General features: G+C 55.7%; 47 protein-coding genes, 1 other RNA gene and 2 pseudogenes (2 of these 50 cut by a window edge). 21 read left to right on the top strand and 29 right to left on the bottom strand.

Translation table 11 applies throughout. The features are described from left to right. The 10 genes from ccoN to hemN form a co-directional block, all read left to right on the top strand. On the top strand, positions 1–1,236 hold the 3' portion of the coding sequence (gene ccoN, locus TU86_RS17800) for a cytochrome-c oxidase, cbb3-type subunit I (RefSeq protein ID WP_048365637.1). 207 nt of this gene lie to the left of the window's left edge; the window shows 1,236 of its 1,443 coding nt (coding positions 208–1,443); its start codon lies beyond the left edge, outside the window; it ends in the stop codon at positions 1,234–1,236. Continuing rightward, the gene (gene ccoO / locus TU86_RS17795) at positions 1,236–1,844 is read left to right on the top strand and encodes a cytochrome-c oxidase, cbb3-type subunit II (protein ID WP_048365636.1); all 609 of its coding nucleotides are present in this window, start codon (positions 1,236–1,238) and stop codon (positions 1,842–1,844) included. The genes ccoN and ccoO overlap by 1 nt, the downstream gene beginning before the upstream one ends. A gap of 5 nt (positions 1,845–1,849) precedes the next feature. Then, positions 1,850–2,041 carry a cbb3-type cytochrome oxidase subunit 3 gene (locus TU86_RS17790; RefSeq protein ID WP_080960189.1) on the top strand — a complete coding sequence of 64 codons (192 nt, stop codon included), beginning with the start codon at positions 1,850–1,852 and terminating at the stop codon, positions 2,039–2,041. Next, positions 2,038–3,015: a cytochrome-c oxidase, cbb3-type subunit III gene (gene ccoP / locus TU86_RS17785; RefSeq protein WP_048365635.1), complete on the top strand. Its 978-nt coding sequence runs from the start codon at positions 2,038–2,040 to the stop codon at positions 3,013–3,015. The genes TU86_RS17790 and ccoP overlap by 4 nt, the downstream gene beginning before the upstream one ends. A gap of 658 nt (positions 3,016–3,673) precedes the next feature. After that, complete coding sequence (gene ccoG, locus TU86_RS17780; RefSeq protein ID WP_048365634.1) at positions 3,674–5,089, top strand: cytochrome c oxidase accessory protein CcoG; 1,416 nt, start codon at positions 3,674–3,676, stop codon at positions 5,087–5,089. 12 nt (positions 5,090–5,101) lie between these two features. Beyond that, the gene (locus TU86_RS17775; protein ID WP_048365633.1) at positions 5,102–5,641 is read left to right on the top strand and encodes a FixH family protein; all 540 of its coding nucleotides are present in this window, start codon (positions 5,102–5,104) and stop codon (positions 5,639–5,641) included. A 105-nt stretch (positions 5,642–5,746) separates the two neighbouring features. After that, the gene (locus TU86_RS17770; RefSeq protein WP_048365632.1) at positions 5,747–8,197 is read left to right on the top strand and encodes a heavy metal translocating P-type ATPase; all 2,451 of its coding nucleotides are present in this window, start codon (positions 5,747–5,749) and stop codon (positions 8,195–8,197) included. A gap of 20 nt (positions 8,198–8,217) precedes the next feature. Continuing rightward, the gene (gene ccoS, locus TU86_RS17765) at positions 8,218–8,448 is read left to right on the top strand and encodes a cbb3-type cytochrome oxidase assembly protein CcoS (RefSeq protein WP_048365631.1); all 231 of its coding nucleotides are present in this window, start codon (positions 8,218–8,220) and stop codon (positions 8,446–8,448) included. Continuing rightward, complete coding sequence (locus TU86_RS17760) at positions 8,441–9,124, top strand: sulfite exporter TauE/SafE family protein (RefSeq protein WP_048365630.1); 684 nt, start codon at positions 8,441–8,443, stop codon at positions 9,122–9,124. Before ccoS ends, TU86_RS17760 begins: the two co-directional genes overlap by 8 nt. A gap of 217 nt (positions 9,125–9,341) precedes the next feature. Beyond that, on the top strand, positions 9,342–10,724 hold the full coding sequence (gene hemN / locus TU86_RS17755) for an oxygen-independent coproporphyrinogen III oxidase (protein ID WP_048365629.1): 1,383 nt from the start codon (positions 9,342–9,344) through the stop codon (positions 10,722–10,724). Between the two features lie 3 nt (positions 10,725–10,727). Here hemN and TU86_RS17750 read toward each other — a convergent pair whose 3' ends face one another. Then, positions 10,728–11,207 (bottom strand): hypothetical protein, encoded by a 480-nt coding sequence (locus TU86_RS17750; protein WP_239658827.1) that lies wholly within the window; start codon positions 11,205–11,207, stop codon positions 10,728–10,730. Between the two features lie 150 nt (positions 11,208–11,357). Between TU86_RS17750 and fnrA the strand changes: the two genes are divergently transcribed. Both fnrA and TU86_RS17740 read left to right on the top strand, forming a co-directional pair. Then, positions 11,358–12,092, top strand: coding sequence for a Crp/Fnr family transcriptional regulator FnrA (gene fnrA / locus TU86_RS17745; protein ID WP_048365628.1), 735 nt, complete (start codon positions 11,358–11,360; stop codon positions 12,090–12,092). Between the two features lie 56 nt (positions 12,093–12,148). Then, a complete protein-coding gene (locus TU86_RS17740) occupies positions 12,149–12,694 on the top strand; it encodes an adenine phosphoribosyltransferase (RefSeq protein ID WP_048365627.1) in 546 nt (181 codons plus the stop codon). 171 nt (positions 12,695–12,865) lie between these two features. Here TU86_RS17740 and recR read toward each other — a convergent pair whose 3' ends face one another. The 3 genes from recR to dnaX all read right to left on the bottom strand — a co-directional run bounded on the left by recR (position 12,866) and on the right by dnaX (position 16,187). Then, complete coding sequence (gene recR / locus TU86_RS17735) at positions 12,866–13,468, bottom strand: recombination mediator RecR (protein ID WP_048365626.1); 603 nt, start codon at positions 13,466–13,468, stop codon at positions 12,866–12,868. Between the two features lie 252 nt (positions 13,469–13,720). After that, complete coding sequence (locus tag TU86_RS17730) at positions 13,721–14,059, bottom strand: YbaB/EbfC family nucleoid-associated protein (protein WP_048365718.1); 339 nt, start codon at positions 14,057–14,059, stop codon at positions 13,721–13,723. A 76-nt stretch (positions 14,060–14,135) separates the two neighbouring features. After that, complete coding sequence (gene dnaX / locus TU86_RS17725) at positions 14,136–16,187, bottom strand: DNA polymerase III subunit gamma/tau (protein WP_048365625.1); 2,052 nt, start codon at positions 16,185–16,187, stop codon at positions 14,136–14,138. A 143-nt stretch (positions 16,188–16,330) separates the two neighbouring features. Here dnaX and TU86_RS17720 point away from each other — a divergent pair, with 143 nt between their 5' ends. Next, a complete protein-coding gene (locus tag TU86_RS17720) occupies positions 16,331–17,074 on the top strand; it encodes a substrate-binding periplasmic protein (protein WP_048365624.1) in 744 nt (247 codons plus the stop codon). 4 nt (positions 17,075–17,078) lie between these two features. Here TU86_RS17720 and TU86_RS17715 read toward each other — a convergent pair whose 3' ends face one another. The 8 genes and pseudogenes from TU86_RS17715 to TU86_RS17690 form a co-directional block, all read right to left on the bottom strand. Next, positions 17,079–18,776 (bottom strand): putative bifunctional diguanylate cyclase/phosphodiesterase, encoded by a 1,698-nt coding sequence (locus TU86_RS17715; RefSeq protein WP_048365623.1) that lies wholly within the window; start codon positions 18,774–18,776, stop codon positions 17,079–17,081. A gap of 22 nt (positions 18,777–18,798) precedes the next feature. After that, positions 18,799–19,290: pseudogene (locus TU86_RS23735) on the bottom strand (methyl-accepting chemotaxis protein); the annotation flags it as partial. A 792-nt stretch (positions 19,291–20,082) separates the two neighbouring features. Next, a pseudogene (locus TU86_RS23730) lies at positions 20,083–20,346 on the bottom strand (PAS domain-containing protein); the annotation flags it as partial. An 814-nt stretch (positions 20,347–21,160) separates the two neighbouring features. Further along, an RNA gene (gene ffs, locus TU86_RS22595) (signal recognition particle sRNA small type) lies at positions 21,161–21,257 on the bottom strand. 194 nt (positions 21,258–21,451) lie between these two features. Continuing rightward, positions 21,452–23,809, bottom strand: a complete 2,358-nt coding sequence (ligA, locus tag TU86_RS17705) for an NAD-dependent DNA ligase LigA (RefSeq protein ID WP_048365621.1) — start codon at positions 23,807–23,809, stop codon at positions 21,452–21,454. 97 nt (positions 23,810–23,906) lie between these two features. Then, complete coding sequence (zipA, locus tag TU86_RS17700; RefSeq protein ID WP_048365620.1) at positions 23,907–24,794, bottom strand: cell division protein ZipA; 888 nt, start codon at positions 24,792–24,794, stop codon at positions 23,907–23,909. A gap of 258 nt (positions 24,795–25,052) precedes the next feature. Further along, on the bottom strand, positions 25,053–28,541 hold the full coding sequence (smc, locus tag TU86_RS17695; RefSeq protein WP_048365619.1) for a chromosome segregation protein SMC: 3,489 nt from the start codon (positions 28,539–28,541) through the stop codon (positions 25,053–25,055). A 2-nt stretch (positions 28,542–28,543) separates the two neighbouring features. Next, positions 28,544–29,203 (bottom strand): GntR family transcriptional regulator, encoded by a 660-nt coding sequence (locus TU86_RS17690; protein ID WP_048365618.1) that lies wholly within the window; start codon positions 29,201–29,203, stop codon positions 28,544–28,546. Positions 29,204–29,437: 234 nt separating this feature from the next. Here TU86_RS17690 and xdhA point away from each other — a divergent pair, with 234 nt between their 5' ends. The 4 genes from xdhA to guaD are packed head-to-tail and all read left to right on the top strand — an operon-like array spanning position 29,438 to position 35,420. Continuing rightward, positions 29,438–30,892, top strand: coding sequence for a xanthine dehydrogenase small subunit (gene xdhA / locus TU86_RS17685; protein ID WP_048365617.1), 1,455 nt, complete (start codon positions 29,438–29,440; stop codon positions 30,890–30,892). Continuing rightward, complete coding sequence (xdhB, locus tag TU86_RS17680) at positions 30,885–33,278, top strand: xanthine dehydrogenase molybdopterin binding subunit (protein ID WP_048365616.1); 2,394 nt, start codon at positions 30,885–30,887, stop codon at positions 33,276–33,278. Before xdhA ends, xdhB begins: the two co-directional genes overlap by 8 nt. Beyond that, on the top strand, positions 33,271–34,113 hold the full coding sequence (xdhC, locus tag TU86_RS17675; RefSeq protein WP_048365615.1) for a xanthine dehydrogenase accessory protein XdhC: 843 nt from the start codon (positions 33,271–33,273) through the stop codon (positions 34,111–34,113). Before xdhB ends, xdhC begins: the two co-directional genes overlap by 8 nt. An 8-nt stretch (positions 34,114–34,121) precedes the next feature. Continuing rightward, entirely contained in the window at positions 34,122–35,420 is a 1,299-nt protein-coding gene (gene guaD / locus TU86_RS17670) for a guanine deaminase (protein WP_048365614.1), read from the top strand. A 107-nt stretch (positions 35,421–35,527) separates the two neighbouring features. On the opposite strand, the gene TU86_RS17665 is transcribed toward guaD, so the two are convergent. Beyond that, on the bottom strand, positions 35,528–36,295 hold the full coding sequence (locus tag TU86_RS17665) for a GntR family transcriptional regulator (RefSeq protein WP_048365613.1): 768 nt from the start codon (positions 36,293–36,295) through the stop codon (positions 35,528–35,530). A 230-nt stretch (positions 36,296–36,525) separates the two neighbouring features. Here TU86_RS17665 and TU86_RS17660 point away from each other — a divergent pair, with 230 nt between their 5' ends. After that, the gene (locus TU86_RS17660; protein WP_048365612.1) at positions 36,526–37,716 is read left to right on the top strand and encodes a benzoate/H(+) symporter BenE family transporter; all 1,191 of its coding nucleotides are present in this window, start codon (positions 36,526–36,528) and stop codon (positions 37,714–37,716) included. Positions 37,717–37,762: 46 nt separating this feature from the next. Here TU86_RS17660 and TU86_RS17655 read toward each other — a convergent pair whose 3' ends face one another. Then, positions 37,763–38,524, bottom strand: coding sequence for an SDR family oxidoreductase (locus tag TU86_RS17655; RefSeq protein ID WP_048365611.1), 762 nt, complete (start codon positions 38,522–38,524; stop codon positions 37,763–37,765). 183 nt (positions 38,525–38,707) lie between these two features. Between TU86_RS17655 and TU86_RS17650 the strand changes: the two genes are divergently transcribed. Continuing rightward, complete coding sequence (locus TU86_RS17650; protein ID WP_048365610.1) at positions 38,708–39,712, top strand: NADP-dependent oxidoreductase; 1,005 nt, start codon at positions 38,708–38,710, stop codon at positions 39,710–39,712. Between the two features lie 123 nt (positions 39,713–39,835). On the opposite strand, the gene pyrF is transcribed toward TU86_RS17650, so the two are convergent. After that, the gene (gene pyrF, locus TU86_RS17645; protein WP_162207811.1) at positions 39,836–40,534 is read right to left on the bottom strand and encodes an orotidine-5'-phosphate decarboxylase; all 699 of its coding nucleotides are present in this window, start codon (positions 40,532–40,534) and stop codon (positions 39,836–39,838) included. Positions 40,535–40,765: 231 nt separating this feature from the next. Between pyrF and TU86_RS22590 the strand changes: the two genes are divergently transcribed. Further along, positions 40,766–40,933 (top strand): DUF2897 family protein, encoded by a 168-nt coding sequence (locus TU86_RS22590; RefSeq protein WP_082149311.1) that lies wholly within the window; start codon positions 40,766–40,768, stop codon positions 40,931–40,933. 127 nt (positions 40,934–41,060) lie between these two features. Next, positions 41,061–41,624, top strand: a complete 564-nt coding sequence (locus TU86_RS17640; RefSeq protein ID WP_048365608.1) for a TetR/AcrR family transcriptional regulator — start codon at positions 41,061–41,063, stop codon at positions 41,622–41,624. Between the two features lie 58 nt (positions 41,625–41,682). Here the strand turns inward: TU86_RS17640 and TU86_RS17635 are convergent, their stop codons facing one another. The 14 genes from TU86_RS17635 to TU86_RS17570 all read right to left on the bottom strand — a co-directional run. Continuing rightward, complete coding sequence (locus TU86_RS17635; protein ID WP_048365607.1) at positions 41,683–42,015, bottom strand: ComEA family DNA-binding protein; 333 nt, start codon at positions 42,013–42,015, stop codon at positions 41,683–41,685. Positions 42,016–42,255: 240 nt separating this feature from the next. Next, entirely contained in the window at positions 42,256–43,377 is a 1,122-nt protein-coding gene (locus TU86_RS17630; protein WP_048365606.1) for an acyltransferase family protein, read from the bottom strand. A 133-nt stretch (positions 43,378–43,510) separates the two neighbouring features. Further along, positions 43,511–44,983, bottom strand: a complete 1,473-nt coding sequence (locus tag TU86_RS17625) for a hypothetical protein (protein WP_157395923.1) — start codon at positions 44,981–44,983, stop codon at positions 43,511–43,513. 1 nt (position 44,984) lies between these two features. Beyond that, complete coding sequence (locus tag TU86_RS17620) at positions 44,985–45,353, bottom strand: GtrA family protein (protein ID WP_048365604.1); 369 nt, start codon at positions 45,351–45,353, stop codon at positions 44,985–44,987. Between the two features lie 21 nt (positions 45,354–45,374). Then, positions 45,375–46,340 carry a glycosyltransferase family 2 protein gene (locus TU86_RS17615; protein WP_048365603.1) on the bottom strand — a complete coding sequence of 322 codons (966 nt, stop codon included), beginning with the start codon at positions 46,338–46,340 and terminating at the stop codon, positions 45,375–45,377. A 35-nt stretch (positions 46,341–46,375) separates the two neighbouring features. Further along, positions 46,376–48,370, bottom strand: a complete 1,995-nt coding sequence (locus TU86_RS17610) for a polysaccharide biosynthesis protein (RefSeq protein WP_048365602.1) — start codon at positions 48,368–48,370, stop codon at positions 46,376–46,378. A gap of 93 nt (positions 48,371–48,463) precedes the next feature. Beyond that, positions 48,464–49,486: an MraY family glycosyltransferase gene (locus TU86_RS17605; RefSeq protein WP_048365717.1), complete on the bottom strand. Its 1,023-nt coding sequence runs from the start codon at positions 49,484–49,486 to the stop codon at positions 48,464–48,466. A gap of 172 nt (positions 49,487–49,658) precedes the next feature. Beyond that, positions 49,659–50,990, bottom strand: a complete 1,332-nt coding sequence (locus tag TU86_RS17600; RefSeq protein ID WP_048365601.1) for a UDP-glucose dehydrogenase family protein — start codon at positions 50,988–50,990, stop codon at positions 49,659–49,661. A gap of 23 nt (positions 50,991–51,013) precedes the next feature. Beyond that, positions 51,014–51,982: an SDR family NAD(P)-dependent oxidoreductase gene (locus tag TU86_RS17595; RefSeq protein ID WP_048365600.1), complete on the bottom strand. Its 969-nt coding sequence runs from the start codon at positions 51,980–51,982 to the stop codon at positions 51,014–51,016. A gap of 12 nt (positions 51,983–51,994) precedes the next feature. Then, on the bottom strand, positions 51,995–52,801 hold the full coding sequence (locus TU86_RS17590; RefSeq protein WP_053076059.1) for a glycosyltransferase: 807 nt from the start codon (positions 52,799–52,801) through the stop codon (positions 51,995–51,997). 53 nt (positions 52,802–52,854) lie between these two features. Continuing rightward, positions 52,855–54,789: an asparagine synthase (glutamine-hydrolyzing) gene (gene asnB / locus TU86_RS17585; protein ID WP_048365599.1), complete on the bottom strand. Its 1,935-nt coding sequence runs from the start codon at positions 54,787–54,789 to the stop codon at positions 52,855–52,857. Between the two features lie 130 nt (positions 54,790–54,919). Next, positions 54,920–55,822 carry a glycosyltransferase family 2 protein gene (locus TU86_RS17580; protein ID WP_048365598.1) on the bottom strand — a complete coding sequence of 301 codons (903 nt, stop codon included), beginning with the start codon at positions 55,820–55,822 and terminating at the stop codon, positions 54,920–54,922. Then, complete coding sequence (locus TU86_RS17575; protein WP_048365597.1) at positions 55,819–57,159, bottom strand: hypothetical protein; 1,341 nt, start codon at positions 57,157–57,159, stop codon at positions 55,819–55,821. The genes TU86_RS17580 and TU86_RS17575 overlap by 4 nt, the downstream gene beginning before the upstream one ends. Then, positions 57,156–57,671, bottom strand: partial view of a glycosyltransferase family A protein gene (locus TU86_RS17570; protein WP_048365596.1) — the 3' portion only. The gene runs 408 nt beyond the window's last position; 516 of the gene's 924 nt are visible here — the last part of the coding sequence; its start codon lies beyond the right edge, outside the window — the gene reads right to left on this strand; it ends in the stop codon at positions 57,156–57,158. The genes TU86_RS17575 and TU86_RS17570 overlap by 4 nt, the downstream gene beginning before the upstream one ends.

The raw sequence follows: 57,671 nt of genomic DNA, 5'->3' as shown, positions 1-57,671 counted from the left end.
GGCGGTTGTGCATTGTTCGCCACCTCTTATTACGTCGTGCAGCGCACCTGCCAAACGCGCCTGATCTCCGACACCCTCGCGGCCTTCACCTTCTGGGGCTGGCAAGCGGTGATTGTCGGTGCCTTGATCACGCTGCCGCTGGGCTACACCACGACCAAAGAATACGCAGAGCTGGAATGGCCTTTGGCTATCCTGCTGGCCATCGTCTGGGTGGTCTACGGCATTGTGTTCTTCGGCACGATTACCAAGCGCAAAACCAAGCACATTTATGTGGGCAACTGGTTTTACGGTGCATTCATTGTCGTCACGGCCATGCTGCATATCGTTAACCACGCTTCCTTGCCTGTGAGTCTTTTCAAGTCCTACTCGGCGTACGCCGGTGCGACTGACGCCATGATTCAGTGGTGGTATGGCCACAACGCCGTAGGTTTCTTCCTCACCACCGGCTTCCTGGGGATGATGTACTACTTCGTACCCAAGCAAGCTGAACGTCCGATCTACTCGTATCGTTTGTCGATCGTGCACTTCTGGGCGCTGATTACCCTGTACATCTGGGCCGGTCCTCACCACTTGCACTACACCGCACTGCCAGACTGGGCACAGTCGCTGGGCATGGCGATGTCGATCATCCTGCTGGCACCCAGCTGGGGCGGCATGATCAACGGCATGATGACCCTGTCGGGCGCCTGGCATAAGCTGCGCACCGACCCGATCCTGCGCTTCCTCGTGGTATCACTGGCGTTCTACGGCATGTCGACCTTCGAAGGTCCGATGATGGCCATCAAGACCGTCAACTCGCTGTCGCACTACACCGACTGGACCATCGGCCACGTTCACGCTGGCGCGCTGGGCTGGGTAGCGATGATTTCGATTGGCGCCCTGTACCACATGATTCCTCGCCTCTACGGGCAGAAAGCGATGTTCAGCACCAGCCTGATCAACACGCACTTCTGGCTCGCGACCATCGGCACCGTGCTGTACATCGCCTCGATGTGGGTCAACGGCATCACCCAGGGCCTGATGTGGCGCGCCATCAACGACGACGGCACGCTGACCTACTCGTTCGTCGAAGCGCTGCAAGCCAGCCACCCTGGCTTTATCGTTCGCGCCATCGGCGGGGCTTTCTTCGCCAGCGGCATGCTGTTCATGGCCTATAACGTGTTCCGCACCGTACGCGCCTCGAACCCGGTAGAAGCTGAAGCAGCGACCAAGATCGCTGTAGTTGGAGCCCACTGATGAAGCACGAAACAGTCGAGAAGAATATTGGCCTGATGGCCTTCTTCATGGTCATCGCCGTCAGTATTGGCGGCCTGACCCAAATCGTTCCGCTGTTCTTCCAGGACGTGACCAACACGCCCGTCGAAGGCATGAAGCCGCGCCCTGCCCTCGAGCTTGAAGGCCGTGACATCTACATCGCCAACGGCTGCGTTCAGTGCCACTCGCAGATGATTCGCCCGTTCCGTGCCGAAACCGAACGCTATGGCCACTACTCGGTAGCCGGTGAAAGCGTGTGGGATCACCCGTTCCTGTGGGGCTCCAAACGTACCGGCCCGGACTTGGCCCGTGTCGGCGGTCGTTACTCGGATGACTGGCAGCGTGCTCACCTGTACAACCCGCGCAACGTAGTGCCCGAGTCAGTCATGCCAGCCTACCCGTTCCTCGTTGAACGCAAGCTGGACGGCAAGGACACCGCGAAAAAAATGGAAGTCTTGCGCACGCTCGGCGTCCCTTACACCGACGAAGACATCGCCGGCGCCAAGGATGCAGTGAAGGGCAAAACCGAAATGGACGCACTGGTGGCTTACCTCCAGGGCTTGGGCACCATCATCAAAAGCAAACGGTGATTTAGATGGATATCGGGATGATTCGTGGCCTGGGCACTGTCGTCGTGATGGTGGCTTTTATCGGTTTGGCGCTGTGGGTGTTCAGCCCGCGACGCAAGTCAGAATTTGAAGACGCAACCTTATTGCCGTTCAAGGATGATCCCGAAGCCATCAAGCACGTCGAGCAAGAGCAAGCTTCTAGGAGTAACAAAGAATGACTACGTTCTGGAGTCTGTACGTCACAGTCCTCACTCTGGGTACCATCTTCGCCTTGACCTGGTTGTTGCTGGCCACCCGAAAGGGCCAACGCAGCGAGCAGACTGACGAGACAGTTGGGCACTCTTACGACGGGATTGAGGAGTACGACAACCCGATGCCGAAATGGTGGTTCATGTTGTTTGTGGGCACCGTGATTTTTGCCTTGGGCTACCTGGTACTTTACCCGGGGCTGGGTAACTGGAAAGGCCTGCTGCCGGGCTACCAGCACTTGGACACGCAAAAGGAAACACCGTTTGCCAATGGCCAGACGGGCTGGACCGGTGTTCACGAGTGGGAAAAGGAAATGGCCAAGGCGGACGCCAAGTTTGGTCCGATCTTCGCCAAATTCGCTGCCATGCCCATTGAAGAAGTTGCTAAAGATCCGCAAGCGCTGAAGATGGGTGGCCGCCTGTTCGCCTCCAACTGCTCGGTGTGCCACGGTTCTGACGCTAAAGGCGCTTATGGCTTCCCCAACCTGACCGACGCCGACTGGCGCTGGGGCGGTAGCCCGGAAGAAATCAAGACTACGATCATGGGCGGCCGTCATGCGGTCATGCCAGGCTGGTCTGAAGTCATTGGTGAACAAGGTGTCAGCGACGTAGCCGCTTACGTACTGACCCAACTGGATGGCCGTAAATTGCCAGAAAGCGCCAAAGCCGACCCGGCCAAAGGCAAGGAACTGTTTGCCACCAACTGCGCCGTGTGTCACGGCCCGGATGGCAAGGGCAATCCACTGATGGGCGCACCCAACCTGACTCATCCGGGCGCGTTCATTTATGGTTCCAGCTTTGCGCAATTGCAGCAGACCATCCGTTACGGCCGTCAGGGCCAGATGCCTGCTCAAGCCGACCTGCAAGGGAACGATAAGGTTCACCTGCTGGCCGCTTACGTTTACAGCTTGTCCCACGGTGAAGACGCCAAGGCAGTTGAATAACGCAGCCGTTTAAAGCCTGAAAAAAACAGCCCCGCCAGCGATAGTTGGCGGGGCTGTTTTGTTTCAATTGCGTGTTTAAGATTGCCGGGCACAACTCGCTGTAGCAACGTTTCTGCATTCGTTTTTTGCGAGTTTGCCCCATGACTATCACCCGCACTGTCGATCTGCTTGTAATGCCTGATGCAACAGCGGTTGAATGTGAACCTGAACGCGCAGCCATCACCCCGCGCCCTGTGGACCTTTAATGTTTCTACTTGACACCCATGTAGTCCCAGCCTTCGCCGGCCACGTGCTGTCCATTGACGCCAGTGTTGCCAGGCGCTGCGCCCGCTTGTATGGGCCCGACCACTGCACGGGTACACGGCATGACCGTCGTAACCCGCAACGCCAAAGACTATACCTTCAGTGGTGCCCCGGTTTTGAACCCTTGGGAAGCTTGATTCAGAGCACTGGCGCATCCCAGCCCAGCACTGAAGTCAATTGATCTGTGTCACGACTTGTTACAACTGCTATACCAACTTGCTGTTTTTCGGAACGCGACCAAAGGTCGCACCCTTGAGCTAGAGTCACAGGCGTATCATTACGCCACTGCAACACCTTCTGACTGCGGCCGGCACGTACTGGTCGTGGCATTTTTCCACTGCCGTGGGACGCACTAATGAGCAATCAGATTCCTGTACACGACGTTACGCCACCTGCCAAGAAGGCACCTGAAAGCGTCAACCTCTACGCAGCACGGGAAAAAATCTACACCCGCGCATTCACCGGTCTGTTTCGCAACCTGCGAATGGTGGGCGGCGCCGGGCTTTTTCTGTTGTATTTCGGCACCGTCTGGCTCAACTGGGGCGGCCATCAGGCCGTCTGGTGGAACCTGCCAGAGCGTAAATTCTTTATTTTTGGCGCGACCTTCTGGCCACAGGATTTCATCCTGCTGTCGGGCTTGCTGATCGTCGCCGCCTTTGGCCTGTTCTTCATTACCGTGTACGCAGGACGCGTGTGGTGCGGCTACACCTGCCCGCAAAGCGTCTGGACCTGGGTGTACATGTGGTGCGAAAAAGTCACCGAGGGCGACCGCAACCAGCGCATCAAGCTCGACAAGGCGCCGATGAGCGCCAACAAATTTTTGCGTAAATTCAGCAAGCACAGCCTGTGGTTGCTCATCGGTTTTGTGACCGGCATGACCTTTGTCGGCTACTTCTCACCCATCCGCGAACTGGTGATCGACTTCTTCACTGGCCAGGCCGATGGCTGGGCCTATTTCTGGGTCGGCTTTTTCACCCTCGCCACCTACGGCAACGCGGGTTGGCTGCGCGAGCAAGTGTGTATTTACATGTGCCCGTATGCGCGCTTCCAGAGCGTGATGTTCGACAAAGACACGCTTATCGTTTCATACGACCCGCGTCGCGGCGAAGTGCGTGGCCCGCGCAAAAAGGATGCGGACTATAAAGCCATGGGGCTGGGCGACTGCATCGATTGCACCATGTGCGTGCAGGTCTGCCCGACCGGTATCGATATCCGTGACGGCTTGCAGATCGAATGCATCGGCTGCGCCGCCTGTATCGATGCCTGCGACAGCATCATGGACAAGATGAACTACCCGCGTGGCCTCATCAGCTACACCACCGAGCACAACCTCTCCGGCCAGAAGACCCATAAATTGCGTCCACGACTGATTGGCTATGCACTGGTGCTGCTGACCATGATGGGCCTGTTGGCAGCCGCGTTCTTCACTCGCAGCCTGGTGGGCTTCGATGTCAGCAAAGACCGCGTGCTGTACCGCGAGAACGCTGAAGGACGGATCGAAAACGTTTACAGCCTGAAAATCATGAACAAGGACCAACACGACCACACGTATGTGCTGGAGGCCGCCGGTCTGCCTGACCTCAAGCTGCAAGGCAAACGCGAGATCAAGGTCGCCGCGGGCGATATCGTCAGCTTGCCGGTTGAACTGTCGATTGCACCCGAAGCGCTACCGTCCAGCACCAACGAAGTGTTCTTCATCCTCAAAGATGCAGACAACAGCGACATTAACGTTAAAGCCAAGAGCCGCTTCATCGGCCCACAAATCAGATAAGAGAGCCTTGCCATGCCAGCACCAAAACCCTACAGCCCTTGGTACAAACACCTGTGGCCGTGGATCATCATTGCCATTCTGGCGTGCTCGGTAACGCTGACCCTGTCGATGGTGACCATTGCGGTGAACAACCCCGACCACCTGGTCAACGACAACTATTACGAAGCGGGCAAAGGCATCAATCGCTCATTGGACCGCGAGCTGCTGGGCCAGAACCTGAACCTCAAAGCCAAGCTGCACCTGGACGGCATGACTGGCGAAGTGGTGCTCGTGCTTGAAGGCAACAGCCAGCCCAAAACCCTTGATTTGAGCCTGATCTCACCTACTCAGCCAGAAAAAGACCGCAAGATTGCAATGACCCAAAGCGAGTCGGAACCGGGCCGCTACATCGGCCAACTGGATGACAAGGTTGAAGGACGTCGCTTCGTTGAATTGCTGGGCGTTGAAGACGGCAAGACCTGGCGTCTGTTTGAAGAGGAAGAAGTCGGCCACGACAAAGACCTGCTATTGGGTGACGAGCCGCTTCAAGGCGCTGAAGACCACAAGAAGTAAACCCGTTGCGGCCACGCTCGCCCTTGCAGGGATACGCGAACCCTGCGAGGGCGGGCGTGCCCGCAATGACGTACTTTCAAGCGCACAACCTCGCGACAGACCGCCATGACCACTCCTGTTCCCTGCTATCACTGCGCCCTGCCCGTCCCGTCCGGCAGTCGATTCACTGCAATTGTGCTCGGTGAAACCCGCGAGTTCTGTTGTCCAGGCTGCCAGGCCGTGGCCCACGCTATCGTCGCGGGCGGTCTTGAAAGTTACTACCAGCACCGCAGCGAAGCTTCAGCCAACCCCGACGCGCTGCCTGTGCAACTGCTCGAAGAACTGGCGCTGTACGACCGCGCCGACGTGCAAAAACCGTTTGTAAGGCACGACGGCGAGCAGGCCGAAACCACACTGTTGATAGAAGGCATCAGCTGCGCGGCGTGTGGCTGGCTGATCGAAAAACACCTGCGTCTTTTGCCTGCCGTCAGCGAGGCGCGGCTCAATCTGTCCAATCACCGCCTGCACGTGCGTTGGGCAGACAGCCAATTGCCCCTCAGTGAGCTGCTCAGCGAACTTCGGCACATCGGTTACGCCGCGCACCCGTATCAAGCCGACCGTGCTACCGAGCAACTGGCCAGTGAAAATCGCCTGGCCTTGCGCCAACTGGGTGTCGCCGGGCTGTTGTGGTTTCAAGCCATGATGGCAACGATGGCCACTTGGCCCGAATTCAATATCGACCTCAGCCCCGAGATGCACACCATCTTGCGCTGGGTCGCCCTGTTTCTGACCACGCCGATTGTGTTTTACAGTTGCGCGCCGTTCTTCAAAGGCGCCATGCGCGACCTGCGCACCCGGCATCTGACCATGGATGTCTCGGTGTCGCTGGCCATCGGCGGCGCTTACATCGCCGGCATCTGGACCGCGATTACCGGCATGGGCGAACTGTATTTCGATGCCGTGGGCATGTTTGCCCTGTTCCTGCTGGCCGGTCGCTACCTGGAACGCCGCGCCCGCGAGCGCACTGCCGCCGCCACCGCGCAATTGGTCAATCTGCTGCCCGCCTCTTGCCTGCGTTTAAGCGACGACGGCCAAAGCGAACGTATCCTGCTGACCGAACTCAAGGTCGGCGATCATGTACTGGCTCACCCCGGCGCCATTCTGCCAGCCGATGGCAAGATTCTGGACGGCCAGTCAAGCATCGACGAGTCGCTGCTGACTGGCGAATACTTGCCACAGCCGCGTAGCGTCGGCGATGCCGTGACGGCGGGCACGCTGAATGTCGACGGTGCTCTGACGATTGAAGTACTGGCCTTGGGCCAAGACACACGCCTGTCAGCCATCGTGCGCCTGCTGGACCGCGCGCAAAGCGAAAAGCCGCGCCTGGCAGAAGTCGCCGACAAGGCCGCGCAATGGTTCCTGCTGTTTTCGCTGATCGCTGCGGCGGCGATTGGTCTGCTGTGGTGGCAGTTGGACCCGTCTCGCGCCTTCTGGATCGTGCTGGCCATGCTGGTGGCAACCTGCCCCTGCGCACTGTCACTGGCCACCCCGACCGCACTCACGGCCGCCACAGGCACCCTGCACAAACTAGGCTTACTGTTGACTCGCGGGCATGTGATTGAAGGGCTGAATCAAATCGATACGGTGATTTTCGACAAAACCGGCACCTTGACCGAAGGCCGTCTGGCCTTGCGCGCCATTCGCCCCTTGCGCGACCTGGACAGCGATCACTGCCTGGGCCTGGCCGCTGCACTGGAGAACCGCTCCGAACACCCGATTGCTCGTGCGTTTGGCCGGGCACCGTTGGCCGCCTCAGAGGTGCTCAGTACCGCCGGCCTTGGCCTTGAGGGGCGGGTGGGCGAGCAGCGCTTGCGCATCGGACAAGCGGGCTTCGTGTGCGAGATCAGCCAAAGCCCAGTGCCTGACATGCCGCAAGAACCCGGCCAATGGCTGCTGCTGGGCGATGAGCACGGCCCGCTGGCCTGGTTCGTGCTGGATGACCGCTTGCGCGCCGATGCACCGGCCTTGTTGGCGGCCTGCAAGGCACGCGGTTGGCGCACGCTGCTGCTGTCGGGCGACACCTCGCCCATGGTCGCCAGCGTGGCCGCTGAACTGGGCATCGATGAAGCCAGGGGCGGCTTGCGCCCGGATGACAAATTGCACGTGCTGCAACAGCTGCATGCTCAGGGCCGTAAAGTATTGATGCTCGGCGACGGGGTGAACGACGTCCCCGTACTGGCGGCCGCAGACATCAGCGTGGCAATGGGGTCCGCCACCGACCTGGCCAAAACCAGCGCGGACGCGGTGTTGCTGTCAAACCGCCTGGAGGCGTTGGTGCAAGCATTCACCCTCGCGCGGCGCACACGTCGGGTTATTATCGAAAACCTGTTGTGGGCGGGCCTGTATAACGGGCTTATGCTGCCGTTTGCGGCACTGGGCTGGATCACACCGGTATGGGCGGCCGTCGGTATGTCCATCAGCTCACTGACCGTGGTGCTCAATGCCTTGCGCCTGACCCGCATGCCGAAGCCGGTCAGCCCCCAGACCACCCTCGACACTCATCCGCTGCCGGCCTGAACCGGTCGTCTGGAGCTCATATGCCAGCGCTTTACGTCATGATTCCTGCGGCCTTGCTGATTGTCGCGATTGCCATCTACATCTTCTTCTGGGCCGTGGACAGCGGCCAGTACGATGACCTCGACAGCCCGGCGCACAGCATCCTGTTTGATGACCAGGACCCACAACACACTGCCGCTGTGGAAGAAGCCAAAGGTCAGCCCACCGCTTCACTCAAAGAAGCCGACCACAAGACCCCTCCCCATGCTTGAGCTGGCACCGCTTCTGGCTTCTGCGCTCATTTTGGGCCTGCTCGGTGGCGGCCATTGCCTGGGCATGTGCGGCGGACTGATGGGCGCACTGACGCTGGCCATCCCTAAAGAGCAACGCAGCCGACGCTTCAGGCTGCTATTGGCCTACAACGTGGGCCGAATCCTCAGCTATGCCGCGGCAGGTTTACTGCTCGGTTTAGCGGGATGGGCCGTTGCCAACAGCCCGGCAGCACTGTTTATGCGCATCCTTGCCGGGGCATTGCTGATTTGCATGGGCTTGTACCTGGCAGGCTGGTGGAGCGGCCTGACGCGCATCGAAAGCCTGGGGCGCGGGCTGTGGCGACATATCCAGCCACTCGCGACACGCCTGCTGCCGGTGTCGAGTGTGCCGCGCGCCTTATTGCTGGGCGCGCTGTGGGGCTGGCTACCGTGCGGCCTGGTTTACAGCACCCTGATCTGGTCGGCCAGCCAGGGCAGTGCGACCGACAGTGCGCTGCTGATGCTTGCGTTTGGCCTGGGCACTTGGCCGGTGTTGCTTGCCACCGGGCTGGCGGCTGAACGTGTCACGGCGCTGCTGCGCAAGCGCAGCGTGCGCATGGCTGGCGGGTTGCTGGTGATCCTGTTTGGTATTTGGACCCTTCCCGGCCCGCACCAGCATTGGCTGATGGGGCATTGAACCTGCGCGCGTAACGCAGGCCTGGTTCACCTCGACAAATGGTTTTACGACGGCTGCGCAGCCGGACGCAGCCTCGCGTTGCTCGTCAGCGGCTACAGGGTTTAGGCACCCGCGAGAACCTGCCCGCCAAGCACAGCTCTTGATGCAAATCAAGATGCAACAGTGACCCACCCCCTAGACTCGCGTTCATTGCCAGCCATCCCGGGGGAATGCCCGCATGCTCGACGCCATTCGTTGGGACTCAGATTTAATTCGCCGTTACGACATGGCCGGACCGCGCTATACCTCGTACCCCACAGCGATGCAGTTCAACAGCCAGGTCAGCCCGTTTGATCTGCTGCACGCGTTGCGCGAAAGCCGCAAAGCGTTGCGCCCTGTGTCTTTGTACGTCCACGTGCCGTTCTGCGCGAACATTTGCTATTACTGCGCCTGCAACAAAGTCGTGACCAAGGACAGAGGCCGCGCACAACCTTATTTGCAACGTCTGGAGCAAGAAATACAACTCATTGCCTGCCACCTCGACCCCAAGCAAAAGGTCGAACAGTTGCACTTTGGCGGCGGCACACCGACGTTTCTCAGCCATGACGAACTGCGCCAATTGATGGCCAAGCTACGTCAGCATTTCAATTTGCACGACGATGATTCGGGTGATTACGGCATCGAAATTGACCCTCGCGAAGCCGACTGGTCGACCATGGGCCTGTTGCGTGAGCTGGGCTTCAACCGCGTGAGCATCGGCCTGCAAGACCTCGACCCGCAGGTACAACGGGCCGTTAACCGCTTACAAAGCCTGGAAGAAACCCGCGCCGTGATTGATGCCGCGCGCACGCTGCAGTTTCGCTCGATCAATATCGACCTGATCTACGGCCTGCCCAAGCAAACACCTGAAGCCTTTGCCCGCACCGTGGATGAAGTCATCACCCTGCAACCAGACCGTTTGTCGGTGTTCAACTACGCGCACTTACCCGAGCGTTTCATGCCCCAACGGCGTATCGATGTCAGCGACCTGCCCACTCCCGCTGCCAAGTTGCAGATGCTGGAAAACACCATTGGGCAATTGCTCAAAGCGGGTTATCGCTACATCGGCATGGATCACTTTGCCCTGCCCGATGAAGAACTGGCCATCGCTCAGGAAGAAGCCACCTTGCAGCGCAACTTCCAGGGATACACCACCCACGGGCATTGCGATCTGGTTGGGCTGGGCGTCTCGGCCATCAGCCAGATCGGCGACCTGTACTGCCAGAACAACAGCGACATCACGCACTATCAAAACAGTTTGGCCAGCGCTCAGCTCGCCACCAGTCGTGGCTTGATCTGTAACCAGGATGACCGACTCCGACGCGAAGTCATTCAGCAAATCATTTGCAACCTGCACTTGCCGTTTGCGCGCATTGAGCAGGCATTCAATATCGACTTCAGAGGGTATTTTGCGGCCCAGTGGCCGGCCTTGGAAAAAATGGCAGCCGACGGCCTGATTGCCCTGGACAGTGACCAATTGACGGTACTGCCCGCGGGGCGGTTGTTGGTGCGCTCGGTGTGCATGGTGTTTGACGCCTACCTTGAGCAACAAAACCGCCAACGTTATTCGCGGGTGATTTAACCGCTACTTCGCCGCCAATGAAGAGGCTTTGACCGCGTCGTCCGCGCTCGAGTCCTTCATGGCTTCGTTCAGGCTTGAAATGGCCGTCATCAATGCGGCATTGAGCACAGAAATGGCTGATTGCAGCGCACTGGCCTGGGCATTGGCTTGCTCGGGGCTCAGGCTCTTGTTGGTCATCACTTGCTGCAACTGCGCTTGCTTCTCGGCGATCTGCTTTTTGAGTTCGCGAATCATCTTCAGAATTTTCTGCGCCTGATCAGACAAGCCACTCTCTGTAATGTCATTGTCCTGGCTTTTCTGAGCGTTCGCGGTCTTCAGGGCGGCCCCCGAGATCGTCACTTTGACCCCTTCAACAGGCGCACCGGTGTCCGCATCCAGCTTGGGCGCTTTGTCAGCAGCAGGCGCCACTTCGCTAATTTTGGTCCGCTCGTAGACTGGCAACATGCCACTCTGGCTAACGGTAATTCCACCCATCGACGACATCTTCCCTGCTCCCGTGGTTAAGCGATAACAATTGTGTCGGCCAAATCCTGCATATCTTGAGCTCAGCGCTCTGAAATGGCGCGCTGGCCTCGACTCCTTAGCTGGGGTACCCTTGCGTCTTATGTGTGTTTTCCCACAAGGATTTAAGAAATGTCCGAGCCAGTAAAACTGCGCGCTCATACCCAGGCTCACTGCAAGGATTGCAGCCTGGCCCCTCTTTGTTTGCCACTTTCGTTGAATCTGGAAGACATGGATGCGTTGGATGAGATCGTTAAACGAGGCCGCCCGCTGAAAAAAGGCGAGTTCCTGTTTCGCCAGGGCGACACGTTTGGCTCGGTATACGCAGTACGTTCGGGCGCACTTAAAACCTTCAGCTTGAGCGACAGTGGCGAAGAGCAGATCACCGGTTTCCATTTGCCGAGTGAGCTGGTCGGCTTGTCGGGCATGGACACTGAAACGTATCCGGTGTCGGCGCAGGCACTGGAAACCACCTCGGTGTGCGAGATCCCTTTCGAGCGCCTGGACGAACTGGCGCTGCAACTGCCTCAGCTACGCCGCCAATTGATGCGTGTGATGAGCCGTGAAATCCGTGACGATCAGCAAATGATGCTGTTGCTGTCGAAAAAAACCGCTGATGAGCGCATTGCCACCTTTTTGGTGAATTTGTCGGCGCGCTTCCGTGCACGCGGCTTCTCAGCCAATCAGTTCCGCTTGAGCATGTCACGTAACGAAATCGGCAATTACCTGGGCTTGGCGGTAGAAACCGTCTCGCGCGTCTTTACCCGCTTCCAGCAAAATGAACTGCTGGCCGCCGAAGGCAAAGAAATCCACATCCTTGATCCGATTCAACTGTGCGCCCTCGCTGGCGGCGCCATGGAAGTCTAAAACAGGCCAATAGCGACTATACTGGCGCGCTTAACGCATGCCAGGACATCTGCCTAATGGCCTTCAACGACTTTTGCCTAAAATCCCTGATTCGCCCGGTCATTGACTTCCCCAAGCCGGGCGTGATTTTTCGTGACATTACCCCGCTTTACCAATCGCCCCGCGCCATGCGCGTGATCGCCGACACCTTTATCGAACGCTATGTCGAAGCTGATTTCAGCCACATCGGGGCGATGGATGCGCGTGGCTTTTTGATTGGCTCGGTGCTGGCCCATCAGCTTAACAAGCCTCTGATTCTGTTTCGCAAGCAAGGCAAGCTGCCAGCCAACGTGCTAGCCGAAGGCTATCAAACGGAATATGGCGAAGCTTTTCTGGAAGTGCATGCCGACAGTTTGTGCGAAGGGGATTCGCTGCTGATCGTCGATGACCTGATTGCCACGGGCGGAACGTTGATCGCGGCGGCCAATCTGGCGCGACGCATGGGCGCGACGGTGTTCGAAGCGGCGGCCATTATCGACCTCCCGGAACTGGGCGGCTCTGAGCGCCTGAACGACATCGGCGTACCGACCTTCAGCCTGACCGCGTTTTCACTGACCGAATAACGACCTGAAGCAAGCGCGTGATAACTTGCACCGTTGTCGGTATCGCACGCATAAACCTGTAGGCGCTGACGAGTAACACGAGGCTGCGATCGGCGACAACGTCGTCGTAAAACCACTCAACGTGGTGCAGCAGACCAACGTTTACGATCGCCTCGCGCTGCGCGCCAGACGTTACAGGGCGATGGGTTTACGCCCGGCGAATGAATGCGCCAGCGTCCCGCCATCCACCAGTTCCAACTCGCCTCCCAGCGGCACACCGTGTGCGATGCGCGATGCGATCAGGCCTTTACTGCTCAACAGCTGGGCAATGTAGTGCGCGGTGGCTTCACCTTCAACGGTCGGGTTGGTGGCCAGAATCACTTCGGTAAAACTGCCCTGCCCGTCAATGCGTGCCATCAGTTGCGGGATGCCAATCGCCTCAGGCCCCAGCCCGTCAAGCGGCGACAAGTGCCCCTTGAGTACGAAATAACGCCCTCGATAACCGGTTTGTTCAACGGCATACACGTCCATCGGCCCTTCCACCACACACAGCAGCGTGTCGTCACGACGCACGTCGGCGCATTGCGGACATAAGTCGTCTTCGGTCAGCGTCCGGCACAGTCGGCAGTGCCCAACACCCTCCATCGCCTGGCTCAGTGCCAGCGCCAAACGCGAGCCGCCACTGCGATCACGCTCCAGCAACTGCAAGGCCATGCGCTGCGCGGTCTTTTGACCGACCCCCGGCAAAGTGCGCAAGGCATCGATCAGTTGGCGAATCAGGGGGCTAAAGCTCATAAGGAAAAGTCCGACAAAACAACGAGAGGCGGTTTATACCCGCCGTATGGAACAGCGTCAAATCTTGTAGACACGCTGACGTGGGCAGCCAGGCTGTGCCCTCTGATGATCAGTACGAGGCTGCGATTGAAGCGGTTCAGCAAGTGTGCGGGCTCAGGTTTATGATCGCTTCGCAATCAGACGCCGCCTGCGGCAGCGGGTACGCGGGCAAAAAAAAGCCAGGCGCGATCGGCCTGGCTTTTTTAAAGGGCTTTAGAACGGCAGTTTCATGCCCGGTGGCAATTGCATGCCAGAGGTCACGCCGCTCATTTTGTCCTGGCTGTTGGCTTCGATCTTGCGAACGGCGTCGTTTACCGCTGCCGCGAACAAGTCTTCCAGCACTTCGCGATCATCGTCGCTCACGCCTTCGAGCAGGCTTGGGTCAATGCTCACGCGCTTGATGTCGTGACGACCGGTCATCACCACGCTCACCATGTCGCCACCGGCCTTGCCGGTGACTTCTGCGTTGGCCAACTCTTCCTGCATCTTGGCCATTTTTTCTTGCATCTGCTGCGCCTGCTTCATCAGGCCGGCCATGCCACCTTTCATCATGGGAATCACCTCAATCTGTATTTGCACAATGTACTCATGGCCCTATCGGCCACGAGCTGTAAGGGTTGACCCTGCGTCAAGAGGCCTGAGCCTCGATGACGTCGACAGGTTGAATCGTATCGTCACGCACCGAGGCGTCGAACTGTTTAATCATTTGCTGGACCAGCGGGTCCGCATAAATCGATTCTTCGGCCAGGCGCTGACGTTCGGCACGCAAACGTGAAGCGGCTTGCGCCGGGGTTTCTTGCTCAGACTTGATCAGCTCGATGGTGACCTTGAGGGTGCGCTGCAAGTGCTGGTTCAGCGCGTCATTGAGCCGACGCTGCTGAGTCGCGTTAAACAGTGCGCTGTGTGCCGGGTCAAGGTGCAGCAGCCAGTCATCGCCCTCGACCGCGATCAGCGTGCAGTTGGCACCGATACTCGCCGTCATCCCCGATACCGGTAATTGGGGGAACAGGTTCAGCCATTCAAGGGCCAGGCCCGTCGCCGGCATGGAAGCAGGCAGCGGCTCAGGCTCTGGCGCAGGTTGCGCCGCATGCTCACTGGCCAACTCGTCGAGGTAGCTGTAAGCCGCCGAGTCCATGTCCGGCTCAATGTAATCTTCGTCCAGTGGCGGCTCGTCATCGCGGTCCATGCCCGACAACGCGGCGTCGACCTGCTCAGGTGTTGGCTGCGGCATCGGCGCCGCGCTCCACTCGGGAGCGTCCGGCACCACGCTGTCCGGAGTCGGCAACGGCATCGGCGGCAACTCGGGCTGCTCGCTGACGGTGTCCAGCACCGGCTCAGGGGGCGCCTCCTGCTCAATCACTGGCGCAGATGGTTCGTTCCAGGGCAAGTCGATTTCGGCCACCACAGGCGCCGTTGTCTCCACCACAGGGGCTGGCGTCGGTGCAGGTTGCGCAGTCGCCTCGGGGGCAGGCGCTGCGACAGGTGCAGGTGCTGGCGCAGCGACTGCCGCAGTCGCCGCCACAGGTGAGGTGGAATCAACTGTGGCCTGGCTGATCCCCACTGGCTTTAGCGGCTGACTGGGCGCATCCGCGGTGCCTGCGGGGCGGAAAGCCAGCATGCGCAGCAGCACCATCTCAAAGCCACCCCGCGGGTCGGGCGCGAGTGGCAAGTCACGTCGACCAATCAGGCCCATCTGGTAATAAAATTGCACGTCTTCGGCGGGCAGCGCGCTGGCCAGCGCCAACACCCGGTCGCGGTCGCCGTGGCCGTTGTCCAGGCCTTCAGGCAATGCCTGGGCAATGGCCACGCGATGGAACACGTTGAGGATTTCTGAGAGCACGCCGTTCCAGTCAGGCCCCTGCTCGGCCAAGTGACGCACGGCTTCAAGCAGCGCGCGCGCATCGCCTTCGATCAAGGCGTGCAACAGGTCAAACACCTGGCCGTGATCCAGCGTGCCGAGCATGGCGCGCACATCGCCCGCCAGCACTTTGCCTTCGCCAAACGCAATCGCCTGATCGGTCAGGCTCATGGCATCGCGCATCGAGCCGTCGGCCGCACGGCCCAACAACCACAACGCGTCATCTTCAAAAGGGATGTTTTCGACACTGAGCACGTGGCTCAAATGCTCAACCACACGCTCAGGGGTCATGTTCTTGAGCGAGAACTGCAAGCAACGGGACAAAATGGTCGCTGGCAGCTTTTGCGGATCGGTGGTCGCCAGGATGAACTTGACGTAGGGCGGCGGCTCTTCGAGGGTTTTGAGCAACGCATTGAACGAGTGACTGGAGAGCATGTGCACTTCGTCGATCAGGTAGACCTTGAAGCGCCCACGGCTCGGCGCGTACTGCACGTTATCGAGCAGCTCACGGGTGTCTTCGACCTTGGTGCGGCTGGCGGCGTCGATCTCGATCAGGTCAACAAACCGGCCTTCGTCGATTTCGCGGCACACCGAGCATTCGCCGCACGGGGTCGAGGTGATACCTGTTTCACAGTTCAGGCATTTGGCGATGATCCGCGCAATGGTGGTCTTGCCCACGCCACGGGTACCGGTAAACAGGTAGGCGTGATGCAAGCGCTGACTGTCCAGGGCATTGATCAGAGCCTTGAGCACATGGGTCTGGCCGACCATTTCGCGGAACGAGCGCGGACGCCATTTACGTGCAAGAACCTGATAACTCATTGATAACCGTCGCGTCTGAAAAGCAGAAGGCGCTAATGCTAGCGGAGCAAGGCCAAAATTGCATCTGGTGTGGCCGCCTATTCTGACTATGCTGCTCTCTAGCGGGCTATTTAGCTCTCTCAGGCCACCTGGCGGAGACTGTAATGCGCTTGATCCTGTGTGCTTTGCTGCTCGCGGTGATAACCGGTCACGCTCACTCGGCTGCCTTGCGCGTGGCGGTAGCCGATAGCTGGGCCATGCCGATGATCGAGGTCACAGACGGCCAACCCACCTCAGGCATCCTCTATGACCTGATACTCAGCCTGGCACGCCACCTCGGGCAGCCCGTGCAGTTCCAAGTCCTGGCCCGAGCACGGGTGCAGAGCGCAATGGAGCATGGCGAAGTGGATATTCGCTGCTTTGTCGCACCCGCCTGGGTGGGCCACAGTGCCCGCAACTACCTGTGGAGCGAACCGCTTCTGGAGCAGCGCGATGTATTGGTCAGCACGCACAAGCACCTCAACCCGGTCAACGTGCAAACGCTGCCCCAGCAATCGATCGGCACGGTGCTGAGCTACACCTACCCCTCATTGCAGCCTTTGTTTGATGCGGAAAAGCTGCACCGCGATGACGCCCGCAGCCAGGAGCAAGTCTTGCAAATGCTGATTGCCAGGCGCTTTGACTACGCCGTGAGCAATCAATGGGCGCTGGATTGGGTCAATAAAAGCCGCGAACAGACGGATCAACTGCACAGCGTGGCGCTGATCCAGGAACAACGGCTGAGCTGCATGGTGCGTAACGATCCGCACCTGGCAACCGGGCGGATCCTCGACACCTTGGTGAACATGCGCGATTCGGGCGAGATTGAGCGCATCATCGCCCGCTATACCACGCCCTCCGCGCCTTGAGGACTTAAGCGCAGGCCTGGTGCAACCAGGCGGTGGGCGGCTTGAAACTGGCCACCCAACTGGCCACGTCGCGAATCGGCATCGGCCGTGCGATGAAATAGCCCTGGGCCACTTCGCACCCCAGATGCATCAACAAACTGCCCTGCGCTTCGCTTTCAAGCCCTTCGGCGATGACTTTTCGCCCAAAGGCCCGCGCCAGTCCAACCACTGCAATGGTCAGCGCCAGATCGTCCTTGTCATGCAAAATATCGCGTACAAAAGACTTGTCGATTTTGATGGTTTGGGTCGGCAAACGCTTGAGGTAACTCAGTGACGAATAGCCGGTACCAAAATCATCCAGCGAAAAACGCACGCCCAAGGCCTGACACGCTTTGAGGCACTGACTGACATGCTGCATGTTTTCGATGGCCGTCGATTCGATGATTTCCAGGTCAAGCTTTTCGGGCGCGACATCCGCATGCCGGGCCAGCAACACTTTAAGCCGCTCGACAAAATCCGCACGCTGGAAATGCCGGGCCGCAATATTGACGCTGATCGGCCAGTGCGCGCCCTGGCCCTGCCATGCGTGCATTTGCTCAATGGCTTGGGCAATCACCCACTCACCGATGTCGATGATCAAATCGGTCTGCTCGATCACCGGTAAAAAATCTGCAGGTTGCACCAAGCCCTTTTTCGGGTGCTGCCAGCGCAACAACCCTTCAAAACCCACCACTTCACCGGTGCGCATATTGACCTTGGGCTGATAGTGCAAACACAACTCCCCCGCCGCCAGTGCCTGACGCACACGCTCGACTTGCTGATGCGTCGCCTTGATCTCGCGCCCTTTGAGTACATCAAACAAATGGAAGCGGTTACGGCCACTTTGTTTGGCCACGTACATGGCTTGATCCGCGTGGCGCAGCAAAGTGCCCGCATCTTCATTGTCAGGGGGATAGAGGGTGACGCCGATACTTGCGCAAACACTGAGGGTTTTGTCGCACACCGTGTAAGGCTGCGAGATGGCGGCCAGCACGCGCTGCATGGCGCCGCGCAGCTCATCGGCATCGCGTACATGGCGCATAATCAGCACGAATTCGTCGCCTGCCAGCCGCGCTACAACGTCCTCGCCCCGCATGATGCCTTTCAACCGCTTGGCCACTTCGATCAACAACAAATCGCCACTGGCATGGCCGTAGCCATCATTGACCGCCTTGAAGCCATCCAGGTCGAGCATGCACACCGCCAACGGGATGGCCTCGGCCCGAGAGAACTCCAGCGCGCGGTTCAACAGCTCCGACAGATACGTCCGGTTCGGCAACCCGGTGAGCACGTCGTGCCCCACCCGCCATTGCAGGGTGTGCAGTAATTGGCGCTTTTCACTGACATCAAAACGGATCGACAAATATTTGCGCACCTCACCGGTGGACTCATCCACCAGCGGCACCATGGTGCTGTCCACCCAGTAAACGGTGCCATCCTTGCCCCGGTTACAAATTTCACCTTTCCACACCTGCCCCTGGGCAATCGTGCGCCACATGCCGATGAAGAACTCGGGCGGGTGAAAGCCCGAGTTCAGAATCCGGTGATTGGCGCCCAGTAACTCTTCGCGCGGATAACCTGACACCTCACAAAACTGCTCGTTGACGTAGGTGATCCGGCCGTTCAGGTCGGTCTCGGAAAAAATCGCAGCAGCATCCACTGCCTTGCGGTACATATCGTCCATGATTCATTCACTGCCTTGCACATTACCGGTTGAAACGATCCACCAAGGCCCGCAGCCCCGAAGAAATTCGCTTGAGTTCACCGCCGCGAACCACTGCCGCATTGGCGTTTTGCGCGGTATTTTGCACGGTTTGCGCCACGTTGTTGATTTGGCGTGACACATCCTCGGCCACGCAGGACTGTTCTTGCGAAGCTGCCGCCATTTGTTGGCTCATGTCCGTGATGCGCTCTACCGCCTGACGGATGCCTTGCAACGCCTCCTGCGCTTGCAACACCTGACGCACCCCCTGTTCGGCCTCTTGAATACCCAGGCTGGCAATATTTACCGCCTCATCAGCACCCACTTGCAGGTTTTCGATGATGCCCTGGATCTGCTCGGTCGACTCTCGGGTCTTGCCCGCCAGCGCGCGCACTTCATCGGCGACCACCGCAAACCCGCGCCCTTGCTCACCTGCACGCGCGGCTTCGATGGCGGCATTGAGTGCCAGCAGGTTGGTCTGGTCGGCAATCGCCCGAATCATGCCAGCGGCCGCCATGATTTCCTGGGTCTGCCCCGCCAGATTACCCACCGCAGCGTTGATCTGGTTCACCGTATTGGCCAGCAGCTGGATGGCATCACGCGTGGTACCGGCCACGTGACTGCCTTCTTCTGCCAACTGGTTGGCGGTGCTCGCTTCAGCCGCCGTGTGCTGCACATGCACAGCCACCTCGGATATGGACGCGGCCATTTCAGTCATGGCGGCGGCCGTCATGTCTGTTTCAGCCCGCTGTTGCAACAAGGCACTTTCGGTATCACTCGACAACTGGCTGGAGTCAGCGGCCGCTTCAGCCATTTGATTGGCCAGATCCAGCAAGCGGGTCAACGCGGTTTTTAAACGCGCTTCTTCGCTGATCAAAATCATGTGCAGTTGCGCAACGCCACCCTGCGAGTCGCTGTAAACCATCGCACTGACCGGGTCTGAAAACGCATCGGGCGAAGCATTCACGATGTGATTGAATTGCTGGCCGAGGCGTGAATGGCCCCAGATACCCACCCCCACAAACAGGGCGGCAGTGAGGCTCTGAGCGGCCAAAGCCGGGAGGACGTATGCACTGGCAATCGAAACAATCGCGGCGGTCACCGGCAGTAGCAGGACGCTGGCACTTTGAGTCGCACGATGGAACCCGGACACGGCCGGCTTGCCCTCACGCAAGCGCGCATACAAGGCTTCGGCCCGTGCCACTTGCTCACGGGTAGGTTTGACCCGCACCGACTCATAGCCCACCACACGGCCATCTTCAAGAATCGGCGTCACATAAGCGCTGACCCAATAGTAGTTGCCATTTTTACAGCGGTTTTTGACCACACCCATCCAGCTTTTACCGGCCTTGAGGTAGCGCCACATCAACTCGAACACGGACGCGGGCATGTCCGGGTGTCGCACCAGATTGTGCGTGCTGCCAATCAACTCATCCTGTGCAAAGCCACTCATGGCTGCAAATTCGGCGTTGCAGTAGGTGATATGGCTATGAACATCAGTGGCGGATATCAGCCGTTGATGGTCCGGAAAAGTTTGTTCAACACCGCTCACGGGAAGGTTAATGCGCACGGTAAAACTCCACCTGTGGACAGCACGCTCGCACGCGCCGATATAAAAAAAGAACAACCCCAAGGCTCGCCGCGAACACACTTAATAGGCTCCAGAAAGCATTAAGCAGACGCACAACAACACCCAACATCCTTGAACAGGCACGGGCTTGAAGAAGATCAAAAAGTAGCGCAATTCTACAAACTAATTTCAATTTTGCAAGTCAGTAAGCCGCGCACCAAAACAACGCACACCCCGTAAGACAGCACCCTTACTTGATCACGCGGCTATTTTTAAGCATAAAAAACGAAACACACTAAATGGACGCCTAATAGTAATAGACGACTACGTCTCATCCCTGCCCAACAAGGCTTGCAGCGGTTTAAACCAAGGGGCGTGAGAGGCTCAAGCATGCATATCGCACAGCCCCTGAACTTTAGGTATCGTCCTAAAGACAACTTCATAAAAAGATCGGCACCATCGTTCCATTTAATAAAAAATACGACCTTATTAAAAATTAATAACCGATCAAACAGGTCAAGTAATACATTTAAATAGCGCAGCAAAGTACCCAACACAATAACCTGCACGTCGAGGACTTGCCCCCTCTATACCCTGAGCGAATAAACAGCCTGCTGGTTAGAAATGTAGACGATATAAATGCATTCGAAAGACATATTCGATATATAAAATCAGGCCAGACCCACCCATTTTGTTTCAAAGAGCAGACAGCCACCCACAGCAAAAAATCACGAAAAGTCCGATAGTTCGGTCGTGTTCTTACGAAGAAAAAAAGGAGATTTTGAAATGGAGGCAACCCCACCAGCCACACCCCGGCACACAATGTTCCCGCTGTGGCTGCTTCCTTCCGGATCTGACCAGGTTCACGGGTAATCGTTGCGGAGGGACCGATAGGGTCACCATAACAACGTTCGCCTAGCAGCGAACGGCGCCATTGTACCTGTCTGAGGAAAACTTACAACCGCCTATTCAAGAATAAAAAAATGAACAGGCTCAAGCACTTGGATTTTTCATCCTCACCCGTAGCCGCTCGCTCAGATCGCGTCCGATTCCTGCGCTGTCGCACGCTACCTTCGCCAGCGCTACGTCAGACCGCGATGCCCTGCGCGCTCAAAAACGCGACAAACGCCTCCTCATCCAGCACCTTGAGGCCCAACTCATTGGCTTTGGTCAGCTTGGAGCCAGCACCCGGCCCCGCCACCACGCAGTGCGTCTTGCCAGACACCGAACCCGAGACTTTAGCGCCCAGGCTTTCGAGCTTGTCCTTGGCGACGTCGCGACTCATCAACTCCAGCGAACCCGTCAACACCCACGTCTGACCCGCTAAGGGCAACCCGGCGACGGTTTTTTTCTCACTTTGCCAATGCATGCCGAAATCACGCAGTTGCGCCTCGATCGCCAGTGCCACTCGGGCATTTTCAGGGCTGTCAAAAAACTCACGCACCGCCTTGGCCTGTTTTTCCGGCAAGGCTTGGCGCATATCCAGCCAGTCGGCATCAATCACGCCCTGGAGCGAGCCGAACTTGTCGGCGAGTTTTTGCGCACCGCCCGGCCCAACAAACGGAATGTGCAGTTTGTCGATCAAACCACCCAACGTGGTGCTGGCCGCAAATTCGGCGCCCAGATCGCCTTGATCCTGCAATTCAAGCCCGCGCTCCAGCAATTGGCTGATGACCTGCCGGTTATGCTCATCACTGAAGAAGCTGTTGATCTCGTGCGCCACCTCAAGACCGACATCCGGCAAATACGTGAGCACTTGCGGCAACGCACGCTGTACGCGCTCAAGCGAGGCCAGAGAACGCGCCAGCACCTTGGCCGTCTCTTCTCCTACATCTGGAATACCCAATGCATAGATAAAGCGAGCCAAGGTGGGACGCTTGCTGTCGGCAATCGCAGCCAACAGATTCTTGCTCGATAACTCGGCAAAACCTTCAAGATCGACGATCTGTTCGAAATTCAGGGTGTACAAGTCCGCTGGCGAGCGCACCAACCCCTCATCCACCAGCTGCTCAACGCTTTTCTCACCCAGACCTTCGATGTCCATCGCTCTGCGCGAGACAAAGTGAATAATCGCCTGTTTGAGTTGCGCACCGCAGGCCAGACGCCCCACACACCGGTACACCGCCCCTTCGCTGACGGTTTCGCGACCCTTGCTGCGCTTGACCAGTTGTGTGCGCTCAACATGGGAACCGCAGACCGGGCAGCTTTGCGGGATGTGCACAGGGCGCGCGTCGTCTGGACGGCGTTCGAGCACCACTTGCACCACCTGCGGAATCACATCCCCTGCACGACGAATGATCACGGTATCGCCAATCATCAGCCCCAAACGCGCCACTTCATCCATGTTGTGCAATGTCGCATTGGATACCGTCACGCCAGCCACCTTGACGGGCTTGAGGCGAGCGACGGGCGTCACTGCACCGGTACGGCCCACCTGAAACTCCACATCCAGCAATTGGGTCAGCTCTTCCATTGCCGGGAATTTGTGCGCAATCGCCCACCGCGGCTCACGCGCCCGAAAACCCAATTCGCGCTGCGAGGCCAAACTGTTGACTTTGAACACCACCCCGTCGATCTCGTAAGGCAGCGCCGCACGACGTTCGCCAATGTCGCGGTAGTAATCCAGACACTCGCCAATGCCCTTGGCCAGTTTCAGCTCATGGCTAATGGGCATGCCCCATTGCTGTAGTTGTTTAAGGTTACCGATGTGGGTATCTGCAAACTCTTGCGAGACTTGCCCCAACCCATAACAGCAGAATTCAAGTGGGCGGCTGGCGGTGATCCTGGAGTCCAGTTGACGCAAGCTGCCCGCCGCCGCATTACGCGGGTTGGCGAACGTCTTGCCACCCGCTTGCAGTTGGGCTTCATTCAAACGGTCGAACCCGGCCTTGGACATGAACACTTCGCCACGCACTTCCAGCACTGCGGGCCAGCCGCTGCCGTGCAGCTTGAGCGGGATATTGCGCACGGTGCGCACATTGACGCTGATGTCTTCGCCCGTGGTGCCATCACCGCGCGTGGCACCGCGTACCAGATGCCCGTCGTGGTAAAGCAGGCTCACCGCCAGGCCGTCCAGTTTGGGTTCACAGCTGTATTCAACCTCGGCGCCGCCACCCAGCAAATCAGCTGCTGGCAAATCCAGCCCTTCTTGCACGCGCCGGTCAAACTCGCGCATGTCCGATTCATCGAAGGCATTACCCAAACTCAACATCGGCACTTCATGACGCACTTGCGTAAAGGCCGACAACGCCGCACTGCCGACCCGCTGGGTCGGTGAATCAGGGGTGATCCACTGCGGATGCTCAGCCTCCAGCGCCTTGAGCTCGCGAAACAGGCGATCGTATTCAGCGTCCGGGATGCTTGGCTCGTCGAGGACGTGATAGCGATAGTTGTGCTGGTCCAGTTCAGCGCGCAGCGCCAGGATTCGAGTATGGGCGGCAGTCATGGGGTGTTCTCTCACAATGCAAAAGAGCAGCCGTGGCTGCTCTTGAGTTGATTCATTCGCGTTTGAGCGGGAGCAAAGAAGCTGACTCCCACAAGGTTTAGCGCTTTTGGGTCAGTGCGCGACGCTCAAACTCAACGATGCGCTGACGGTAGTGTTCGATGGTCTGCGCGGTCAACACGCTGCGCTGATCATCTTTAAGCTCGCCATTAAGCTCCTGCGACAGTTTGCGTGCAGCAGCGACCATCACATCAAACGCCTGCTTGGGATGACGCGGGCCTGGCAAGCCGAGGAAGAAACTGACGGCCGGGGTACTGAACAGATCAATGTCGTCCAGATCAAACACGCCCGGCTTGACGGCGTTAGCCATCGAGAACAGCACTTCGCCGTTACCGGCCATGCTTTCGTGGCGGTGGAAAATATCCATCTCACCAAAACGCAGACCGCTTTCAAGAATGTTCTGCAACAGCGCCGGGCCTTTGAAGCCCGCCGGATCACGACTGATGACGCTGATGACCAGCACTTCTTCGGCAGCCGGTTGCGGCTCTTTGTCTTCAACCACCGCCGACATGGAGGGGCTGGAAGTTGCACGACCACGGGCAGGCTTGGCTTCAGGCGCGAAGTCATCACGGGCACTCAGGCTCGGGCCGTCATCCTCAAGATCGAGGTTCAGGTTCAAGTCACCCTGGCTTGGCTCGCCACCCCGCTTGCCGCGCTTGGCACCCTTCTCACGCGCCGGCATGCTCACGGACGGCAGGTCATGCTCATCGAGTTGCGGCTCTTTATGGTTCGGGGTGTCCAGAACACGTGAAGGGCCCAGCAACTCGGCGCTGGTCTCCTCCTCGTCCGGCACATTGGAAAAGCTGCGGTCAAGGCGAAACTTAAGCTTGCCCTTGCCGCCGCGCATCCGGCGCCAGCCATCAAAAAGAATACCGGCGATGACCACTATGCCGATGACGATCAGCCACTCGCGCAGACCGATTTCCATGTAATCCCTTGCCCCTAAAAAATGATTCTATGAAGAAGAGCCTAAAGCCCTTTAAAACGTGGCGCCAACTCTATGTTCTGAATGGCGTTTTACCCACGTACAAAAAAATTAGACGCTAAATTAGCACGACCAAAGATAACTTTACACCGTCTGTCGCATTGAGCTATGCCAACAAAGCCACATGCGCACGAGACAAATCACTCAAGCGCAAAGGAAAATTCCTACCAGCAGAAATTTTTGACCCTACTTGCTTATAGCTCAAGCTTCGACCATTGCCATTGCCTCCTCGACATCAACCGCGACCAGACGTGAACAGCCAGGCTCATGCATCGTCACACCCATCAACTGATCGGCCATTTCCATGGCGATTTTGTTGTGGGTGATGTAGATGAATTGCACCGTCTGGGACATCTCTTTCACCAGACGGGCATAGCGCCCGACGTTCGCATCATCCAGCGGTGCATCCACTTCATCGAGCATGCAAAACGGGGCCGGATTCAATTTAAAGATGGCAAAAACCAGCGCCAGCGCGGTCAATGCCTTCTCGCCACCCGACAGCAAATGGATGGTGCTGTTCTTTTTGCCTGGCGGGCGCGCCATGATCGTCACCCCTGTATCGAGTAAATCTTCGCCCGTCAGTTCCAAATAAGCGCTGCCTCCGCCGAAAACTTTTGGGAAAAGGGCCTGCAATCCGCCATTTATCTGATCAAAGGTGTCTTTGAAGCGGCTGCGGGTTTCTTTGTCGATCTTGCGAATGACGTTTTCCAGGGTTTCAAGCGCTTCGACCAAGTCCGCATCCTGAGCATCCAGATAACGCTTTCGCTCGGACTGCTGCTGGTACTCGTCGATGGCTGCAAGGTTGATCGCACCCAAGCGCTGGATTCGCGCCGCAATGCGCTCCAACTCTTCTTGCGCCTGCTGCTCATTGAGCTCGTTGCTTAACGTGGCTAACACGCCGTGCAAGTCATACCCGTCAGCCAGCAACTGATCTTGCAACGCGGTACGCCGCACCGTCAGTGCCTGCCATTCCATCCGTTGTTGCTCAAGCTGGCCGCGGATCAGTTGCGACTGTTGCTCGGCCTGATTGCGGCGCTTCTCGGCATCGCGCAACTCACGATCGGCATCTTCAAGCGCGGTTTGGGCGACTTTGAGCTCTTCATCCACACTCAAACGCTTGTCGAGCAGTTCTTCGAGCTTGAGACGCAGCTCTTCAAGCGGCGCTTCGCCCTCTTCCAGATTGAGGTTCAGTTGTTCACGTTTTTCGTTCAGGCGTTCGGACTGCAACTCCAGGCGCTCAAGGGCCTGGCGCGTGGAATCGTACTGAGCCTTGAGCGAACCCAAGCGCACCGCCAATTGATGCGCGTGATCCTTGTGCTGGCGTGCATCCTGACGCACACGGTCAAGACGCTCGCGCAGGCTGTCACGTTGCGCCAGCAACAGCTCGCGCTGCTCGGTGTCTGTCGCCATAGCATCCAGCGCATCTTGCAAGTGCAGACGCGCCTCACCGACCTGCTCATGCTCAACGGTGCGCTGCTCACCCAGTTCAGTCAGCTCTTCATCCAGACGCCGACGGCGCAGGGTCAGTTGCTCGACCTTGGCTTTGCTGGCTGAGAGTTTGGCTTTGATCTCACCCTGCTGCCGCGCCTCGTCCTGCAAGCGACGGCGCACCTGCTCACGCGCCTCTTCCTGCGTCAGCTGTTGCTCACGCAACTGCTGCAAGTGCGCTTCGAGGGTTGCCAACGTGGCTTCGCGCTCATCGCGCTCAAGCTCAAGGCGCTGGATTTCCTGGCCACGGGCCAGCACGCCGCTTTCAGCTTCGCTGGCGCGGCGAACACGCAGAAAATTGCGCCCCACCCAATAGCCGTCTCGGCTGATCAGGCTTTGCCCGTCTGCCAGTTGGGTGCGCAGTGCCAGCGCCTGCTCAAGGGTCTCGACCGGCTTGACCTGCCCCAGCCAAGGCGCGAGGTCGAACGCTGACTCAACCTTGTCGAGCAAACTGCCCGCCATGCCCTGTGAGGGTGTGCCTGCACTGAACAAACGCAAGTCGCCTTGTGCGAACCCTGCCAGATCGAACCGCGCAAAGTCATCGACCAACACCGCTTGCAGATCAGCACCCAGCACGGTTTCGACAGCCAGCTCCCAGCCCGCCTCAACGCTCAAGCCTTCTGCCAGACGCGGCTGCTGACTGAGCTGGTGCTCGCGCAGCCATTGTGCGGTGCCCGTGCCCGGGTCCAGCGCGGCTTGCTGCAAGGCCTCAAGCGATGCCAAACGACCATTGAGCCGCTGCAATTCGCCCTGAGCCTGTTGCTGATTGTGTGTGGCTTGTTGCAGGTCGTGACGCACCTGTTCCAGACGCTCAACCACCTGGTTCTCAGTGGCCTGCAACGTTTCGTGAGTCAATTCGCTGGTGGCCAGACACTCGCTCAGCTCCAGAATGGCAGCGTCTTCCGGGTCAGCCGCGAGCAAGGCGCGCTCTTCCCCCAAACGACGCTGACGTTCAGCCACCCGCTCCATGCTGGTTTCCAGTTGCGCAATGCGCGCTTGCAGCACTTGGGACTGGCGCTGCGGCTCGGCACTGCGCAGGTTGAAAGCATCCCACTGCTCTTGCCAGGCTTGCATGGTAACTTCGGACTCTTCGAGCGCAGCACCGGCCTCTTCGGCGGCAGCGCTGGTCAGTTCCTGCTCGGGCTCAAGCATCGCCAGCTCTTCACCCAGCGTGGCCAGCAGCGTGCGGTCGTGACCCAAATGCGATTCGGTTTCGAGCCGCGAACGCTCAGCCTCACGCAAGTCGTCCTGCAACTGGCGCAAACGCTGCTGGCCGTGTTGAATGCTTTGCTCAACCCGGGCAATGTCACCACCCACAGAATAGAAGCGCCCCTGCACCAAGTTGAAGCGCTCTGACAGATCATGGTGCCCGTCACGCAGGCGCTCGATACTGGCGTCCGCGTTGCGCTGCTCAGCCACCAGGGCTTCGAAGCTGACTTCCTGATTGCCGATAATCGCTTCGCGCTGGCCAACTTGCTCGTTCAGTGCCTGCCAGCGCAGGGCTGACAGTTGCGCCTTGAGCTGACGCTCTTCGGCTTTATATTCCTGATACTTCTCGGCGGACTGGGCCTGGCGATGCAAGCGCTCAAGCTGACGCCCCAGCTCATCCCGCAGATCGGTGAGACGCGCGAGGTTTTCATGGGTGCGACGGATACGGTTTTCGGTCTCGCGTCGGCGCTCCTTGTACTTGGAGATGCCTGCCGCCTCTTCGATGAAATTACGCAGGTCTTCGGGCTTGGACTCGATCAGTTTCGAGATCATGCCTTGCTCGATGATCGAGTAGCTGCGCGGCCCAAGGCCCGTGCCGAGGAAGATATCGGTGATGTCGCGACGCCGGCACTTGGTGCCATTGAGGTAGTAGGTGGTCTGGCTGTCGCGGGTCACTTTGCGGCGAATGGAAATCTCGGCGTAAGCCGCGTATTCGCCCAGCAAGGTGCCGTCCGAGTTATCAAACACCAGCTCGATGCTGGCCTGACTCACGGGCTTGCGGGTCGTTGAGCCATTGAAGATGACGTCGGTCATCGACTCGCCACGCAGGTTTTTGGCTGAGCTTTCGCCCATTACCCAGCGTACGGCGTCGATGATGTTGGACTTGCCGCAACCGTTAGGCCCCACCACCGCCGCCATGTTGCTGGGGAAGTTAACGGTGGTCGGATCGACGAAAGACTTGAAACCCGCCAGTTTGATGCACTTGAGACGCACGCTCAGGCAACCGTCAAGGCAGACAACACCAGATCACAACTGCGCTGGGCATAACTGCTCAGCACCACACGAATGCGCGGCAGGTCACGAGCGACCACCGCGTCGAGCAACTGGGCGAACAAGGTGAGGAATTCATTCATCGCGGCCTTGCGCTGCTCCAGTGCCAGGTAATAGGCACGGCTCATGGCCGGGTGCAGATTTTCTACGGTTTCCTGCAAGTACGGATTGTTGGCGAAGGGATACGCCGCGCGCATCACATTGAAGCTGTCTTCGACAAACGCGCTGATGTCCTGGCGCTCAAGGCTGGCGCTCAAGCGCTGCTGAATTTGCAGGAACGGGCCCAAGTCAGCCTGAACGGCCCAACGCTGCGCCACTGCATTACCCAGCAGGATGTACAACTCACTCATCAACGTGCACAGGCTCTGCACCTTGTGCGCAGTCAGTTCGGTGACATGCGCCCCGCGTCGCGGCAGGATGGCGATCAAGTGCCGACGCTCCAGGATCAACAACGCCTCACGCACAGAACCGCGGCTGACATTGAGCGCCAGCGTCACCTTCTGTTCCTGAATGCGTTCCCCAGGCTTTAACTCGCCACGAATGATCCGTTCGGCGAGGTGATGAGCGATTTGCTCGGCGAGGCTATCCGGCGCCTTGAACGTCATGTTTTACCTTCAAAATCTTTGATCAGTGCAAGCGGCGCAGTGTAGCGCACTTGCTACGTACTAGCGGAGTGCCCGGGACGCAGAATTTGGCACGATTTAAGCAAATAACGGGGTCATTACCCTCCCAAAACTATCGTTTTGGTGTCCCGCACTCATTTTCTTGACCCGCGAGTCAGTTATGACTAAATTCAGCCCATCCCGCTCGATAACAATAATGATTTTGCGAGGCCTTCCGTGATCCAGTTCCTGATTAACCAGACGCTGCGTACCGAGCACGCGCTGGACCCCAACCTGACCGTGCTCAATTACCTGCGTGAGCACCTGCATAAACCCGGAACCAAGGAAGGCTGCGCCAGCGGCGACTGCGGTGCCTGCACCGTGGTAATCGGCCAATTGCACACCGATCCACACGGCATTGAGCGCTTGCGTTATCGCAGCATCAACGCTTGCCTGACGTTCGTGTCGACACTGCATGGCAAGCAACTGATCAGCGTCGAAGACCTCAAGCATCAAGGCGAACTGCACAGCGTGCAACGTGCCATGGTTGAGTGCCACGGCTCGCAATGCGGGTTTTGCACGCCAGGATTTGTGATGTCGCTGTTCGCGCTGCAAAAAAACAGCACCGAACCCGACACTCATCAAGCCCACGAAGCGCTGGCTGGCAACCTGTGCCGCTGCACCGGTTATCGGCCGATTCTGGCCGCCGCCGAACGCGCCTGTTCGGTGCGCAGCAGCGACCAATTTGATGCACGCGAGCGCGATACCATCGCCGCCCTCAAAGCCATCACCCCCACCCGCACAGACGAACTCAACAGCGGCGACAAACGCTGCCTGCTGCCCTTGACGCTCAACGACCTGGCCGACCTGTATGACGCTTGCCCGCAAGCGCGCTTGTTGGCAGGCGGCACAGACCTGGCCCTGGAAGTCACCCAGTTCCACCGTTCACTGGCGGTGATGATTTACGTCGGCAACGTGGCCGAAATGAAGCGCATTGAGTACATCGAAGACCGAATCGAAATCGGCGCCGCCGTTTCACTGACCGACGCCTACACCACGCTCAACAGTGAATACCCGGACTTTGGCCAATTGCTGCAACGCTTCGCCTCGCTGCAGATCCGCAATCAGGGCACCTTGGGCGGCAACATTGGCAACGCGTCCCCGATTGGCGACACCCCTCCGCTGCTGATTGCACTGGGCGCCCGCCTGGTCCTGCGCAAAGGCGAAGCAAGCCGCACCCTGGCGCTTGAGGACTACTTCATTGATTACCGCGTGACGGCGCGCCAAGAAGGCGAATTCATCGAAAAAATCATCATTCCACGCGCATCCGTCGATGCCACCTTTCGCGCCTATAAAGTCTCCAAGCGACTGGATGACGACATCAGCGCCGTCTGTGCCGCGTTCAACCTGCGCATCCGTCAGGGCGTGGTCAGCGAAGCGCGGATCGCCTTCGGCGGCATGGCCGCGACGCCAAAGCGCGCCACGGCCTGTGAAGCCGTGCTCAATGGCGCTCACTGGAACAACGACAACCTTGAGCGCGCTTGCCTCGCATTGGCCGAAGACTTCGCCCCGCTGTCGGACTTTCGCGCCAGCAAGGAATACCGGCTGCTGAGCGCGCAAAACCTGCTGCGCAAATACTTCATCGAACTGCAAACCCCAGACCTTCAAACGCGGGTGACGGCTTATGTCTAACCATCACAAGATCGAGCCGTCCCAAGCCCAATTGCTGTCCCTGTTCGAGCAAGACCTGCAAACCGGTGTCGGACGCAGCGTCAAGCACGACAGTGCCCAAAAGCATGTGTGCGGCGAAGCGCAGTACATTGATGACCGTCTGGAATTCCCCAATCAACTGCATGTGTATGCCCGTCTTTCAGACCGCGCCCACGCCAAAATCATCCGTGTCGACACCTCGCCGTGCTACGCCATCGACGGCGTGCGTCTGGTGATCACCCACCACGACATCCCCGGCCTTAAAGACATCGGCCCGCTACTGCCCGGCGACCCGCTTTTAGCCATCGACACGGTGGAGTTCGTCGGGCAACCGATACTGGCCGTAGCGGCGTGTGATCTCGACACCGCCCGCACCGCCGCTATGGCCGCCATCATCGAATACGAAGACCTGGAGCCCGTATTGGACGTGGTCGAGGCCTTGCGCAAAAAACACTTTGTGCTCGACAGCCACACCCACCGGCGAGGCGACTCGGCGAGCGCACTGGCGCATGCCGAGCACCGCCTGCAAGGCACCCTGCACATTGGCGGGCAAGAACACTTCTACCTCGAAACCCAGATTTCATCGGTCATGCCCAGCGAAGACGGCGGCATGATCGTGTATTGCTCCACGCAAAACCCCACCGAAATCCAGAAGCTGGTCGCTGAAGTCCTCGACGTGTCGATGAACAAAATCGTCGTCGACATGCGCCGCATGGGCGGTGGTTTCGGCGGCAAAGAGACGCAAGCCGCCAGCCCTGCGTGCCTGTGCGCCGTGGTCGCGCGTATCACCGGCCAACCGACGAAAATGCGCCTGCCCCGCGTCGAAGACATGCAGATGACCGGCAAGCGCCACCCTTTTTACGTCGAATACGATGTCGGCTTTGACGCACGCGGGCGCTTGCAAGGCATTCAATTGGAGCTGGCAGGCAATTGCGGCTATTCACCCGATTTATCCGCCTCCATTGTCGACCGCGCAATGTTCCACGCCGACAACGCCTATTACCTGGGCAACGCCACGATCAATGGCCATCGCTGCAAGACCAACACCGCCTCCAACACCGCGTATCGCGGCTTTGGCGGCCCGCAAGGCATGGTGGCCATCGAGCAGGTCATGGACCATATCGCCCGCCATCTTGGGCTTGATCCGCTGGCCGTGCGCAAAATCAACTACTACGGCAAGACCGAACGCAACGAAACCCACTACTACCAGACTGTTGAGCACAACCTGCTGGATGAAATGACCGCCGACCTGGAAGCCAGCAGTCAGTACGCGCAACGGCGTGAAGCGATCAAGGCGTTCAATGCCAGCAGCCCATTCCTGAAAAAGGGTCTGGCGCTGACACCGGTCAAATTCGGCATTTCGTTCACCGCCAGCTTTCTCAATCAGGCGGGTGCGTTGATCCATGTCTACACCGACGGCAGCATTCACTTGAATCACGGCGGCACCGAAATGGGCCAAGGCCTCAACACCAAGGTCGCGCAAGTGGTTGCCGAAGTGTTTCAAGTGGACATCAGCCGCGTACAGATCACCGCGACCAACACGGACAAAGTACCCAACACCTCGCCCACCGCAGCCTCCAGCGGCACTGATCTGAATGGCAAAGCCGCGCAGAATGCGGCTGAAATCATCAAGCAGCGTTTAATCGCCTTCGCTGCCGCCACGTACGCGGTCAGTGAGCATGAGGTGATTTTCCATAACGGCCAGGTGCGTGTCGGCGAACTGCTACTGAGTTTTGAGACGCTGATCCAACAGGCTTATTTCGGCCAGGTGTCGTTGTCGAGCACCGGCTACTACAAAACTCCAAAAATCTTTTACGACCGCAGCCAGGCACGTGGGCGCCCGTTTTATTACTTCGCGTTTGGCGCGGCCTGTGCAGAAGTGATCGTCGACACGCTGACCGGCGAATACAAAATGTTGCGCACCGACATCCTGCATGACGTTGGCGCGTCATTGAACCCGGCCATCGACATCGGCCAGGTCGAAGGCGGCTACATTCAGGGCGCGGGCTGGTTGACCATGGAAGAGCTGGTGTGGAATGCCAAAGGCAAGTTGATGACCAACGGCCCCGCCAGCTACAAGATTCCGGCCGTAGCGGACATGCCCCTGGACTTGCGCGTGACACTGGTCGAGAACCGCAAAAACCCGGAAGACACGGTGTTCCACTCCAAAGCCGTGGGCGAGCCACCGTTCATGCTCGGTATTGCCGCCTGGTGCGCCATCAAGGACGCAGTGGCCAGCCTGGCCAACTACCGCGTGCAACCCGACATCGACGCACCGGCCACGCCGGAGCGTGTGCTATGGGGCTGCGAGCAAATGCGCAAGCACGCCCAACAAGCCCCCGCGGCGCAGGATGAACAGCATGCATAACTGGATCAGTGCCCTGGCCGACTTACAGCTGCGCGGCGAACCGTGCATGCTCGTCACCATCATCGAAGAACAAGGTTCAACCCCGCGCAATGCCGGTTCGAAAATGGTCATCAGCGCCACGCAAACCTTCGACACCATCGGCGGTGGCCATCTGGAATACAAGGCGATGCAAATTGCCCGCGAGCGGCTGAACAACGGCCAGCCCGACACGCACCTGCAACGCTTCAGCCTCGGCGCCAGCCTGGGACAATGCTGCGGCGGCGTGGCGGTGCTGTTATTCGAGCCCATGGGCCAGGTGCAGGCGCAGATCGCTGTGTTTGGTGCAGGCCATGTGGCCCGGGCGCTGGTGCCACTGCTCGCCAGCTTGCCGTGCCGGGTACGCTGGATTGACTCGCGCGAGCAGGAGTTCCCCGCCTGCATCCCGGTGGGGGTGCAAAAAATCGTCACTGACGAACCGGTGGATGAGGTCAATGATCTGCCAGCGGGTTGCTACTGCATCGTCATGACGCATAATCACGCCCTGGATCTGGAACTCAGCGCAGCCCTGCTCAAACGCAATGACTTTACCTACTTCGGCTTGATTGGTTCCAAAACCAAACGCATGAAGTTCGAGCACCGCCTGCGCGACAGAGGCATCAGCGCCCCTCATTTGCAGCGTATGCGCTGCCCGATGGGCTTGAGCGAAGTCAAAGGCAAGTTGCCGATTGAAATCGCCATTTCCATCGCCGGCGAAATTATCGCCACCTACAACGCCCACTTCGGCCAACCGAGTGCCAGCGTCGAACCCATTAAAAGAGTGCTGCCGTCTTCGCGACGCAGCCAAGCCACGAACTGAGAAACATGATGACTTGTAAAGCCTACCGCGCCGCCATCCTGCACAGCATCGCCGACCCGGCCGAGGTCGGCGTCGAAGCGTCCTACGAATACTTTGAGGACGGCTTGCTGATCGTTGACGACGGCCAGATCAAAGCCGTCGGCAACGCCCGCGAGTTATTGGCCACCTTGCCAGCTGACGTGGCCGTCACTGAATACACCGACGCCCTGATCACCCCCGGTTTTATCGACACCCACATCCACTTCCCGCAAACCGGCATGATTGGTTCTTACGGCGAACAGTTGCTCGACTGGCTCAACACCTACACCTTTCCGTGCGAAAGCCAGTTCGCAGACAAAGCCCACGCGCAAGAAGTGGCCGATGTGTTCCTCAAAGAACTGTTGCGTAATGGCACCACCACCGCACTGGTATTTGGCAGCGTGCACCCGCAATCCGTTGACGCACTGTTTGAAGCCGCGCAGCGTCTGGACCTGCGCCTGATCGCGGGCAAAGTGATGATGGACCGCAATGCGCCGGACTATCTGACAGACACCGCAGAAACCGGCTACGCCCAGAGCAAGGAGCTGATCGAACGCTGGCACGGCAAGGGCCGCCTGCATTACGCCGTCACCCCGCGCTTCGCCCCGACCAGCACCCCGCAACAACTGACCTTGGCAGGCAAACTGCTCGGTGAATACCCGGACGTGTACCTGCACACTCACATCAGCGAGAACCTTCAGGAAATCGAATGGGTTAAATCGCTGTTCCCTGAACGTAAAGGTTATCTGGACGTGTACGACCACTACCAACTGCTGGGTGAGCGCTCTGTATTTGCCCATGGCGTGCATTTATGTGACGAAGAATGCGCGCGGCTGGCCGAAACCGGTTCGGCAGTTGCGTTTTGCCCCACCTCAAACCTGTTTTTGGGCAGCGGCCTGTTCAACCTGCCAATGGCCGAAAAACACAAACTTAACGTCGGCCTGGGCACCGACGTAGGCGCGGGCACCAGTTTCTCGCTGCTCAACACCCTGAACGAAGCCTACAAAGTCATGCAGTTGCAAGGGCTGCGCCTTAACCCGTTCAAGTCGTTGTATTTGGCGACATTGGGCGGCGCGCGCGCGCTGCGCCTGGAAGACCGCATTGGCACCCTGCAACCGGGCACTGATGCAGACTTTTTGGTGCTGGACTACCACGCGACTCCGCTGCTGAGTTATCGCCTCAAGCAATCAAAAAACATCGCTGAAACGCTGTTCGTCCTGATGACGCTGGGCGACGACCGCACCGTGCAACAGACCTTTGCGGCGGGCAACCTGGTGCACCAGCGCTGATCGAAGCGCGCACGAACCAGATCGCAGTCGGGTGTCACTCGTCAGCTCATGCCGGTCTAGGTGCTCGATGCTTGAATGCAGTCGCTGCCCAAAGCAGCGACTGCCACTCAAAGCTTCGCCGACGGCCGTGAGGGCTTGCCCTTGGTTTGCAGCAAATGCGAGAAGACCGCGTGCAAGTCGTCCGAGGCGCTCTCTTCGTCAAGGTTGAGCTTGCTGTCGATGTGATCCATGTGGTGCATCATCAGGCTCACCGCCAGCTCGGCATTGCGCGCCTCGATGGCATCAATCAACTGCATGTGCTCATCGTAAGAACAATGCGAGCGGTTGCCGCTTTCATACTGGGCAATGATCAACGAGGTTTGCGACACCAGGCTGCGCTGAAAGCTGATCAGCGGAGTGTTCTTCGCCGCTTCTGCCAACTTGAGGTGAAACTCGCCAGACAAGCGAATACCTGCACCGCGATCACCCCGCGAGAAACTGTCACGCTCGTCTTGCACCATTTTGCGCAAATCGGCGAGGTCCTCGGCAGTGGCATGTACAACGGCCAATTCGGTAATGGCCTTTTCAACCAGACGCCGCGCAAAAAACACCTGACGCGCTTCTTCAATGCTCGGGCTGGCCACCACCGCACCGCGATTGGGGCGCAGTAACACCACCCCTTCATGGGCCAAACGCGACAGCGCGCGACGAATAATGGTGCGGCTCACTCCAAAAATCTCACCCAGCGCTTCTTCGCTCAGCTTGGTGCCCGGCGCCAATCGCTGTTCGAGAATGGCCTCAAAAATATGCGCGTAAACGATATCGTCCTGAGTTCCGGTGCGACCGGCCTTACCTGCCCGGGTGGGTTTCTTGAGGGGCTGCAACTGTTCGTTCATGAGGTCTCGTGTGGGATAGCGGCGGCGGATGAGGTTTTACGTTAGTACGTAAACGGGCGCCGCTGGTAATGAATTAATACTTAAAAACAGCGCGCATTGTACACAACCCAGATTGCCAGTACGACTGTACGGCTCTTTGCTGCCACGGCTGTATTGCAATGACAGGTAACGTTTGCGTTTAGGCTGGCGCCCTGCACCACCCTTATTTAAAGAACAAGGAATACAGCTTCATGACGGATGCCACTCATACGCGCTTACGGCCATTGGCAGACAGCTCCCCTTCGGCCGTGGTCGCAGGCTTTATTGCGATGATGACCGGCTACACCAGTACCCTGGTGCTGATGTTTCAGGCAGGCCAGGCGGCGGGCCTGACCAGCGGGCAAATCTCGTCCTGGATCTGGGCGTTATCCATCGGCATGGCCATTTGCAGCATTGGTTTGTCCCTGCGTTATCGCACCCCGATCACCATCGCCTGGTCGACGCCAGGTGCTGCGTTACTGATTACCAGTTTGGGCGGCGTCAGCTACCCCGACGCGATCGGTGGCTATATGACCTGTGCCGTGCTGGTGATTATTTGTGGCGTGACTGGCAGCTTCGACCGCCTGGTCAAACGCATTCCTGCATCACTCGCCTCGGCGCTGCTGGCGGGCATCCTGTTTAAAATTTGCAGCGAAATATTCGTCGCGGCCCAGCACCAGACCGCACTGGTGCTGGGGATGTTTATCACCTACCTGATCGTCAAGCGCCTGTCCCCCCGCTATGCCGTGCTTGGGGCATTACTGGTGGGCACGTTGATCTGCGGGTTACTGGGGCTGTTGGACTTCAAGGATTTCGCCCTCGAAGTGGCGATCCCCGAGTGGACTACGCCGTCCTTTTCACTGGCTGCGACGATCAGTATCGGCATCCCGCTATTTGTTGTGGCCATGACCTCGCAAAACATGCCCGGCGTTGCCGTACTGCGCGCAGACGGCTACACCGTGCCCGCGTCGCCGCTGATTACCACGACCGGTATCGCTTCATTACTGTTGGCGCCCTTCGGCTCACATGGCATCAACCTCGCGGCCATCAGCGCCGCCATCTGCACCGGTCCGCACGCCCACGAAGACCCCAAAAAGCGCTATACCGCCGCCGTGTGGTGCGGAATCTTCTACGGCATTGCCGGTATTTTCGGCGCAACGCTGGCCGGGCTGTTTGCGGCGTTTCCAAAAGAGTTGGTGCTGTCGATTGCCGCTCTGGCATTGTTCGGTTCAATCATGAACGGCCTGACCATCGCCATGAACGAATCCAAAGAGCGTGAAGCCGCACTGGTCACATTTATGGTCACCGCCTCGGGCATGACCCTGTTCTCGGTGGGATCCGCGTTTTGGGGGATTGTCGCAGGGGTTTTGACGCTGATGATTCTGAGCTGGAAAACCCGATAAGCCACACGCGTGCAGGCGCAAGCGTGCTTGAGCCTGCACCGGGTTATCAGATCGCCAGTGCTCCGCCATCCACCGCCAACGCATGGCCCGTGGTAAAGGCCGCACCGTCAGAGCACAGATACAACACGGCACTGGCCACTTCCTCGGCAGTGCCAATGCGCCCCATCGGATGCACGGCCGCGGCATACTGCGCCTTACGCGGATCTGCTTCGCAGGCACGGCGAAACATGTCGGTATCGATCACCCCAGGGCAGATGGCATTCACCCGGATGCTTTTTTTCGCGTACTCAATCGCCGCCGACTTGGTCAGGCCTATCACCGCATGTTTGGATGCCGAATAAATACTCATTTTCGGTGCCGCGCCCAAACCGGCCACTGACGCGGTGTTGACAATGACGCCGCCGCCCTGCGCCACCATCAAGGGCAACTGGTACTTCATGCACAGCCACACGCCTTTGACATTAACCCCCATGATCGCGTCGAACTCGTCCTGCGTGCCGTCAGCCAAACGGCCCTGCTCAATTTCAATCCCCGCATTATTGAACGCATAATCCAAACGCCCGTAGGTGTTAACGGTTTGATCCATCAACTGTTTGACATCCGCTTCAAGGGTCACATTACAGCGCACAAACAAGGCGATGCCGCCAGCGGCCTGGATCTGCCTGACCGTCTCTTGCCCACCATGAACGTCTACATCGGCGGCCACTACACATAATCCTTCAGCGGCAAACGCCAGGGCTGTCGCTTTACCGATGCCCGCCCCTGCACCCGTCACGACCGCAACGCGGCCCGCAAATGTCATGCTCATTATTTTTATCCTTATCGAAGTGCGCTGCGCATCGACAGCCCATGAAGTATTTATCGCAGTGATAAAACCCTGCCCAGCACCATCACCCGAACTGATAAAAAAACATTCGTCATCACGCATTTACTTGCGGTCAAAGCCAAGAACGTCTATCAACAACCTTTGCCTTTATGAAGACCCCTTGCCATGACTGACCTGAACAATCGCCAATTCCTGCTTGCTAAACGCCCCGTCGGTGCAGCCACTCGCGACACGTTTACCTATCAAGAAATCCCCGTGGGCCAGCCCGGCGAAGGCCAGATCCTGGTCAAAAACGAGTATTTGTCCCTTGACCCCGCCATGCGCGGCTGGATGAACGAAGGCAAGTCGTACATTCCTCCCGTCGGTTTGGGCGAGGTCATGCGTGCGTTGGGCGTGGGCAAGGTGATTGCCTCCTCACACCCCGATTTCAGCGTAGGTGACTACGTCAATGGCGCGCTGGGCGTGCAGGATTATTTTCTGGGCGCACCACGAGGCTTCTACAAAATCGACCCGACTCTGGTGCCACTGCCCGTGTATTTGTCCGCGCTGGGCATGACCGGCATGACCGCCTACTTTGCCCTGCTGGAAGTCGGCACCCCCAAAGAAGGCGACACGGTGGTGATCTCTGGCGCTGCGGGTGCCGTGGGCAGCATTGCCGGGCAAATCGCCAAACTCAAAGGCTGCCGTGTAGTAGGCATCGCTGGCGGCAAAGAGAAATGCAGCTACTTGATTGACGAGTTGGGGTTTGACGGGATTATCGACTACAAAAACGAAGACGTGCTCGCAGGTCTGAAACGTGAATGCCCTAAAGGCGTCGATGTGTATTTCGACAACGTAGGCGGCGACATTCTGGATGCCGTACTCAGCCGTTTGAGCTTCAAGGCTCGCGTCATCATCTGTGGTGCCATCAGCCAATACAACAACAAGGAAGCCGTAAAAGGGCCTTCCAACTACTTGTCGCTGTTGGTCAATCGCGCACGCATGGAGGGCTTTGTGGTGATGGACTATGCCGATCGCTATGGTGCAGCCGGGCAAGAAATGGCGGGATGGTTAGCCAAAGGCCAACTCAAAAGCAGAGAAGACATCGTCGAGGGACTGCAAACCTTCCCTGAAATGCTGATGAAGCTGTTTAACGGCGAAAACTTCGGCAAGCTCATATTGAAGGTCTAGCACGCAACCTCGTGCTCTGAGAGTTGACGAGGTACGAGGCTGCGATCCAGTGTTCAGCACGGTTCAACCCGAGTACAGCGGTATAGCTGTCACACCCGACTACACCGCTGCGCCAAAGCGGGTTTACGCCAACTCGGCGACCACCGCCGCCAATGCCTTGGCCGGATCTGCGGCCTGGCTGATCGGACGGCCGATCACCAAATAGTCAGAACCGGCATCCAGCGCCTGACGTGGCGTCAAGATGCGGCGCTGGTCGTCCAGCGCACTGCCCGCCGGCCGAATACCTGGCGTCACCAACTGCAATGACGGGTGAGCCGCCTTCAGCGCTTGCGCTTCGAGCGCCGAGCACACCAGACCGTCCATACCGGCTTTTTGTGCCAGAGCTGCCAGACGCAGCACTTGCTCTTGCGGCTCGATATCCAGGCCGATGCCCGCGAGGTCTTCACGCTCCATGCTGGTCAACACCGTGACCCCAATCAGCAACGGCTGAGGACCTGAACGCTTGTCCAGCACCTCACGGCAAGCGGCCATCATGCGCATGCCACCCGAGCAATGCACGTTGACCATCCACACGCCCATTTCAGCAGCAGCTTTAACCGCCATCGCAGTGGTATTAGGGATGTCATGGAATTTGAGGTCCAGAAATACCTCGAAGCCCTTGTCGCGCAATGTACCGACAATTTCAGAGGCACAACTGGTGAACAATTCTTTGCCCACTTTGACGCGGCACAGCTTGGGGTCCAACTGATCAGCCAGTTTCAATGCGGCGTCACGCGTTGGGAAATCCAGGGCGACGATAATAGGAGTCTGGCAGTCGGACATTAGCGGGTTCTCAGGCAGGTCGAAATCGGCGCGCATTGTAGCGGAACCAGCCGCTTACCGGCACCCGATGATCGTAAATTCGCGATTTTAGTCATCGCCCAACAATTAAAGAGCATGGCGAGATAAGCGGCCTACAATTGAACCACTGGCGCCTGCCTGCACTCACATCTATAAATGGCGAGTCAATGAGCAACCTCTTGCTCGGCAGCGCGCCCACTCAAGGAGAGATTTATGCCCTGGTATGCCTGGTTAATTCTGATCGTTGCTATTGGTGCCATCGTAGGCGGGCTGATGACCCTGCGTGACACCGCCAACAAAGTCGAACTCACTGATGAACAGCGCAAACGCGTTGCCGAGCGCAATGCAGAGATGGACGCCAAGGAATCAAAAGACAATTAAACGCTGAGTGACCGACAGCTTTGAACGTGTTCATAGCCAAATACCTACACGTCTTTACATAAAATCGCCCATACAACCTGCGGAAACACAGGCATATGATGGCTGATTGAAATCAAGGACGCACGCCATGAGGTATTCCCAAGACCATAAGGCCCACACCCATCAGCGCATTATCGAAGAAGCCTCTATACGTTTTCGACGAGACGGCATCGGCGCAACGGGGTTACAGCCTCTTATGAAAGCATTGGGTCTGACTCATGGCGGCTTTTATGCGCACTTCTCCTCCAAAGACGAGTTAGTTGAAAAAGCCCTCCAGCACGCTGCCTCCGAGGTGGATGGACGCTGTAACGAGCTGTTCAACACCACGGACCCGCTGCATACCTTTATCGACACTTACCTCTCCGAATGGCACCTCACCTCCCCTCACGAGGGCTGCCCGCTGCCAACCATGTCCATTGAAATGGCCCAGAACGGCAACCCTAGCGCGACCACCGACTACGTCATCAATGCCCGGCTCAAGCAAATCCAGGATGTATTGACAGGCCCTGACGCCGAAGATCAAAGCATTGTGCTGTTTGCCACATTAGTGGGTGCGCTGGTTCTCTCCCGGGGCGCCGAGAACGAGGACTTGAAAGAGAAGATTCTGGATGTAACGCGTAAAGCGTTGAAGGGTCCTGTTCACCCGGCTTAAACAACAGAAAGCAAAAAGGCCAGTCACAGGCTGGCCTTCTGTCATACATCGATAGGGCTTAGTTAACCGCAACCTTGTCACGGTTCTTCTCGTAGATCGCCTTGCCTATTCCCTTGACCTCCAGCAACTCGTCCGCAGAAGCAAAATCACCATGTGCTTCCCGGTAGGCCACGATGGCTCTGGCTTTAGCGGCGCCAACACCCGACAGCTCACGCTGCAAGGTCGCTTCGTCTGCCGTATTCAAATTAATGGTCATCACTTGAACATCAGGTGCCACTTGAGCGGGTGTAACGACTGTGGCGGGCGGTGTGGCAGGCGTATTGGCACCCGCCAACCCCGAAATACCCGACAACATGGCCATGACGAACAAAGGAACCAGTGCAATACGCATGAGTGACACTCCAAGACATCGTTAAATGGAAACAGCTTTCCTGAGCTGTATGCCAAACCTAGACGATGTCGAGAAAGAGTCAAAAATCAAGCGATTGCAGCATGTGTATTCAGCCTGACGAGCGCACTGCGCAACCGATGAAAGCAGGTGCAGAACATGCCGGTAAACTGCGATTAGAGACACGAAATAGGCTCATGTTTACCCTGGTTCTCACACGCGGTTAACAATGATGCCCCTCATTCAAACAACAGTGTCCGGCTGAACAGCTGTACGATTTATACCCTTCGGGAATACAACCTTGCGCACTTTTTCATTGAGTGGTTTTTCAACAAAGAAGTGAGTCAGCAACGCGACAAACTGACAGACGAAAAAGCATATAACCAGCAAGCCTAACAAGCCAATTTTCGGATACAACGTGTATCGATCAATCACAAAGGTGATCCAGGGAAGGACTAGCCAATGAGTTAAATAGAGGCTGTACGACGCATCACCCAGCACACTGAAAACCTTTGGCATTGAGTAGTAGGGCTCCAAGCTTATCGCTGCCCAAACGATTAAAAATGCAAACGTACCCCAGACCAACACCCGGTTATAGGCGCCCCCGACACTGGACATCAGCGCATGAAGCTCTGTGTAGTAAAACACAGGGACGATCAACAGCATCAATGCTGCCGACAACCACTTATTCAAAAAATAGCCATTGAGGTAGCACCCATAAAGGATAAGTCCGAACAAAAACTCGATCATCATGGGGGTAGCCAATAACTTTAACGGCGGAAAATAGCTTGCAAACGTGGCCCCCGCAGAGCCAAGCAACAGTGCAGAACCCAGCAATAACAGTGCATAGGAGATGGCCACATGAAAAAAGCTTTTAGCACCAAGCAGGAGCATAATGGCCACGGCGGTGTAAAACAAAAATTCAAGTTGCAGTGTCCAACCGACATTCAGCGTGGGCGCTACAACGGCATGAGTGAAGGTTAAAGACTCAAACAACAGCGTCCAGTCCAACTTGGCCAACCCATAGACATTGTTCACTTCAAAGTTTGGGGTCAACCCTGAATAGCGCACGATAAGAGCAGCCAAAATAACAAAGGCGGTCGCCACGAAATACAAGGGCCAGATACGGACTATTCGACGAATAAAAAAACTGAAACCTCCCATTTTCGGGAGTTGACTTACGTTATTAGAAGCACCAAACAAGATGTAAGGAATAATGAATCCACTGATAATGAAAAATATATCCACACCAAAGCCACCCAAATGAATGGCATGTGATGACACACCAAAGGCATTGAGAGGTGCGTGAGCAAATATTACCAGCGACGCTGCCACAAACCGTAAAAACTGAATATTATTTATCACTTTTTATTCCGCACACAGTTAATTTCTTCGGACTCGCCAACCGCTCGCTCTCGCCCATCTTCAATGCAAACACCTGTCATTTCCTGCCCCTACTGCCCAGCCATTTCATTATTTTAATTTAGCGTTTCACACGCTACTTCACGCCCTGCTTGCTAAAGCGTTGGATCAACATCGCCACGAGGACAAATACTAGAAGCAGTGCCGCTACAGACAAATACAGGCTCGCCGACATCCAGGGCCCTTGTCGGCCGAAATAATATTGCCACTCACCACTTTGATAACTCAGCCCTTGTGCAAGAGCCTGAGCATTGTTTGACTGAAGAAACATTAATGGCGTGATGAGCAAAGCCGCATAAATAACACTCCATATCCGCAGGCCAAACGAAAACCCTGACATGGCGAAGATAGCTGCACTGACTGGCAGCACCCCTATCCATTGCCTGCTTTCCGAGCCGAACAACAGAAAGGGTAAATAAGCAGCCAGTACGACAATCAGTGCCCGGGGCACGCTACGCTCGCGCTTGATACTCCAGCGATAAAGGCTCCACAGGGACAACACAATCACAGGGCCGAACGCATAAAAGTGCGCAACCAGCGGTTTAAACGGCGCCGCAAGTGATTGCAATGTCATGAACTTGGTCAACGGCGGGCCTGCGAAACCTACAGACCAATCAAAACTTAAGTACACCCACACAAAGGTACTGGCAAGCACCACAAGACTCACGCACAACCACTTTATGTTCAATGCCGACCAGACAGAGCGGTCGACGATCAGCCTTGAGTAGATCCAGGCGACATACAAAACGCATAAAATAGCGGCGACATACGTCAGTGGTAGCCATTCAGTCAGCGCTGTTTGACCATTTTTATCTACGGCATGAACAGCAATTTTCTCAACCGAAAAGCGCAGTAAATGTTTTAACAGCAACGCAGCAGCAATGACCCCGGAGACGGCAAATATACGAACTGACAACACCTTGGCTGACTGACAACCTTCATCCTTGCTGGCGTGCTGTTTAAAAGGGAAGCACAGTAATACAAGAGGCAATAAAAACAACCCGGGCAGTACCCAGACACTCAGCACACACAGACCTGACAGCCACACCCGAAGAGACTTTGACCACAGCCAAAGCGCTGTACAACTCAACGCAATAGCCGCGTGATCACTGAGAATTGGGTAATACACCGGCATGACCAATACGGGCCAGGTCAACATCAGCAAACCTGTCGACATTAACGCCGACTTTCGTTCGCACCCTATGTTCATTAAGGCTGAATAAAACAAAGCCAGCCCTATGGAAACAACGAGCCCATTCAACAACATTTGAAAGGTCAAGAAGTACGTTGGCGACAACCCGAGTGCGGCACCGCCAATCAAAGGACCAAAGCCTGGCATCCGCATTAAACGATACGGATCGCCATGAATGGCCTCACCTCGTGCAAGCCGCTCAATATAGTTCAAATAGATCGAACCATCCCATCCCGTCCCTGCATTGACTGCAATAGTACCGCACACCCAATACACCACAACAAACAGCAGAATAGCGCACAGCACAATCATAGATTGAGTGGTGTAGCGATGTGCAAAAAGGCTTTCTTTACTCACGTCAAAACCGTCCAACGAATAAATACTTCGACAGAAAATAGGTACAGGGAATAGTCACGGCAACCGCAATTAACGGCGCTATCCATTGAGGCATGCCGAGGTAGTCGACACTGCCCCACACCACACACACGCCCAACACATACTGCGCGGCATACACCAGTGGGAACAGCAGGATTGATGCTGCCCCTTGGGTTGCCTTAAACACAAAAAAACGCCCCATGACGTAGGCGAAAATGATGCCAAATACATAAGAGACGGTATAACTCAGCCTGAAATCAAGCGCCTGCAATAACGCAAGGTAAATACCGTATGAGAGTAATGTCCCCATGCCGCCCGACACCAGGAAACGGACAAATCTATGCTTGAACATTCAACGCTTCGCCTTAAACACTTATGTTTCTATTACCGAAACGGCTGCACCCGCTTTTGCACCGGCGTAGACAGAACTGCACATCGGAATTGCAAGTGGACGATTCTTGGTATTTTCATAAGTTCGCCAGGCGTACGAACCCACAATCCCCATCCCCAACAGGTTGAGGCATCCCAAAAACGTCAGCGTGATCATGATCATTGCATAGCCGGGCACTTCTATTGCGCCATGCAGTTTGGCAATTAGCGTCAACAGCCCAAACAGCGCTGCCACTCCTGCACCCACAGCGCCTGCTCTCGTCAACCAACGAATCGGCAAGTCGGTGAACGAGAATACGCTGTCCATCAAATAATTAACTTTCTTGCGTAATGTCCATGCTGACTTGCCATGCTCACGTGTCTGTCGTGTGTAGGTGACTTGTTCTCGGCGAAACCCCAACCAAAAAATCTGGGCAATCAATGAACTGTGTCGCTCATCCAGCGTCAAAAGCGTGTCACGAAACGCTTTGTTGCAGGCGAACATATCAACCCCGCCGGGTGGGATTTCCGGGACAACAAAGCGTCGGTAAGCCCCCCAAAACAGTGAAGACGATAACTTGCTCAGCCACGGATCATTCCTGTTTTCGCGCACCCCCACCACCACGTCAGCTTGATCATTGAGTAACAGGCGATTCATTTCTATTACCAGTTCCGGTGGTTCCTGGAGGTCCGCGGCCATCACTGCAAATCGATTACCCGTACCGTATTGCAAGCCGGTTCGGATGGCCATGAACGATCCGAAGTTTTTCGACAATAAAATCAGTTGCGAACTGAAACGTTGCGTAGAAAGCGTGTCCCGCAATATTTCATAACAACGATCAGGGCTGCCATCTACAACGAAAACAACCTCCAGCGCATCATTGAGTTGCTCACTCATCGAGGAGATGGCAGGTAGCAAACTGGGTAAATTGCTTTCGTTGCAATAGACAGGGATTACCAATGTCAGCACTTCAAATTCCTTGCGTCATACATAGCTCACACCGATCAGGGTTCTAAACGGCGCTGCTGATAGATCCAGTCCACAATTTCACCGTCCGGTGCATAACCACTCACGGTGTCGCGCAACAATTGTCTCACGCGCGAATAATCATCCTGCTCAACAGCTTGCAGTAACTGCGACAAACGCTGTTTAAGCTCGTCCCACGAAAGGAGATCTTCGGTGGCACTCATGATCATCGGATGTTGGGTGGCCACAACGTTGTCACCAATCAATAACTCTTCGTAGAGTTTTTCACCAGGACGCAGACCCGTGAATTCAATCTCGATATCACCGTGCAGATTCTTGTCGGAACGTACGCTAAGACCGGAAAGATGGATCATCTTCTCAGCCAGTTCAACGATGCGCACCGGCTCCCCCATGTCCAACACAAACACATCACCACCCAGGCCCATTGAACCTGCTTGAATAACCAGTTGCGCCGCTTCCGGGATCGTCATGAAGTAGCGCGTGATTTTCGGATGCGTCACGGTTAACGGTCCGCCCGCTTTGATCTGCTTGTGAAACAGCGGAATAACTGAGCCCGAAGACCCTAATACATTGCCGAAGCGCACCATGGTAAAGCGGGTTTTATTAACCCGAGACACATTCGCTTTATCGCCGAACAGTACAGGGGCCAATTCGCGACTGAGCGCCTGCAACGTCATTTCTGCCAGACGTTTGGTGCTACCCATAACATTGGTGGGCCGTACAGCCTTGTCGGTCGAGATCAACACGAAGTTCGCAACGCCTGCCTGCAACGCCGCCTGAGCGGTATTGAGCGTACCGATGACATTATTCAGCACGCCTTCTGCAATGTTGTGCTCAACCATCGGTACATGCTTGTAGGCGGCGGCGTGATACACCGTATCAACTCGCCAGGTTTGCATCACATCCAGCAATTTTTGCGGATTGCGCACAGACCCCAAAATAGGCAAGACCCTCACCGACAAGGACTCGCGGGTTACACGCTGTTCAAGTTCCGAAAGAATGCTGTAAAGGTTGAATTCACTGTGCTCAAACAACAGCAACGTGGTTGGGCGTAGTGCAAGAATCTGGCGACACAGTTCAGATCCAATCGAGCCGCCGGCACCGGTCACCAGAACACTTTGCCCCTTGATGCAATGCTCAAGAAGTTCACCTTGGGCAGGCACAGCATCACGACCCAGCAAGTCAGCAATGTCGACCTCCTGGATGTCGTCTACTTTGACCCGGCCACTGGCCAGGTCCATGAAACCCGGAACACTTCTCACGTGCAGAGGAAAGCCTTCCAGCAACCCCAGGATTTCTCGACGACGCCCGCGCGAAGAAGACGGTATGGCCAGCAGCAACTCCTGAGCCCCCGTTCGGTCGATCATTTGCTGTATGTTTTTAGCCCGGTAAACCTGCAAACCAGAGATCACTCGGTCTGCGATGCTTTCATCATCATCAATAAAAGCCACAGGGCGCATGACTCGCCCCATCCGCAATGCCGCAACCAATTGATTGCCAGCCGCGCCTGCACCATAAATCACAACCCTGGGCAATCCGTCATCGCGATTGGTAAAAGGCACATGTTGTGCCGCTGCGAACCAGTCCCCGAGAAAGTATTGACGCATACCCAGGCGCAGCCCGCCCAACATGATCAGGCTCAGCCACCAGTAGTTGAAGATGATCGAACGCGGCACGACATTTTGATGGTTGCTGTACCAATACACGACCACGGCCAAAATCAGCGATGAAAGGCTGACGGCTTTGATAATGGCGATCAACGCATCATTTCCGAAGTAACGCATTACCGCGCGGTACATGCCAAAACGAACAAACAGAGGTATCGCAATCACCGGCGCACAGACAAAAAGCCACGTGTGCATCATGATCGGATTGATCATCTCGTCAACGCCAAGGCGCACGACAAAAGCAAGCCACAGCGCGAGCCAGACTAATAAAACATCTGTGAATACCTGCAAAACGCGTTTGTGCCAGCGTGAGAGGTTGAGCAAATACGATCTGATTCTATCCATAACGCCTTCTAACACCTCTGTAACTCTTGATTGCGATAAGAGTAACTGTTAACTCATTGCGTCAATACCGCAATTTCCTTGTACGTACCGCTTTCAAGCCACAGGTTCAGCAGTGCCGGCCTTGAGTTTATAAGCCAGAGCGATCAACGGGACATAAGCCACCACGAGACACAGCGCACCATTCCAACCATAGACACCCACCCCCAAGGCAATCGGGAAAAGCCAAACAATATTGATGGCCGCAACGGTAAGGGTGACCGGCAAGTGACGACCCGCTGAGCGCGACGCATATTGGTAACCATGCGTTCTATGCGCCTCATAGACTTTCTCTCCACGCAGCAGGCGCCTGAAGAGCGTGAACGTTGCATCAACAATGAATACGCCGAGCAAAATGAGCCATACCCAAAGCAGTTGAGACTGCGCCCAGGCAGCCTGAAGCGACAACACACCGAGAATCAAACCGAGGAAACCACTGCCTGCATCGCCCATGAAAATGCGCGCAGGAGGGAAGTTCCACAAAAGAAAGCCCGCCACGGCCGCCGCCAGCAAGAGAGGCGCTACAAGTAGATAACCCGCACTCCCTGCCAGCCAGTAAATAAGAGCAGCACCCAAGCACGCACAAATGGCCTCAATACTGGCAAGGCCGTCGATACCGTCCATGAAGTTATAAAGATTGAGCATCCAGACTAAATACAAAGCCCCGAGCACATACCCCGCCCAACTTAAGTGTATGGTCCAGCCAAACACCTCTAAAGAAGGCAGCCCCCCGACCCAAAAGAGCGCCCACAATGCAGCACTGAAGTGCCCCAGCAGACGCCAACGCGCGGCAATATGACCATGATCGTCCATGAAGCCAATCACTGCGACTAACGCTCCGGCCCCAAGAATGGACACTGCCGCGGCTTGATCAATAGCACCGGCGACATAGAGCAAAACAATAGCCAATAAATAAATGACCACAATGGCAACACCTCCCCCTCGCGGGGTAGGAATCACATGTGAGCTTCGCGCATTGGGAATATCGATGATGTTACGGCGCAGCGCATATTGACGCAGCACCCACGTCATCAATGCAGAACCCAATACAACGGCGATAAAAAATAAAGAAATATCCATCAAAACCTCTAGACAGGCCTGCGATTCAAGCCCTGCGGGTGTGCGAACCAGCCAAGCGTCCAGATTGCAACTGTGTGTCAAGTCGCCCTCAGAGCGACTCAACACACCGTTGCCATCCATCACAGGGGCCGCAAATCAAAGCGCCTGCAGAGCTGCACTCAGATCGCGCACATTAAACGGTGCTATTGCGGCCAATGGAAGAGTAAGCAATGCCCGCTTTGGACATGGCTTCGGGTTCAAACAAATTACGGCCGTCGATCACAATGCGTTCTGCCAGGTTAGACGCCAGCCAGGCAGGGTCTACGGCTCTGAAAGCTTTCCATTCAGTGCAAATAACCAACGCATCACTGGAGGCCAACGCTTCATCACTGGTCGCACACAGCGTCAGGCCAGCTTGATCCTTGTAGATACGGTGGCATTCTTCCATGGCTTTAGGATCATACGCCTTAACCTTACCGCCAGCCGCCCAGATGGCTTCCATCAGCGTACGGCTTGGCGCATCGCGCATGTCGTCAGTATTAGGTTTAAAAGACAGGCCCCACACCGCAATGGTTTTGCCTTCCAAACGACCGCCAAAAGCATCAGACAGTTTCTGGAACAGTACTTTTTTCTGACGGTTATTAACTTTCTCTACGGACTGAATCAACTCCGGCACATAACCGACTTCCAATGCCGTTCGCGCAAGGGCTTGTACATCTTTCGGGAAGCAAGAGCCGCCATAACCACAACCCGGGTAGATGAACTGATAACCAATGCGCGGGTCGGAGCCAATGCCTATACGAACGCTTTCGATGTCCGCACCCAGCTTTTCAGCCAGGTTAGCTACTTCGTTCATGAAGCTGATTTTAGTTGCCAGCATGGCGTTGGCTGCGTACTTGGTCAGCTCAGCAGAACGAATATCCATGAAAATCAGCTTGTCGTGGTTACGACTGTAGGGGGCGTAGCACTCGCGCATACGGGTTTTTACGTAGTCAGAATCCGTACCAATGACGATTCGCGCGCCCTTGGTAAAGTCTTCAATGGCTGCACCCTCTTTCAGAAACTCAGGGTTGGAACAGACATCGACCGTCAACGACAGGTCACGCGCAGCCAGCTGATTCAGAATTTCAGCCTTGACCTTATCCGCGGTCCCCACCGGTACCGTTGACTTATCAACAACGATTTTGTGTTCGTTCATATGCTGACCAATGGATTTGGCCACCGCGAGAACGTATTTCAAATCTGCCGAACCGTCTTCGTCCGGAGGAGTGCCGACAGCAATAATTTGAATTTCGGCGAATTCAATGGCTTCGCGCGCATCGGTCGTGAAGTTGAGGCGACCCGCTGTGTAATTCTGAACAACCATCGCCTCCAAACCAGGCTCATAGATGGGGATAATGCCCTTCTTCAGGTTATTGATTTTTACTTCATCAATATCGACGCATGTCACATGGTGCCCAATATCTGCCAAGCAGGTACCGGTGACCAAACCTACATACCCCGTGCCGAAAATAGTAACTTTCAAAGTATCACCTGCATTTTCAAATATTAAACATTGTAATAATTTTTGAACCACGAAACGAAGCGTTCGCAGCCCTCTTCAATTTTCACCGCGGGGCGACAACCGGTAGCCTCGTACAACGCTTGCGTATCAGCCCAGGTTTGGGATACATCGCCAGCCTGCATGGGCAGATAGTTGTAAATGGCTTTTTTATCAGCTGCTTTTTCCACCGCTCGCACAAAGTCCATCAATTTGACAGGGCTGCCATGGCCAATGTTGTAGACGTGGTAAAGCGGTTCTTCAGCACGCGGTGAACGCTGAACAAGCGCAGAGACAGCCTCGACGATGTCATCGATGTACGTAAAGTCCCGTGAAAGATCGCCATTGTTGTAGATGTCAATGGGTTTGCCTTCGAAAATGGACTTGGTGAATTTGAACATCGCCATGTCCGGGCGACCCCAAGGACCGTAGACAGTAAAAAATCGCAGGCCGGTGGTCTTGAACTTATAAAGGTGTGCATACGTATGGGCCATGAGCTCATTCGACTTTTTCGTCGCGGCATACAAACTGATTGGGTTATCCACCGAATCGTCAACGCTGAATGGCGTCTTTTTGTTAAGCCCGTAGACAGAGCTGGAAGACGCATACAGAAGATGCTTAACAGCAAAATGCCGACACGCTTCTAAGATATTAAAGAATCCCACGACGTTAGCCTGAATATAGGCTGACGGATTCTCAATCGAATAGCGAACGCCCGCCTGGGCAGCGAGATTGACAACCACATCAAACTGATGCGATTGAAAAATCTCATTCAGCTGAGTCGCATCACTGATGTCGCCCTTAATAAACTGAAAGTTGGTGACCGTTTCCAACTCTTTCAGTCGACTGTGCTTAAGCTCAACATCGTAATAGTCATTGAGATTATCAATACCCACAATGGAGGCCGCGCAATTGGCCAGGCGTTTAACTAATGCATGACCAATAAAACCAGCGGCCCCGGTTACTAAAATCTTCATGGTGTCTGTCACTCAACGCGCGAATTTATAAATCAATGTTCTTACAAATGAAGGCGACAGACGAGTGATCGACCGCGCGCACACATTGAAGAGGTACTCACTCGGCGTTAAAAAGCCGATGCTTTTCTGGTATTTCAAAATGGCCAGCTCATATTTCAAATGATCGGCTTTACGGCGCTCCATCATACCGGCCCCTGCGCGCATATTGAGCAGGACTTCCGGCACGTTATGCAGCGTGTACCCGCGCTGTAACATAAGCGACCACAACGCATAATCTTGAGCTTTTCGGAACAATGGATAGCCGCCCACGGCCAAAACTGCTTCTTTCCTGAACACCACAGTCGGGTGGCTCAGCGGGCTACGGCGCTTGGCAAAAGCCATAATGTCTGCGTGTTGCGAGGGTGTGTGACGGATGCCGCTCGCTACACTCATAGTGACGTCATATTCCTCGACCAACGCCCCTACGACCGCAACCTCAGGGTGCGCCATTAAAAAACCAATCTGTTTTTCAAAGCGCGAAGGCAAGCACACATCATCCGTGTCCATCCGCGCGACGTACGCGTGGTCACAAGACTCAAGCCCCTTATTGAGAGCCGCAGCCAAGCCAATATTCTGTGCCAGTCTGACGCTCTTGATATTCAGTGAGTGCCTGAATTCTTCAATCGTGCTCAGGAGCACCGCATCAATCACACCGTCTTCAACCAACACAACATCCGTCGCTTTTAATGTCTGAGCCTCCAGACTTTCCAAGCATTGGCGTAGGTTCGAAGGCGTCTCATCTTTATAGATGGACATCAGAACAGAAAACGTAGTGTTCAAAATAGGGACCTCGAATGGAATTCGCGCATAACACTGTCTCGACGTGACCGGATCTATTGTTCTTGCAGCCATGCTTGAAACATCAAAATGGCCCACAATATTCCAGATCGGTCATAACGTCCACCTGCATGCTGCGCCCATAGGGCACGCACCGCCGGTACATTGAAATACCCTTCCTGAACAAGCCGTTGCTCATCGAGAAGTGTTTCAGCCCACTCACGCAAAGGCCCGCACAACCAATCCCTAAGCGGTACGCCGAACCCCATCTTTGGACGATCAATCAGCGCTTGTGGCACATATTTATATAAAATCTGTCGCAGTATCCACTTCGAGTCATTGCCTTGCATTTTCATAGACAAAGGCAATTGCCAGGCAAACTCAAAGACTCGGTGATCCAAAAAGGGCGCCCGACCTTCGAGTGACACAGCCATCGAGGCCCTGTCCAGCTTGGTCAGTACCCCTTCAGGCAAATACGACAGGGTATCCAGGGCCATCATCTGCTGAATATCATCGAGCGCAGTGAAATCAGGCGTGTTACCGATCAAACATGTGTCGGGCTCGACACCATTTATCACCAACGTTTGCGGGTTGGGGTGTTTTGAAACTAGCCCCACATAGATATCTTGTGCACTGCGAGATGACATTACACGGGCGGCTTTGTGAACTTTATCTCCGACACTGCCGTAGCCCGATAGCTTGGGTACCTTACTGGCTAACAGATCGAGGGTAGCTGGAGAGATCGAAGTCAACATGGCACTGGACAGCGACCGTATCGGCCGTGGCACTTTCTTGAGTGCCGACCAAAATTTGGCCGTCATCTTGTAGCGATTGTAACCACAAAATAATTCATCTCCGCCATCACCTGAAAGCGAGACAGTCACCTGCTCGCGTGCGAGTGCAGAAACAAGATAAGTCGGAATCTGTGATGAATCAGAGAAGGGTTCATCATAGATGCTCGGTAACTTAGGGATCACATCCAAAGCATCGGCCGAAGACACATACAACTCATGATGTTCGGTCTTCAGATGAGCCGCTACAGCCTTGGCGTAGCCAGCCTCATCATAAGACTTATCATCAAAACCGATAGAAAATGTCTTCACGGGACGACTCGATTGTTTCTGCATCAGAGAAACAATCAAAGAAGAGTCAATGCCACCCGATAAAAAAGAACCCAATGGAACGTCGGCAAGCATTTGCTGGGATATGGTGGTATCTAACAACGCTTCCAAATGCGCGGTTGCTTCAGGTGCATCCCCCTTGAAAGGATCGTTAACGGAAGACTTTATAACGTCCGCCACATCCCAATACTTTGTTATTTGAACCTCAGGTTGACGGCTTGATACACACGCATATTCGCCCGCCTCAAGTTTGAAAATGTTTTCATAAATTGAGTACGGGGCCGGAATATAGCCATAGCGCAGAAGAAGCGATATACCGGGTCGGTAGATATCAGCCTTGAAGGCGGGGTGCGCCTTGAGTGCCTTAAGCTCAGAACCGAATAAAAATGTATCGTCTTGCCATCCGTAATAAAGAGGCTTTTCACCTAACCTGTCTCGACACAAATAGAGCGCCTGCGCCTGCGTGTCCCACACCGCGGCTGCAAACATGCCCACCAAGGTATCAAGCGCAGCCGAGAGACCGTAATGCTCAAAACTGGCCAGCATTGTTTCTGTGTCAGAGGTCCCATTCCATGTCAGCGAAGGATTGGCCTCCTTCAATACCTTTCTTAGCTCCAGGTGGTTATAAATCTCACCATTGAAAGCCATGACATAACGACCACTGCTGGAAACCATTGGCTGATGACCAGACGCCGTCATATCCACAATGGCGAGCCTTCGATGGGACAACCCAATGCCGTGCTCAGCGCAAAACCATTCGCCACTGGAGTCTGGTCCACGATTTACGATCGCCAGACCCATGTTGCGTAAGGTATTGGTCGGATCATTCAATAAAGCAGTTTTCTTTAAAAAGCCTGCGAGTCCACACACTGCTTACCCCCTTGATAATTCAATTTGATTTTACTGCAGGCTAAAATACACGGTATTGATTGAGCGAAATCACTTCACCCCCTCAACAATTATGAATTATTTTTCATCTATGAAACCTGACACTTTACGGTCAGTCGACAAGTCGTCCTTTTTTTCCTGACATCACATCTCTAAACGCTTTAACTATGTAAGCCCTTCGGGCTTTTCCACGCTCTGAAAAAAACATATAAACAGGTAACTTCAATATCAATATGACAGCACGCTCAAACTTCCATCGCAACGGAACATGACGTCTTGTCAACATATACAACCCGTTGCGGTACTGGTAGTAGTGCCGTATGGGGGCTGGCATGCCCACGGAAAAAAACAGGATTTTTCTATGGCCCTCACCCAGCATGTGCTGCATGGCCAACTCGGTGTCTACAAAAATACCCAGCCCTTTTACATTGCTTCTCCAGCACCAATCCCAGTCAACGTAATCAATAAAAAGATCGCTGTCTTTGTCGCCTACCGTTTTAAATGCCTCATGCGAAAAGAAAAAACCTGAGCTGAGGGTCTTTTCGACCTTCATCAACCCTTGCGGCTCTTTAACGCCATGGTAATAGGCGCCGTCCTTCGCACTCACGGCGACGGGACCCACACCACCGACTGAATGGCCTGCTTCTATCAGGTACTGATAAGACCGGATAATGCGCTCGACATAATCCCCAGGCAAACTGGAGTCTTGATCCATTTCAATGAAATAAGTAGCGCCTAGAGAGGCCGCAAGCCTTATACCTCTATTTTGTGCTTCGGCAATACCCAGGTTTTCATTGAAGCAAAGTAATTGTGCATTAGGCATCGTTCCCACTAGACGTTGAATGTCCTCTTTAGCATGTGAGCCGTCAGAGTTATCGCACACAATCACGCTACCCACCTGAGCGGCATAGCTTGCCAGATTTTTACCAAAGTCCAACATCTCAGGGTTGTAGGTTGTTACAACAACGGCTGTTTTTTGGGCAATATTATTTTCAGAACATGTTGGCGGCATCATTTTTCTACATCCCTTTTACGAGGAAGCAAACAACAAACAAGCTTAAGTAAAGAAAAAATAATCACCACATCTAAGATATAAGCAAACCCTACAGACGGCTCAAGCAGCATCGGTAGGCCACGCAGCCAAAGTGTTGTCACAATCGCCGTGAAATATATATTCCCTGTCCCAAGCCTGCTCAGCGAAACAATGCTTGCAAATATAAAGCCTGAAAAGAGCACCCACACCCAACCAAAATAAACACCAAAATATTTATAGGCGAACAAATCAAAATGACTGGTCGGCCCTCCTGATATCTCATGGTCCGGAAAATAATAAAGCAACGCCTGTCGCCCGACGTTGAAGTTATTCACCGTATACCCCAACCGCTTACTCAGCATCGTGGAACCTACCACTGGAGAAAGAAACCTAACCCACAGAGCATCCGTCTCAAGCTTATCGATCACATCATTGGGCAGGCTTAAATAATACTTGTCGGCATTCCCTAATACACGCAGCATCAATCGTTCAACCAGTACACTCCCACCATCCATATAGGTCGGCTGTGTGTCTTTATCGAAACCCGCCTTCTCCAGATTTATGGACAGCACAAATAACGCAAACACAAGCGCAACTGCAAATACTCCACCTGCATAAATTAACCGAAACTTAGCTTTGCGATGAAAAATGGCGATTGCGACAAAACTACTGTAAAGGGCTTCAAGCATGGCAAACTTCGCACCGTTCACAGCCGAGCTCAATACAGCGATTAAAAGGATGAAAAATATCAGCGCGTAATATTTAATGCCCAGACGTCTATACGTCAGCCATTGCTTGCACACCAGCAGTGACAAGTACGCAATTACAAAAACTCTGACACCGTCCGCGACACGTACAAAAGCACCATAGCCACGATTCTGTTCAAACCTGTTAGTTTCGGCTGTAATACCCAAACCAATTTGCAGAACTAGAAAAACAAGTAATAAAATATAGACACATAGCAAAACATAAAACTCTACGATACCGCTCCCCTTAGGAATCAGGAGCACATTGACTGCCTTAAACAACCGTATCGGAGAACGTACAATAAACGCCCTAAAGCTCACAATAAATAACACTGCATAGCCAAAGACTGTATAAAAAAGAAAATCAGATATCAGGCCTAGTGCATAAAGCCCGATGATAATCCCATAGGAGGTGCCAAAGGTGAATGTAAAATAGAAATGCAGCGGATCCAGATACGCCGCTGGCGCCACCTTCCGTACGGACAAATAGAGTGCTAAACAGCAAGCAAACATCCATGTCAGAAAAAGAGGAAGGTTATTGAAAAAAACAACAAAAAACTCACCCGAGCTCATTTTCCCTCTCTCACGATACAGTGTTTTGCTTTAGCACAGATCAGACTTGCCATCGCCATCAGACCATACCCAAATGCTTTTGCACCTGAACTGAACAATATAGATAGCGCAGTTCGTATATCCAAACGCTTTAAAGCAACTAACGTATAAAACCCTACCGCAGTGCCCAGTGCTCGAGGCTTCAGGTAAGCCGGCGCCAAAGCAATCAAACTCTGACGAACTATCTTAAAGTGCCGCAACATATTTTTATAGCTGTTGGACCCGTGCTGCCGATACCGCACCACATTGATTTCCGGTTTAAACAGGAAGTCCTGATCACATTCTGGATACATACTTAGCAGCTTAACAAACGTCGGAAAGTCATCAAGTGTCAACTTACTGTCCCACCCCCCTATCGTCTTGAGGGCAGTCACCCTGAAAATAGTTGACTGTAAGAGTATCGGCGATGGGTACCTAAGAAACATTTCAGCTTCACGGTCACTGCTTTTCATTTTAAAAAAATTATTTTGAGC

Origin of the sequence: Pseudomonas weihenstephanensis, assembly GCF_001043055.1 — a bacterium.
GTDB classification, from domain to species: Bacteria; Pseudomonadota; Gammaproteobacteria; order Pseudomonadales; family Pseudomonadaceae; genus Aquipseudomonas; species Aquipseudomonas weihenstephanensis.
The sequence above is the reverse complement of the archived record's forward strand: the minus strand, read 5'-3'. Positions and strand labels throughout refer to the sequence as shown.

Bases quoted from the DNA above. Each gene is read 5' to 3' on its own strand.
- ccoO (WP_048365636.1), top strand. From the start codon at position 1,236: ATGAAGCACGAAACAGTCGAGAAGAATATTGGCCTGATGGCCTTCTTC.
- TU86_RS17790 (WP_080960189.1), top strand. From the start codon at position 1,850: ATGGATATCGGGATGATTCGTGGCCTGGGCACTGTCGTCGTGATGGTG.
- ccoP (WP_048365635.1), top strand. From the start codon at position 2,038: ATGACTACGTTCTGGAGTCTGTACGTCACAGTCCTCACTCTGGGTACC.
- ccoG (WP_048365634.1), top strand. From the start codon at position 3,674: ATGAGCAATCAGATTCCTGTACACGACGTTACGCCACCTGCCAAGAAG.
- TU86_RS17775 (WP_048365633.1), top strand. From the start codon at position 5,102: ATGCCAGCACCAAAACCCTACAGCCCTTGGTACAAACACCTGTGGCCG.
- TU86_RS17770 (WP_048365632.1), top strand. From the start codon at position 5,747: ATGACCACTCCTGTTCCCTGCTATCACTGCGCCCTGCCCGTCCCGTCC.
- ccoS (WP_048365631.1), top strand. From the start codon at position 8,218: ATGCCAGCGCTTTACGTCATGATTCCTGCGGCCTTGCTGATTGTCGCG.
- TU86_RS17760 (WP_048365630.1), top strand. From the start codon at position 8,441: ATGCTTGAGCTGGCACCGCTTCTGGCTTCTGCGCTCATTTTGGGCCTG.
- hemN (WP_048365629.1), top strand. From the start codon at position 9,342: ATGCTCGACGCCATTCGTTGGGACTCAGATTTAATTCGCCGTTACGAC.
- TU86_RS17750 (WP_239658827.1), bottom strand. From the start codon at position 11,207: ATGTCGTCGATGGGTGGAATTACCGTTAGCCAGAGTGGCATGTTGCCA.
- fnrA (WP_048365628.1), top strand. From the start codon at position 11,358: ATGTCCGAGCCAGTAAAACTGCGCGCTCATACCCAGGCTCACTGCAAG.
- TU86_RS17740 (WP_048365627.1), top strand. From the start codon at position 12,149: ATGGCCTTCAACGACTTTTGCCTAAAATCCCTGATTCGCCCGGTCATT.
- recR (WP_048365626.1), bottom strand. From the start codon at position 13,468: ATGAGCTTTAGCCCCCTGATTCGCCAACTGATCGATGCCTTGCGCACT.
- TU86_RS17730 (WP_048365718.1), bottom strand. From the start codon at position 14,059: ATGATGAAAGGTGGCATGGCCGGCCTGATGAAGCAGGCGCAGCAGATG.
- dnaX (WP_048365625.1), bottom strand. From the start codon at position 16,187: ATGAGTTATCAGGTTCTTGCACGTAAATGGCGTCCGCGCTCGTTCCGC.
- TU86_RS17720 (WP_048365624.1), top strand. From the start codon at position 16,331: ATGCGCTTGATCCTGTGTGCTTTGCTGCTCGCGGTGATAACCGGTCAC.
- TU86_RS17715 (WP_048365623.1), bottom strand. From the start codon at position 18,776: ATGGACGATATGTACCGCAAGGCAGTGGATGCTGCTGCGATTTTTTCC.
- ligA (WP_048365621.1), bottom strand. From the start codon at position 23,809: ATGACTGCCGCCCATACTCGAATCCTGGCGCTGCGCGCTGAACTGGAC.
- zipA (WP_048365620.1), bottom strand. From the start codon at position 24,794: ATGGAAATCGGTCTGCGCGAGTGGCTGATCGTCATCGGCATAGTGGTC.
- TU86_RS17690 (WP_048365618.1), bottom strand. From the start codon at position 29,203: ATGACGTTCAAGGCGCCGGATAGCCTCGCCGAGCAAATCGCTCATCAC.
- xdhB (WP_048365616.1), top strand. From the start codon at position 30,885: ATGTCTAACCATCACAAGATCGAGCCGTCCCAAGCCCAATTGCTGTCC.
- xdhC (WP_048365615.1), top strand. From the start codon at position 33,271: ATGCATAACTGGATCAGTGCCCTGGCCGACTTACAGCTGCGCGGCGAA.
- guaD (WP_048365614.1), top strand. From the start codon at position 34,122: ATGACTTGTAAAGCCTACCGCGCCGCCATCCTGCACAGCATCGCCGAC.
- TU86_RS17665 (WP_048365613.1), bottom strand. From the start codon at position 36,295: ATGAACGAACAGTTGCAGCCCCTCAAGAAACCCACCCGGGCAGGTAAG.
- TU86_RS17660 (WP_048365612.1), top strand. From the start codon at position 36,526: ATGACGGATGCCACTCATACGCGCTTACGGCCATTGGCAGACAGCTCC.
- TU86_RS17655 (WP_048365611.1), bottom strand. From the start codon at position 38,524: ATGAGCATGACATTTGCGGGCCGCGTTGCGGTCGTGACGGGTGCAGGG.
- TU86_RS17650 (WP_048365610.1), top strand. From the start codon at position 38,708: ATGACTGACCTGAACAATCGCCAATTCCTGCTTGCTAAACGCCCCGTC.
- pyrF (WP_162207811.1), bottom strand. From the start codon at position 40,534: ATGTCCGACTGCCAGACTCCTATTATCGTCGCCCTGGATTTCCCAACG.
- TU86_RS22590 (WP_082149311.1), top strand. From the start codon at position 40,766: ATGCCCTGGTATGCCTGGTTAATTCTGATCGTTGCTATTGGTGCCATC.
- TU86_RS17640 (WP_048365608.1), top strand. From the start codon at position 41,061: ATGAGGTATTCCCAAGACCATAAGGCCCACACCCATCAGCGCATTATC.
- TU86_RS17635 (WP_048365607.1), bottom strand. From the start codon at position 42,015: ATGCGTATTGCACTGGTTCCTTTGTTCGTCATGGCCATGTTGTCGGGT.
- TU86_RS17620 (WP_048365604.1), bottom strand. From the start codon at position 45,353: ATGTTCAAGCATAGATTTGTCCGTTTCCTGGTGTCGGGCGGCATGGGG.
- TU86_RS17610 (WP_048365602.1), bottom strand. From the start codon at position 48,370: ATGGATAGAATCAGATCGTATTTGCTCAACCTCTCACGCTGGCACAAA.
- TU86_RS17605 (WP_048365717.1), bottom strand. From the start codon at position 49,486: ATGGATATTTCTTTATTTTTTATCGCCGTTGTATTGGGTTCTGCATTG.
- TU86_RS17595 (WP_048365600.1), bottom strand. From the start codon at position 51,982: ATGAAGATTTTAGTAACCGGGGCCGCTGGTTTTATTGGTCATGCATTA.
- TU86_RS17580 (WP_048365598.1), bottom strand. From the start codon at position 55,822: ATGATGCCGCCAACATGTTCTGAAAATAATATTGCCCAAAAAACAGCC.
- TU86_RS17575 (WP_048365597.1), bottom strand. From the start codon at position 57,159: ATGAGCTCGGGTGAGTTTTTTGTTGTTTTTTTCAATAACCTTCCTCTT.